General features: G+C 53.8%; 59 protein-coding genes, 1 pseudogene and 1 riboswitch (2 of these 61 only partly in view). Of the genes and pseudogenes, 24 read left to right on the plus strand and 36 right to left on the minus strand.

The features are described from left to right. Window positions 1–364 carry the 5' end (the start) of a GerMN domain-containing protein gene (locus tag JJQ72_RS08365; protein ID WP_208203359.1) on the minus strand. The gene continues 704 nt to the left of window position 1, outside the view, so the window shows 364 of its 1,068 coding nt (coding positions 1–364); its start codon is at window positions 362–364; its stop codon lies off the left edge, out of view. Window positions 365–517: 153 nt separating this feature from the next. On the opposite strand from JJQ72_RS08365, the gene JJQ72_RS08370 reads away from it, so the two are divergent. Beyond that, window positions 518–1,075 carry a phosphatidylglycerophosphatase A family protein gene (locus JJQ72_RS08370; protein ID WP_175415224.1) on the plus strand — a complete coding sequence of 186 codons (558 nt, stop codon included), beginning with the start codon at window positions 518–520 and terminating at the stop codon, window positions 1,073–1,075. A 57-nt stretch (window positions 1,076–1,132) separates the two neighbouring features. On the opposite strand, the gene JJQ72_RS08375 is transcribed toward JJQ72_RS08370, so the two are convergent. From JJQ72_RS08375 to JJQ72_RS08410, 8 genes are all read right to left on the minus strand, one after another. Further along, window positions 1,133–1,909, minus strand: a complete 777-nt coding sequence (locus JJQ72_RS08375; protein ID WP_243895960.1) for a hypothetical protein — start codon at window positions 1,907–1,909, stop codon at window positions 1,133–1,135. 155 nt (window positions 1,910–2,064) lie between these two features. Continuing rightward, complete coding sequence (locus JJQ72_RS08380; RefSeq protein WP_208203361.1) at window positions 2,065–4,497, minus strand: glycogen/starch/alpha-glucan phosphorylase; 2,433 nt, start codon at window positions 4,495–4,497, stop codon at window positions 2,065–2,067. Window positions 4,498–4,527: 30 nt separating this feature from the next. Then, the gene (gene glgD, locus JJQ72_RS08385) at window positions 4,528–5,631 is read right to left on the minus strand and encodes a glucose-1-phosphate adenylyltransferase subunit GlgD (RefSeq protein ID WP_138225033.1); all 1,104 of its coding nucleotides are present in this window, start codon (window positions 5,629–5,631) and stop codon (window positions 4,528–4,530) included. A 58-nt stretch (window positions 5,632–5,689) separates the two neighbouring features. Further along, window positions 5,690–6,853: a glucose-1-phosphate adenylyltransferase gene (locus JJQ72_RS08390; RefSeq protein WP_208203362.1), complete on the minus strand. Its 1,164-nt coding sequence runs from the start codon at window positions 6,851–6,853 to the stop codon at window positions 5,690–5,692. A 313-nt stretch (window positions 6,854–7,166) separates the two neighbouring features. Continuing rightward, window positions 7,167–8,174 carry an MBL fold metallo-hydrolase gene (locus JJQ72_RS08395; protein WP_243895961.1) on the minus strand — a complete coding sequence of 336 codons (1,008 nt, stop codon included), beginning with the start codon at window positions 8,172–8,174 and terminating at the stop codon, window positions 7,167–7,169. A gap of 2 nt (window positions 8,175–8,176) precedes the next feature. After that, complete coding sequence (locus JJQ72_RS08400) at window positions 8,177–9,931, minus strand: proline--tRNA ligase (protein ID WP_208203363.1); 1,755 nt, start codon at window positions 9,929–9,931, stop codon at window positions 8,177–8,179. A gap of 372 nt (window positions 9,932–10,303) precedes the next feature. Next, window positions 10,304–10,576: a hypothetical protein gene (locus tag JJQ72_RS08405; protein WP_138225030.1), complete on the minus strand. Its 273-nt coding sequence runs from the start codon at window positions 10,574–10,576 to the stop codon at window positions 10,304–10,306. Window positions 10,577–10,746: 170 nt separating this feature from the next. Then, on the minus strand, window positions 10,747–10,971 hold the full coding sequence (locus tag JJQ72_RS08410; RefSeq protein WP_208203364.1) for a helix-turn-helix domain-containing protein: 225 nt from the start codon (window positions 10,969–10,971) through the stop codon (window positions 10,747–10,749). 276 nt (window positions 10,972–11,247) lie between these two features. On the opposite strand from JJQ72_RS08410, the gene JJQ72_RS08415 reads away from it, so the two are divergent. The 3 genes from JJQ72_RS08415 to nagA are packed head-to-tail and all read left to right on the plus strand — an operon-like array spanning window position 11,248 to window position 14,035. Next, window positions 11,248–12,126, plus strand: coding sequence for a MurR/RpiR family transcriptional regulator (locus JJQ72_RS08415; RefSeq protein WP_208203365.1), 879 nt, complete (start codon window positions 11,248–11,250; stop codon window positions 12,124–12,126). A gap of 2 nt (window positions 12,127–12,128) precedes the next feature. Beyond that, window positions 12,129–12,857: a glucosamine-6-phosphate deaminase gene (gene nagB, locus JJQ72_RS08420; protein ID WP_208203366.1), complete on the plus strand. Its 729-nt coding sequence runs from the start codon at window positions 12,129–12,131 to the stop codon at window positions 12,855–12,857. Continuing rightward, entirely contained in the window at window positions 12,854–14,035 is a 1,182-nt protein-coding gene (nagA, locus tag JJQ72_RS08425; RefSeq protein ID WP_208203367.1) for an N-acetylglucosamine-6-phosphate deacetylase, read from the plus strand. Before nagB ends, nagA begins: the two co-directional genes overlap by 4 nt. A gap of 86 nt (window positions 14,036–14,121) precedes the next feature. Here nagA and JJQ72_RS08430 read toward each other — a convergent pair whose 3' ends face one another. From JJQ72_RS08430 to JJQ72_RS08510, 17 genes are all read right to left on the minus strand, one after another. Further along, window positions 14,122–15,138, minus strand: coding sequence for a YhcN/YlaJ family sporulation lipoprotein (locus JJQ72_RS08430; RefSeq protein WP_138225004.1), 1,017 nt, complete (start codon window positions 15,136–15,138; stop codon window positions 14,122–14,124). Window positions 15,139–15,360: 222 nt separating this feature from the next. Further along, window positions 15,361–16,308 (minus strand): NAD-dependent epimerase/dehydratase family protein, encoded by a 948-nt coding sequence (locus tag JJQ72_RS08435; protein ID WP_208203368.1) that lies wholly within the window; start codon window positions 16,306–16,308, stop codon window positions 15,361–15,363. Beyond that, window positions 16,290–17,114 (minus strand): dTDP-4-dehydrorhamnose reductase family protein, encoded by an 825-nt coding sequence (locus JJQ72_RS08440; protein WP_208203369.1) that lies wholly within the window; start codon window positions 17,112–17,114, stop codon window positions 16,290–16,292. Before JJQ72_RS08440 ends, JJQ72_RS08435 begins: the two co-directional genes overlap by 19 nt. Next, the gene (locus JJQ72_RS08445) at window positions 17,111–18,097 is read right to left on the minus strand and encodes a polysaccharide biosynthesis protein (protein WP_208203370.1); all 987 of its coding nucleotides are present in this window, start codon (window positions 18,095–18,097) and stop codon (window positions 17,111–17,113) included. Before JJQ72_RS08445 ends, JJQ72_RS08440 begins: the two co-directional genes overlap by 4 nt. Continuing rightward, window positions 18,090–19,178, minus strand: a complete 1,089-nt coding sequence (gene wecB, locus JJQ72_RS08450; RefSeq protein WP_138224995.1) for a non-hydrolyzing UDP-N-acetylglucosamine 2-epimerase — start codon at window positions 19,176–19,178, stop codon at window positions 18,090–18,092. The genes JJQ72_RS08445 and wecB overlap by 8 nt, the downstream gene beginning before the upstream one ends. 58 nt (window positions 19,179–19,236) lie before the next feature. Next, window positions 19,237–20,625, minus strand: coding sequence for a glycosyltransferase family 4 protein (locus tag JJQ72_RS08455; RefSeq protein WP_208203371.1), 1,389 nt, complete (start codon window positions 20,623–20,625; stop codon window positions 19,237–19,239). A gap of 156 nt (window positions 20,626–20,781) precedes the next feature. Next, window positions 20,782–21,900: a CgeB family protein gene (locus tag JJQ72_RS08460; RefSeq protein WP_208203372.1), complete on the minus strand. Its 1,119-nt coding sequence runs from the start codon at window positions 21,898–21,900 to the stop codon at window positions 20,782–20,784. 35 nt (window positions 21,901–21,935) lie between these two features. After that, window positions 21,936–23,036, minus strand: a complete 1,101-nt coding sequence (locus JJQ72_RS08465) for a CgeB family protein (protein WP_138224986.1) — start codon at window positions 23,034–23,036, stop codon at window positions 21,936–21,938. Between the two features lie 197 nt (window positions 23,037–23,233). Then, window positions 23,234–23,539: a hypothetical protein gene (locus JJQ72_RS08470; protein WP_138224984.1), complete on the minus strand. Its 306-nt coding sequence runs from the start codon at window positions 23,537–23,539 to the stop codon at window positions 23,234–23,236. 4 nt (window positions 23,540–23,543) lie between these two features. Continuing rightward, the gene (locus JJQ72_RS08475; protein ID WP_138224983.1) at window positions 23,544–23,837 is read right to left on the minus strand and encodes a hypothetical protein; all 294 of its coding nucleotides are present in this window, start codon (window positions 23,835–23,837) and stop codon (window positions 23,544–23,546) included. Beyond that, complete coding sequence (locus JJQ72_RS08480) at window positions 23,834–24,145, minus strand: alpha-helical endospore appendage domain-containing protein (RefSeq protein ID WP_208203373.1); 312 nt, start codon at window positions 24,143–24,145, stop codon at window positions 23,834–23,836. Before JJQ72_RS08480 ends, JJQ72_RS08475 begins: the two co-directional genes overlap by 4 nt. Before the next feature lie 46 nt (window positions 24,146–24,191). Then, window positions 24,192–24,530, minus strand: coding sequence for a nucleoside-diphosphate sugar epimerase (locus tag JJQ72_RS08485; protein WP_138224980.1), 339 nt, complete (start codon window positions 24,528–24,530; stop codon window positions 24,192–24,194). Between the two features lie 100 nt (window positions 24,531–24,630). Further along, window positions 24,631–25,362: a sugar phosphate nucleotidyltransferase gene (locus JJQ72_RS08490; RefSeq protein WP_138227653.1), complete on the minus strand. Its 732-nt coding sequence runs from the start codon at window positions 25,360–25,362 to the stop codon at window positions 24,631–24,633. Between the two features lie 17 nt (window positions 25,363–25,379). Continuing rightward, the gene (locus JJQ72_RS08495) at window positions 25,380–26,132 is read right to left on the minus strand and encodes a glycosyltransferase family 2 protein (RefSeq protein ID WP_138224978.1); all 753 of its coding nucleotides are present in this window, start codon (window positions 26,130–26,132) and stop codon (window positions 25,380–25,382) included. Next, window positions 26,129–27,058 carry a glycosyltransferase family A protein gene (locus JJQ72_RS08500; protein WP_208203374.1) on the minus strand — a complete coding sequence of 310 codons (930 nt, stop codon included), beginning with the start codon at window positions 27,056–27,058 and terminating at the stop codon, window positions 26,129–26,131. Before JJQ72_RS08500 ends, JJQ72_RS08495 begins: the two co-directional genes overlap by 4 nt. 2 nt (window positions 27,059–27,060) lie before the next feature. Further along, window positions 27,061–27,882: a glycosyltransferase family 2 protein gene (locus JJQ72_RS08505; protein WP_208203375.1), complete on the minus strand. Its 822-nt coding sequence runs from the start codon at window positions 27,880–27,882 to the stop codon at window positions 27,061–27,063. A 74-nt stretch (window positions 27,883–27,956) separates the two neighbouring features. Then, window positions 27,957–29,093 carry a glycosyltransferase family 4 protein gene (locus tag JJQ72_RS08510; protein ID WP_233281162.1) on the minus strand — a complete coding sequence of 379 codons (1,137 nt, stop codon included), beginning with the start codon at window positions 29,091–29,093 and terminating at the stop codon, window positions 27,957–27,959. Between the two features lie 158 nt (window positions 29,094–29,251). Here JJQ72_RS08510 and JJQ72_RS08515 point away from each other — a divergent pair, with 158 nt between their 5' ends. Continuing rightward, window positions 29,252–30,364 carry a YheC/YheD family endospore coat-associated protein gene (locus JJQ72_RS08515; protein WP_208203376.1) on the plus strand — a complete coding sequence of 371 codons (1,113 nt, stop codon included), beginning with the start codon at window positions 29,252–29,254 and terminating at the stop codon, window positions 30,362–30,364. 108 nt (window positions 30,365–30,472) lie between these two features. On the opposite strand, the gene JJQ72_RS08520 is transcribed toward JJQ72_RS08515, so the two are convergent. From JJQ72_RS08520 to JJQ72_RS08530, 3 genes are all read right to left on the minus strand, one after another. Continuing rightward, window positions 30,473–30,871: a helix-turn-helix transcriptional regulator gene (locus JJQ72_RS08520; protein WP_138224968.1), complete on the minus strand. Its 399-nt coding sequence runs from the start codon at window positions 30,869–30,871 to the stop codon at window positions 30,473–30,475. Between the two features lie 187 nt (window positions 30,872–31,058). After that, on the minus strand, window positions 31,059–31,748 hold the full coding sequence (locus JJQ72_RS08525) for a hypothetical protein (protein WP_208203377.1): 690 nt from the start codon (window positions 31,746–31,748) through the stop codon (window positions 31,059–31,061). A 266-nt stretch (window positions 31,749–32,014) separates the two neighbouring features. Then, window positions 32,015–32,158, minus strand: a complete 144-nt coding sequence (locus JJQ72_RS08530; protein ID WP_175415218.1) for a hypothetical protein — start codon at window positions 32,156–32,158, stop codon at window positions 32,015–32,017. 230 nt (window positions 32,159–32,388) lie between these two features. On the opposite strand from JJQ72_RS08530, the gene JJQ72_RS08535 reads away from it, so the two are divergent. The 6 genes from JJQ72_RS08535 (at window position 32,389) to queF (ending at window position 36,279) form a co-directional block, all read left to right on the plus strand. Next, window positions 32,389–32,841, plus strand: coding sequence for a hypothetical protein (locus JJQ72_RS08535; protein WP_208203378.1), 453 nt, complete (start codon window positions 32,389–32,391; stop codon window positions 32,839–32,841). A gap of 13 nt (window positions 32,842–32,854) precedes the next feature. Further along, complete coding sequence (locus tag JJQ72_RS08540; RefSeq protein ID WP_138224962.1) at window positions 32,855–33,559, plus strand: AIM24 family protein; 705 nt, start codon at window positions 32,855–32,857, stop codon at window positions 33,557–33,559. Window positions 33,560–33,643: 84 nt separating this feature from the next. Continuing rightward, a riboswitch (PreQ1 riboswitch) is annotated at window positions 33,644–33,687 on the plus strand. A 121-nt stretch (window positions 33,688–33,808) separates the two neighbouring features. Then, window positions 33,809–34,486: a 7-cyano-7-deazaguanine synthase QueC gene (gene queC / locus JJQ72_RS08545; protein WP_138224960.1), complete on the plus strand. Its 678-nt coding sequence runs from the start codon at window positions 33,809–33,811 to the stop codon at window positions 34,484–34,486. Then, entirely contained in the window at window positions 34,483–34,974 is a 492-nt protein-coding gene (queD, locus tag JJQ72_RS08550) for a 6-carboxytetrahydropterin synthase QueD (protein ID WP_138224958.1), read from the plus strand. The genes queC and queD overlap by 4 nt, the downstream gene beginning before the upstream one ends. After that, on the plus strand, window positions 34,967–35,746 hold the full coding sequence (queE, locus tag JJQ72_RS08555; RefSeq protein ID WP_243895962.1) for a 7-carboxy-7-deazaguanine synthase QueE: 780 nt from the start codon (window positions 34,967–34,969) through the stop codon (window positions 35,744–35,746). Before queD ends, queE begins: the two co-directional genes overlap by 8 nt. Window positions 35,747–35,781: 35 nt before the next feature. After that, complete coding sequence (gene queF, locus JJQ72_RS08560) at window positions 35,782–36,279, plus strand: preQ(1) synthase (protein ID WP_138224954.1); 498 nt, start codon at window positions 35,782–35,784, stop codon at window positions 36,277–36,279. 142 nt (window positions 36,280–36,421) lie between these two features. On the opposite strand, the gene JJQ72_RS08565 is transcribed toward queF, so the two are convergent. The 3 genes and pseudogenes from JJQ72_RS08565 to JJQ72_RS20730 form a co-directional block, all read right to left on the minus strand. Beyond that, window positions 36,422–36,886, minus strand: a complete 465-nt coding sequence (locus JJQ72_RS08565) for a Dps family protein (protein WP_138224952.1) — start codon at window positions 36,884–36,886, stop codon at window positions 36,422–36,424. 126 nt (window positions 36,887–37,012) lie between these two features. After that, complete coding sequence (locus tag JJQ72_RS08570) at window positions 37,013–38,479, minus strand: potassium/proton antiporter (protein WP_208203380.1); 1,467 nt, start codon at window positions 38,477–38,479, stop codon at window positions 37,013–37,015. Window positions 38,480–38,973: 494 nt separating this feature from the next. Then, a pseudogene (locus tag JJQ72_RS20730) lies at window positions 38,974–39,468 on the minus strand (general stress protein); the annotation flags it as partial. A gap of 197 nt (window positions 39,469–39,665) precedes the next feature. Here JJQ72_RS20730 and JJQ72_RS08580 point away from each other — a divergent pair. Both JJQ72_RS08580 and JJQ72_RS08585 read left to right on the plus strand, forming a co-directional pair. Then, entirely contained in the window at window positions 39,666–40,619 is a 954-nt protein-coding gene (locus JJQ72_RS08580; RefSeq protein ID WP_138224946.1) for a class 1 isoprenoid biosynthesis enzyme, read from the plus strand. Window positions 40,620–40,688: 69 nt separating this feature from the next. Beyond that, on the plus strand, window positions 40,689–40,928 hold the full coding sequence (locus tag JJQ72_RS08585; RefSeq protein WP_138224944.1) for an NHLP leader peptide family RiPP precursor: 240 nt from the start codon (window positions 40,689–40,691) through the stop codon (window positions 40,926–40,928). 101 nt (window positions 40,929–41,029) lie between these two features. Here JJQ72_RS08585 and JJQ72_RS08590 read toward each other — a convergent pair whose 3' ends face one another. Both JJQ72_RS08590 and JJQ72_RS08595 read right to left on the minus strand, forming a co-directional pair. Next, on the minus strand, window positions 41,030–42,907 hold the full coding sequence (locus tag JJQ72_RS08590) for a sensor histidine kinase (protein ID WP_243895963.1): 1,878 nt from the start codon (window positions 42,905–42,907) through the stop codon (window positions 41,030–41,032). 130 nt (window positions 42,908–43,037) lie between these two features. Continuing rightward, entirely contained in the window at window positions 43,038–44,426 is a 1,389-nt protein-coding gene (locus tag JJQ72_RS08595) for a sensor histidine kinase (protein ID WP_208203382.1), read from the minus strand. A 389-nt stretch (window positions 44,427–44,815) separates the two neighbouring features. Here JJQ72_RS08595 and JJQ72_RS08600 point away from each other — a divergent pair, with 389 nt between their 5' ends. From JJQ72_RS08600 to JJQ72_RS08635, 8 genes are all read left to right on the plus strand, one after another. Beyond that, window positions 44,816–46,312, plus strand: coding sequence for a UDP-N-acetylmuramoyl-L-alanyl-D-glutamate--2,6-diaminopimelate ligase (locus JJQ72_RS08600; RefSeq protein ID WP_208203383.1), 1,497 nt, complete (start codon window positions 44,816–44,818; stop codon window positions 46,310–46,312). Then, complete coding sequence (gene cuyB, locus JJQ72_RS08605) at window positions 46,302–47,012, plus strand: cysteate racemase (RefSeq protein ID WP_208203384.1); 711 nt, start codon at window positions 46,302–46,304, stop codon at window positions 47,010–47,012. The genes JJQ72_RS08600 and cuyB overlap by 11 nt, the downstream gene beginning before the upstream one ends. 266 nt (window positions 47,013–47,278) lie before the next feature. Beyond that, window positions 47,279–47,908, plus strand: coding sequence for a hypothetical protein (locus tag JJQ72_RS08610; protein ID WP_138224934.1), 630 nt, complete (start codon window positions 47,279–47,281; stop codon window positions 47,906–47,908). Window positions 47,909–47,950: 42 nt separating this feature from the next. Then, window positions 47,951–48,166, plus strand: coding sequence for a hypothetical protein (locus tag JJQ72_RS08615; protein ID WP_208203385.1), 216 nt, complete (start codon window positions 47,951–47,953; stop codon window positions 48,164–48,166). 111 nt (window positions 48,167–48,277) lie between these two features. Continuing rightward, the gene (locus tag JJQ72_RS08620) at window positions 48,278–48,988 is read left to right on the plus strand and encodes a peptidylprolyl isomerase (protein ID WP_243895964.1); all 711 of its coding nucleotides are present in this window, start codon (window positions 48,278–48,280) and stop codon (window positions 48,986–48,988) included. Window positions 48,989–49,081: 93 nt separating this feature from the next. Continuing rightward, window positions 49,082–49,801, plus strand: coding sequence for a 3-ketoacyl-ACP reductase (locus JJQ72_RS08625; protein WP_208203386.1), 720 nt, complete (start codon window positions 49,082–49,084; stop codon window positions 49,799–49,801). 188 nt (window positions 49,802–49,989) lie between these two features. Then, the gene (locus JJQ72_RS08630) at window positions 49,990–50,916 is read left to right on the plus strand and encodes an AEC family transporter (protein WP_138224926.1); all 927 of its coding nucleotides are present in this window, start codon (window positions 49,990–49,992) and stop codon (window positions 50,914–50,916) included. A gap of 155 nt (window positions 50,917–51,071) precedes the next feature. Beyond that, window positions 51,072–52,265 (plus strand): MalY/PatB family protein, encoded by a 1,194-nt coding sequence (locus tag JJQ72_RS08635; RefSeq protein WP_208203387.1) that lies wholly within the window; start codon window positions 51,072–51,074, stop codon window positions 52,263–52,265. Window positions 52,266–52,722: 457 nt separating this feature from the next. Here the strand turns inward: JJQ72_RS08635 and JJQ72_RS08640 are convergent, their stop codons facing one another. Further along, a complete protein-coding gene (locus JJQ72_RS08640; protein WP_208203388.1) occupies window positions 52,723–53,259 on the minus strand; it encodes a hypothetical protein in 537 nt (178 codons plus the stop codon). A 191-nt stretch (window positions 53,260–53,450) separates the two neighbouring features. Here JJQ72_RS08640 and JJQ72_RS08645 point away from each other — a divergent pair, with 191 nt between their 5' ends. Next, window positions 53,451–54,053, plus strand: a complete 603-nt coding sequence (locus JJQ72_RS08645; protein ID WP_208203389.1) for a M15 family metallopeptidase — start codon at window positions 53,451–53,453, stop codon at window positions 54,051–54,053. Between the two features lie 79 nt (window positions 54,054–54,132). Beyond that, complete coding sequence (locus tag JJQ72_RS08650; RefSeq protein WP_208203390.1) at window positions 54,133–55,023, plus strand: S-layer homology domain-containing protein; 891 nt, start codon at window positions 54,133–54,135, stop codon at window positions 55,021–55,023. 93 nt (window positions 55,024–55,116) lie between these two features. On the opposite strand, the gene JJQ72_RS08655 is transcribed toward JJQ72_RS08650, so the two are convergent. Then, window positions 55,117–55,722: a TetR/AcrR family transcriptional regulator gene (locus JJQ72_RS08655; protein WP_208203391.1), complete on the minus strand. Its 606-nt coding sequence runs from the start codon at window positions 55,720–55,722 to the stop codon at window positions 55,117–55,119. Window positions 55,723–55,967: 245 nt separating this feature from the next. On the opposite strand from JJQ72_RS08655, the gene JJQ72_RS08660 reads away from it, so the two are divergent. Continuing rightward, a protein-coding gene (locus JJQ72_RS08660; RefSeq protein ID WP_208203392.1) for a futalosine hydrolase crosses the window boundary here: on the plus strand, window positions 55,968–56,335 show its 5' portion. The gene runs 295 nt beyond the window's last position; 368 of the gene's 663 nt are visible here — the first part of the coding sequence; it begins with the start codon at window positions 55,968–55,970; the stop codon falls past the right edge of the window.

The raw sequence follows: 56,335 nt of genomic DNA on the forward strand, positions 1-56,335 counted from the left end.
CCGGAAGCACACCGCTGAAGCCTTCAGGGATGTAGCCGGCGTACGGGCTGTTCTTCACCAGCACCATGATTGCACTGGAAATCGGGTCTTTGGCACTGTCTTTGGGTAAAGCAAGAGTAACGGGGGCAAGCATACCCTTCGAGTCCGAGAGGTATACTGTATTCTGGACTGCATCATCTGCCAGAACGGGAATGACGCTGGCGCTGCTGTTCGCCGCGCCGATCATTTGGGCCTCGAGCTGCGCTGGCGGCGGATCCACGGCCTCCGACTCTTTCCCCCCGAAGGGACCGCAGCCCGCCAGCAGAATAGGTACCGCCAGCAAGCCAGCGGCTGAAAGTCCGCGAATGGAGTGCTTCTGTGTCATGTATAGTTCCTCCCTACATTTTGTACAGGTTGTACTCCTATGTATACGAGCTCTTTTCCAAAACATGACCGTCATTTACCCTTTCTGGACAAAGCACCTGCCGGACAAGTACAATCAATACCAACCCTACTTACACCAGAACGGAGGATGAGTATGACAGAAGCTAACATTCCTTACAGCCTGAACAGCAAGAAGGTTGCCGAAGCGACCACCCGCCTGCTTCATGAACGCGGGGTCACGATGGAAGAGATCGCCGAGCTGGTCATGTTTCTGCAGAAGAAATATTATCCCGACCTGACCATGCAGGAGTGCATCGAGAACGTCGAAAGCGTGCTCGCCAAGCGGGAAATTCAGAACGCCGTCCTGACCGGCATTCAGCTGGATATTTTGGCAGAGCAGGGTCAGCTGATGTCCCCGCTGCAGGAAATGCTCTCCAATGACGAAAGCTTATACGGTGTCGATGAGGTCCTCGCCTTCTCGATCGTCAATGTGTACGGAAGCATCGGCTTCACCAACTATGGTTATGTAGACAAGCTGAAGCCGGGCGTTCTGCAGCGGCTCAATGATAAATCGGATCATACGATCCACACCTTCCTCGATGATATTGTCGGAGCCGTAGCCGCGGCTGCCAGCAGCCGGATCGCGCATCGCAAGCAGGGCGAGCGGGAGATCGAGCTGACGGGAGATACCGAGGAGAATCATAACCTCTAATCTGCAGCAAAGCCGGTATGGGAAGCTCCCAGCCGGCTTTATTGTGCTCCATATGCTTTAAAGCCTCAGGCATTGCTCAGCCCGAGCCCGAATCTCGGCGCTCATGCTTGCATGTACGGGATAGATGCTTTCCAGGAAATCCAGAATGATCAGCGCAGATTGCGGTGTGTCCTCATAGCCCTGAAGCATGGAGCCCAGCTTCTTGGAGAAGACCGGAAAGCGGATTTCCAGCCTGCGCTCCTGGCCGAAGGGATCCGGAAACCCTTCCGACTCGTTTTCCAACAAATGAAGAATGGACATGAGGCCATCCAGAGGATAGCCCTGCACAAATTTAAAGGCCGACATTTTCTCTCCACGCAAATAGCGCCCCAGGCCCACATACAGATTCGTTACGGCTTCACCAACGACATGATCCAGAGACTTTGCTCGCCGTGATGGAATATAGCCGCGTCCTGCTGCAAGATCATCGGGAATCAGAGCCGAGCTTTTCCATATCATCCGTCCCCCGGTGTATAGTGCACGCTCCAGCTCATCCTGCTCAAATACGGCAAATTCTCCGTAAATCCCATCCTGGAACAAAAATTTATAGCCGATCTCACAATTCATAAACCGGTACGCCAGCGGACAAACGACCTCAAGCCAATCCAGAGAATCAATCAGCTCCTGCTTGCGTCCAGGCCTTGCAATGACAAAAAAATCAAGATCCGAATATTCGTCCAGCCGTGCAGTCTCCACTCCCACAGAGCCCAGGCCAAACAAGGCCAGCGCCTCTTCCTTCTTCGACAAAGCTCTCCCGATTGCGTCCAGCCGCTCCATTAAGGGGTTCGTATGCATAAGCATTCTCCTTCTCATATCTCTTATTTTACAGGGTGTAACAGTGAGTATACGGACGCTCATAACATCAAAAAAAGGGTTCAACCTCTTCAGATCGAGAGGTTGAACCCTTGGGGGTTACATAGCCTTTAGGTTAGAAACAATGGATGATGCCTTCAGCTCTCACGGCGCACGGGAGCAATATCCCAAATATCTGCAGCATAACGCTCAATCGTACAGTCACTTGAAAAATGCCCGCTGTTCGCGATGTTCACGATGGACTTGCCTGCCCAAGAGACGGAATCGCGGTAAGCCTGCTCTACCTGCTTCTGAGCAGCCGCATAATCATCAAAATCCCGCAGGACGAAGAACTCATCATTATGGTCGAGCAACGCCTGACGAATGATTTCAAACTCCCGTTCGTGGCAGCAGAACGGCCCTTCTGTCACGAGAGAATCCAGCACGCGCCGCAGGCGGGCATCCTGATGATAAAGTTCCCGAGCGACATACCCTCCATGCCGATAGTAGTTCAGCACTTCTTGCGAGCGGAGCCCGAACAGGAACATATTCTCCTCGCCAAGCAGATCGAACATTTCCACATTCGCGCCGTCCAGCGTGCCAATGGTCAGCGCCCCGTTCATCATAAACTTCATATTTCCGGTACCGGACGCTTCCTTCCCCGCTGTCGAGATTTGTTCACTGACGTTAGCCGCCGGAATAATCTTCTCTGCCAGAGATACCGAGTAGTTCTCCAGAAAGACCACCTTCAGCTGCTGTGACACCTGAGGATCCCGGTTAATGACATCTGCGGCCACATTAATCAGCTTGATAATGCTCTTCGCCAAGTAGTAGCCCGGCGCGGCTTTAGCGCCGAAGATGAAGGTTCTTGGGACGCGCTCGACATTCGGCTGATCCTTGATTTCGTGATACAGGTGGATCACATGCAAAATGTTCATCAGCTGCCGCTTGTAGCCATGCAATCGTTTTACCTGAACGTCAAAAATAGACTCCGGATCCACCATAACTCCCTGCTTGTCTTGGATATAAGCTGCCAGGCGCCGCTTATTGTCCAGCTTGATGCCCATCAGGACATCCTGTATGTGCCGGTCATCCTTGAATTTCGCAAGCTCCTTCAGCTGCATAGGAGAGGTGGTCCAGCCGCTGCCGATGGCTTCGCTAATCAGGCTGCTGAGCTTCGGATTGGCATGCATGAGCCAGCGGCGATGTGTTATGCCGTTCGTTTTATTATTGAACCGATCCGGATACAGCTCATAGAAGGGCTGCATGACATCGGTTTTTAGCAGCTCGGTATGCAGACCGGCTACGCCATTAATGCTGTTGCTGCCTGCTATGGCAAGATGCGCCATTTTGACCTGGCCGTTCTCCAGAATGGCCACCTGGGACACAAACTCCTGAGACCGTCCCTCCTCCAGCAGCTGGCCGCAGAAGCGCTTGTTGATCTCCTCAATAATCATATAGATGCGTGGCAGCAGCTCCCGAATCATATTCTCAGGCCACTTCTCCAGCGCTTCGCTGAGCAGTGTATGATTCGTATAGGATACGGTTCGAACGGTAATGTCCCACGCTTCGTCCCAGCCAAAGCCCTGCTCATCCATCAGAATCCGCATCAGCTCCGGAATGACCAGGGTGGGGTGCGTATCATTAATATGCACAGATACCTTCTCCGGCAGCTCCGTGTAAGGAAGCTTCAGCTTCTCAAAGGTTCGAAGCAGGCTTTGCAAGCCGGCGGAGCACAGGAAGTACTGCTGCTTGAGCCTGAGCAGCTTGCCTTCATAGCCGGAGTCATCGGGATACAGAAATTCCGAGATTGACTGCACGGAACGGCTGTAATTCAAGAAGGAATAATAGCTGTTTTGGCCATCCTGCGCCATCTTGATAGGATCTACGGCGGATTCCGCACTCCACAGACGCAGCGTGTTCACTCTGCCCTCGCCATGGCCAATGACCGGCACATCATAAGGAACGGCCCATACCTTCTCGTACCCGGTAGTCTCAAACACTGTGCGTCCGTCCCGCTCACTCATCTCGACACGGCCCCAGAAACGGACCTCTACCTTCTTGTCGGGACGGCGCTCTTCCCACACATTGCCCCGCTGAAGCCAGTCATCCGGCAGCTCCACCTGATGGCCGTCGATAATCTTTTGTTCAAACAGACCGTATTTATAGCGGATGCCGCAGCCGTGTCCGGCATATTGGAGCGAGGCAAGAGAATCCAGAAAGCAGGCGGCCAGGCGGCCTAAGCCGCCGTTGCCAAGCCCTGCATCCGGCTCCTGGGACTCGATCTCATCCAGATCCCAGCCGAGCTCCTTTAAGCCGTCCCGGACGGTCTCCAGCATGCCGATATTCAGCAGATTGTTGCCGAGCAGGCGCCCGATCAGAAACTCCATGGAGAAGTAGTATACCTGCTTCTCTTCCTGTACCTTCGCGATCCGGTTGCTTTCCGCCCAATCCCGGCCAATATTTTCACGGATTAAGGATCCTAAAATTTTGTACACATCGCCGGCTGTTGCTTCTTCCATGCTCTTGCCGAGCCGACTAACGAGCTGCTCCTGAAATGACGCCTTGAACAATTCTTTATTGTTAAACAAAAGATGAAGCCTCCTGACCATAGTAAAAATTTAAATCACCGTATCCTTGGCAACGACGTACGGCTTGCGTACATCTCCCTGCAGCTTGATTCCTGCGGTAATTCTGACGTCTTTGTCCAGTATGACATTCTCCAGCACCACGCCCTCTTCAATGACGCATTTCTGCATAATGATCGAGTTATGGATGCGCGCCCCTTCCTTGACCTTCACGCCGCGGAACAGAATGCTGTTCTCCACCTGGCCATCAATCTGACAGCCATTTGCCACCAGAGAATGGTTAACCTGCGCTCCCTCCAGATATTTGGCCGGAACCTCATACTTGATCTTGGTCAGCACCGGCTGCGGATCAAACAGAGCGTGGAAGGTATCCGGATTAAGCAGCTCCAGACTGTTGCGGTAATAGCTTTCCAGTGAGTTAATGACCGCATGATAGCCGGTATGCTGATAAGCGGCAATCTTGAGCTTATGCCGATTCTTTTGGATGGCATCCCGGAAAACATGGCTTTCCTGGTGGGCAATGCATTGGTTGACGAGCTGCAGAAACAGATTTTTTTCCATAATAAACATTTCCATATAAATGTTCCGGTTGTCCTGCTCATGATGAATATCCGTGACCCGTCCATCCTCTGCAACGTCCAGGCGAACACAAGGGCGGTGCTCCGGGAGCAGCTCCTCGGGAGTGCTGTAAATCAGAGTCACGTCAGCCCCCTGCTGGATATGATATTCATAGGCAGCGCTGAAATCCACACTGCCTAAATGCTGACTGCCGGAGTACACAATATGCGGTGCCGGACCGCGCTCGAAAAAATCCAGATTATTATAAATGTGCTGCATTTCTCCGATAGATACATCTGACGGATCGTTCCAGTCCGGAGGGAGAATAAATAATCCGCCCCGCTTCCGGTCCAGATCCCAGGGACCGCCTTCTCCCAGATGATCCAGCAGGGAACGGTATTTGCGGCGCACGAACAGCGCGATATCCTCCACCCCGGAGTGCATCATATTCGACATTACAAAATCGATCAGCCGGTAGCGTCCGGCAAAAGGCACAGCCGCACCGCAGCGGAAATAGGTCAGCTCACTCAGTACATCCAGCTCGTGGTCCAAATTAATTACGCCGATCATGGATTTCATCGTCTACACCGTCCCTCATTATAATAGCTATGCTGCAGGCTCATCAGCGCTGGGTACTTTAATGACTCCCGGTCGCTTCCGGCGACACGTCCGCCTCCTCCTCGCTGATCAGCCTGATTTCGGAATCGTCTTCTCCCTGCGGACCAATGACGCTCCCGTCCGGGATGACCATGTTCTCCGTCACAATGGCGCGATGGATGGTGACATTCCGCCCGATCTTCACCTTCGGCATAATGACCGAATCGGTAATCACGCTGCCCTCACCAACCTCTACGCCGTAGAACAACACGGATTGGCGGACCTCGCCGTATACCCGGCAGCCCTCATTAATCATACAGTTGCTGACCTTGGCCAGTGGAGCGATGTACTGAGCCGGCTGATTGGGGTTTCGGGTATAGATGCGCCAGTCGGGATCGTTCAGATCCAGCTTGGGATGCTCGGAGAGCAGATCCATATTACCTTCCCACAGGCTCTGGACGGTTCCGACGTCTTTCCAGTAGCCCTCAAACGGATACGCATACAGGGTACGGCTCTCCTCCAGCATTAACGGAATAATGTCTTTGCCAAAATCGTGAGTCGTATCGGGATTGCGGACGTTCATCAGCAGATACTCACGCAGCATTTCCCAGCGGAAAATATAGACTCCCATGGAAGCCAGCGTACTCTTGGGCTGCGCGGGCTTCTCTTCGAATTCGTAGATCCGCAGGTCATCCTCGGTGTTCAGAATTCCGAACCGGGTCGCCTCCTCCATGGATACATTCACGACGGAAATGGTGCAGTCGGCATTTTTTTCTTTATGGTATTGAAGCATCCGGTCATAGTTCATCTTGTAGATGTGATCCCCGGAAAGAATCAGCACATGCTCCGGATTGTATTGCTCAATAAATTTCAGGTTTCTAAAAATCGCATCCGCTGTTCCCCGGTACCAGGTTGTCCCGTCCTCCCGTTCGTAGGGAGGGAGCACGAAAACACCACCGTTCTTCCGGTCCAGATCCCAGTCGCTGCCTACCCCGATATAGGAGTGGAGCACGAGCGGCTCATACTGTGTCAGCACCCCGACAGTGTCGATGCCTGAATTTGCGCAGTTGGACAATGGAAAATCAATAATACGGTAAGTCCCGCCGAAATATACGGCCGGCTTTGCCAGATTGCGGGTAAGGCTTTTCAGCCGTTTGCCCTGGCCTCCGGCAAGCAGCATCGCTACCATTTCTTTTCTTTTCATGGCAGATTCTCCTTTGCGTATGGTATGAGGGGTGCGGCCTTGCCTTCATAAATGGAAAACGGCCGTACCGGTAATGCGAGTGTACTCTGGGCGGCTGGCGCCTATGCCTGAGAGATGCGGCCAAAGGAGAGATCCGGGGAAAGCCCTTATGTACAAAGCCAAGCGGCTCAGGCGGCGAAAGAAACAGCCATTACACATCATTAAACGTTTATCCGGACTCATAATCCGGCTATCTCTACCATATTCGAAAATGCGTTGTCCATAAACCTTTATGTCAGCAGGGTGTGAGGATTAGTTTAAGGAAAGCCGTGATTTACTCTGGCACGGCAAACGAAATCCATCCATCCGGGTGCTCCCGGGGCACGGCTCGGGAGCGCCGGGACAGCTCGGCGAGATGGGCCAGCGCTTCGCACATGGCGAAGCGCATCTGGTGGATGCCGAGCCGGCCGCCGAAGAGGGCGGTGCACACCTCGAAGGCGCTTTGGGGGCCGGCCGTCTGCAGGAGGTCGGCCGCGGTGTCCAGCCGCTCCTCGTGATGGGCGAGGAGCGCGTCAATCCGTTCACGGTAATGCGTGAACGGGTTTCGGTGTCCGGGATACGCAGTCCGGACCGGGAGCTCCTGGAGGCGGCGCAGCCCCTCCAGGAAGCTGTGCAGCGGCTGGGCGTCGCTGCCCGGCAGCAGGCTGACGTTCGGCGAGATTTGCGGCAGCACGGCATCGCCGCAAATCAGGTCGCCGCTCTCTGCATGCCAGAAGGACAAGTGTCCCGGCGCATGTCCATGGGTCTGTACCGCTTGCCACAAACGTCCGCCAAGCGGCACAACATCACCGTCTCGCAGAAAGCGCGCCTGCGGAGCCGGCTTGACCTGCGGCAGGAAGGAGTCCAGATGCCCCGGCAGCTGCTCCAGCCACGCTGCAGGCATGCCATGAATGCGAAAGAACGCCGGCAGGTCTGCACTCATGCTGCTGTGCTTGCCCCACATGAGCTCGGCTTCCTGATGAGCACGCTCCGACATCCACACCGCAGCCCCGCTGAGCTCCTGAAAAAAGCCTGCCAAGCCGTAATGATCCGGATGATGGTGAGTCAACACGATCGAGGTGATCTCTTGCACCTGCATTCCAAGCTTCTGCAATACCAGCTCCCATTCCTGCTCTGCCCGCGCCGTGCGAGGCCCGGGATCAATAACGGCAAGCTCCCTGCCGTGCTGCAGCACATAGCTGTTTACCCAGCGCAGCGGATTATCCAGCGGGATTTTAATCTGAATCAAGCCGCTGCTGTATTGGAGGATTTCCGGCTCATGGGATAAGATGTTCAGCTCCATCATCATTTCCTTTCCGGGGCCATGGCGGCGAGACCCTTTACGGCCAGAACAGCCCGTTCCAAGGCTTCTATTGAAGTGATACTCTCCTTCACGCCCTCTCTTCCTAACCACTCCACCTCTTGATCTCCCGCTCCTCTCCCCACAATAATGACCATCGGGGCTCCTGCGAGATCGGCATCTTTGAACTTTACGCCAGCCCGCTCCTCCCGGTCATCCAGCAGCACGTCTATTCCTGCTTGTGTCATCTGGACGTACAGCTGCTCAGACAGCTCTCGCTGAGCATCATCCTTCATGGATATTGGAATAATATGCACATGGAATGGAGCGATGGACAGCGGCCAAATCAAGCGTTCTTCTGTAATGCTCTGTTCTGCAACGGCTGCCATGACCCGGGATACCCCAATGCCGTAGCATCCCATGACGAACGGCTTCTGCTGCCCATCCTGATCAACAAACGTTGCATCCAGTGCAGCACTATATTTGGTACCCAGTTTAAATACATGCCCAAGCTCAATTCCGCGGTGAAATTCCAGCTCTGAGCCGCAAAGCAAACATTTGTCTCCCGGCTCCGCATTCCGAAAATCGCCCGTCTGCTCTAAAGAAAAGTGAATGCCTGGAACGATGCCTCGCACATGGGTATCTAAGAGGTTTGCACCTGCCACTGCTGCTGTCATCTCTGCCACCTCCTTATCCGCAAGGATTGGAAGTACAAGTCCAGCCGGACCAGCGAATCCGATTTCAGCTCCTGTTACGGCAAGCACAGTCTCGGGGGATGCCAAGGCAACATGCTCTGCTTGCAAATCATTTTTCACTTTCACTTCATTCACTTCGCGGTCTCCGCGTACGAGAACTGCAACAAGCTGTCCGTCCGCTTCATAGATCAGCGTTTTGATGATTTTTACCGGCGGCACATCCAGAAAATCGGCCAGCTCTGTTATCGTTTTGATCCCAGGGGTATAGACTTGCTCCGGCTCTAAAGCGGCTTCCTCTGCATGCTGTTCAGGATCAGCCTTAGCATCACTTGCACAGGCTTTAACCCTGAAGCCAGCCCGCTCTAGGTTCGCGGCATAGCTGCAAGCGCTGCAGGATACAACGGTATCCTCTCCAATCTCGGCCAGCGCCATGAACTCATGCGTTTCACCCTGTCCGCCAATTGCGCCGCTGTCTGCTTCCACAGCCCGGAATTCGAGACCCATGCGCTGAAAGATCCGCTCATACGCAGCAAACATTTGACGATAAACCACATCCAGTCCTTCCCAGTCCCGATCAAAGGAGTAAGCATCTTTCATGAGAAACTCACGGCCACGAAGCAAGCCGAAGCGCGGTCTGCGTTCGTCACGGAATTTGGTCTGAATCTGATACACATTAACTGGAAGCTGGCGATAAGATGAGATTTCCTGACGGGCAATGCTGACCACTACTTCTTCGTGGGTAGGTCCTAATGCAAATTCCCGTTCGTGACGGTCATGCATCCGCATTAACTCCGGACCATACAGCTCGTAACGACCGGAAGCCTTCCATAGCTCTGCCGGCTGCATGGCCGGCATATGCAGTTCCTGAGCGCCGGCTGCATCCATTTCTTCACGGATGATGCATTCAATTTTTCGTAATACCTTGTAACCTAGCGGAAGAAAGGAGTAAATACCGGATGCCGCCTGACGAATATATCCGCCTCTCAGCATCCATTGGTGGCTCCGTGCTTCTGCCTCGGCAGGCACTTCCCTTAAGGTAGACATCAATAACTTGCTTTGACGCATGGACTCCCAGCTCCTTTTGAATAATGGACATGGTTAAAATGATGAATAACGCAAAAAAAGCACGCTCGTCTGAAGGGACGAATGTGCTCGCGGTACCACCCTGTTTCGATCTGTCCTGCTCAGGCAGGCAACAGATCCTCTCATCGGCAATAACGGGCCGGGCCGGTCTATTGGCCGTTTCACCCGCTAGGCTCAAGAGACAACTCCAAGGGAAGGAAGACTACAGTCGTGCGCGAGAAGCCTCTCAGCCTAGGGCTTCCTCTCTGACGCGCCGTCATCTGTATCTTATAATCCTTGATCAACGTTATTATGCGAAATGGATTTGCCCATACCTTACCTTGTCCCTGCAGATAAAGTCAAGCGAAAACAGAGCTATACCGGATACAGCTCCTCGTAACGCTCGGCCTTTCCCTTGCAATCCCGGCAAAATCCACGGACAACGCCCGCTTCATTCGCATAAAAGATGAGTGTGCTGCGCTGTTTGCATCTGCTGCAGGCTTGTGCCTTATGCTGGCGTTTCTTTCTTGCCTCTTCAAGGGAGATTACATTTCTGCTGGTTCTGGGGGCAGGTTTACGAAGGAAGTAGAACAGTCCAATAACGGCAATGACTGTAATCGGAAGCAGGTAGATCAGGAGTTTGTCCATGCCAAGCCCTCCCACAATAAGTTCTTTTTTGTTAAATACCCATTTGGCATTTGACTCACTCAGCGAAGCTGAACTTTTTTTATTGTGCCTAAATTCATTATACACAAAAGAGCTCCCTTTTCCCGATGGAAAAGAGAGCTTTCGCGCAAAGGTGTGTATGCGGCAGGACGTCAGATTTTCAGCTCTCCCAGCTTAATCAGTTCAACGACGGCTTGCGAACGGCCTTTGACGTTCAGCTTTTGCATAACATTGGAAATATGGTTTCGCACCGTTTTCTCGCTGATAAACAACTGCCCGGCGATGTCGCGAGTCGTTTTGTCCTGCACCAGCAGCTCAAATACTTCTCGCTCACGGTGGGTTAACAAGAACTTGCTGTGTTGATCATTTCCCTTCAATGGTGTCACCCCTCCTTGCCCGGGTATGTGTGGTCTAACAAGGTTAAGGGATACAGTCAACACATCATATGAGAACCCGGTGGCATTGGTGCGCCGGGGTATTCATTTTGGGCGGGGAGCGCAGGCTATGGGATAGCTGCATATGAAATTGCCCCTTGATTCCTGACATGTAATGGTCTAACATGGACATTATTAAAATTATTTTCTTATTTATATGAGATGTACAATAATTATTTTCACGGCAAAAGCCGTTAAAGAAGAAGAAGGAGGCCTCGCATGGCACCCGTTCTGCACATTATCGCTGTAGAGAAGAACGCTCTGCCCCGGCAGGAGCGGCGGCTGGCTGATTTTATTCTGGAGAACCCGGGAAGCATTATACATCTGGGAATTAAGGATCTTGCCGAGCAGTGTGAGGTCAGCCCGGCTACGATCACCCGCTTTTGCAAGCATTTTGACTGTAAGGGGTATCCGGATTTCAAGGTCAAGCTGGCGTCCGAAATGGCTCATGCCGAGATCACCTCCCGCTCCGGACAGACAAGGTACCAGGATATTGTCGCAGGCAACCCTCTGGCGGGCATTGTGCAGGCCATGGAGAGCAATCATCTGAAGTCCATTCAGGATACGACCTCTCTGCTGGATTTGGGACAGCTGGAGCGTGCAGTGGATGCACTGTGCAAGGCTAAGCGGATTGACCTTTACGGCATTGCCACCTCGTCCATCGTGGCCCAGGATTTCTACCAGAAGCTCGTCCGGATCGGCAAAAGCTGTACGGCCTTTGCCGATTCCCATATGCAGATCACCTCAGCATCCAACCTGGGTCCGGACGATGTCGCCATCGCGATCTCCTATTCCGGAGAAACGCCGGAGACTATTGATGCACTCAGCTGCGCCAAGAAGGCCGGCGCCTTTACGATCAGCGTCACCTCTTACCGCAGCAGTGCACTGGCCTCACGGTCTGATATTGCCCTGTACTCCTCCTCACTGGAGGAGGGCATGCGCCGCGGAGATATGGCCTCCCGCATTGCCCAGCTTCATATTATTGATATTTTATTTATGGGCATGGCCAGCCGCGATTTCTCTACTTATGTACCGAGATTAGAGCAGTCTTATCTGAATGTACAAAATTACCGTAAAAGCCGAGGAGGTCTTGAATAGACATGAACATTTACACCCTAGACAGTGAAGAAGCCTTCGTCCAAACCGCTGCCGGTTTGATTACCGCGCTGGTCACCAGCCGTCCCCGCGCCAAGCTGGGGCTCGCAACAGGCAGCACCCCGGTCGGTCTGTACGCCAAGCTGGTCGATATGCACAGACAGGGGCTGGTTAGCTTCGCCGGTGTCACTACATACAACCTGGATGAGTATGTCGGTCTCCCGGAGCAGCACTCCGAAAGCTACCGCACCTTTATGAACGAGAAGCTGTTCAAGCATGTGGACATCTCCCTGCAGCAGACCCACGTCCCTAACGGCAATGCGGCTGACCTGGAGCAGGAATGCCTGCGCTATGACCGGATGCTTGAGGAGAACGGCCCTGTAGACCTGCAGCTGCTTGGCATTGGCCATAACGGGCATATCGGCTTCAACGAGCCGGGTAATCATCTGATCGGGGGGACTCATGTCGTTCCGCTGAAAGAAGAAACGCGAGTAGCGAATGCGAGATTCTTCGATTCTCTGGATGAGGTTCCTACCCACGCCATTACGATGGGTGCAGCTACTATTATGAAGTCACGCCAAATTCTGCTGCTAATCCGGGGAGCGGACAAAGCGGAGATTGCCCTCCAAGCGCTGACCGGACCCATCACCACGGATTGCCCTGCTTCCTTGCTTCAATGCCATCCCAATGTCGTCGTGCTTCTGGACGAAGGCGCCGGGAGATACTTCCGATGAGCCGCTCCCCACAGAGTACGCTGTTATACGGCAGCGTCATAACTCCTGGCGGACTGATTCCAGACGGGGCTGTCGCCATGCAAGGAGAGCAGATTGTATATGCCGGTCCCGCATCCGGTCTGCCTTCTGTTCTGGAGCAGGAGGCTGAGCAGGTGATTAGGCGAAAGGAAGGCTATATTATGCCCGGCTTTGTGGATATCCACGTTCACGGCGGCAGCGGCGAAGACTTCATGGAGGCGGATATCGAAGGCCTGAACGCGATCACCTCCTTCCACTGCTCGCAGGGCACGACCTCCATGCTCGCCACGACCATGACAGCTCCTAAACATGCCATTGATGCTGTGCTTCAAAACGTACAGCAATATCGAAGCTCAACGATGCCGTACGCCCGGCTGGAGGGTGTTCATCTGGAGGGACCCTTTATAAGTCCCCAGTGGCCGGGAGCACAGAATCCGGAGCACATTGTTCCCGCCAGCATCCTCTGGCTGGAGGAATGGCAGCAGAGCTTCCCCGGGCTGGTGAAGCTGATGACCCTCGCTCCAGAGCGGGACGGCGCCCTCGAAGCCATATCCTGGCTGAAGGAGCACGGTATTGTGGCTGCGCTGGGTCACACCGACGCCACGTATGAGCAGGTGCAGCGTGCGGTGGATGCCGGCCTTTCCCACGGGGTCCACACCTTTAATGCCATGACCGGACTGCATCACCGCAAGCCGGGTACAGCCGGGGCTCTGCTCGGCGACGATCGCCTCAGCGCTGAAATTATTGCGGACGGTATTCACGTCCATCCGGCAGCCGTCTCCATTCTGGCACGACTGAAGCCGGCAGATGGCCTTATTCTTGTGACCGATGCCGTGTCTGCAGCCGGTATGCCGGATGGCGAATATATGCTCGGCGGCCTGCAGACCATTGTTGAGAAGGGAATCGCGACCTTAAAGTCCAACAGCAACAGTCTGGCCGGAAGCACCCTGACCATGATTCGAGGCTTCCAATATCTCGTAAAAGAGGTCGGCCTCAGCATTCAGCAGGCCTCGGCTGCTGCAAGCTTCAATCCCGCGAAGGTCATCGGCATTGACGATCGAACCGGCTCCCTGGCCAAAGGGCTGCTGGCCGATGTACTGCTCCTGAACAACCAGCTGGACCTGGAAGCGGTATGGGTTCAGGGCAGCCGCAAATATTAACAGGGCTGTGCCAAAAGCTCCTGCCGATTCCTTTCGGCAGGAGCTTTTTTAAGCATAAAGAGATGAAAATAATGACAAGCTAGGACTTATCGGTTCGTGCCGCTGTTGCCTGTGTTATACATGCCGTTTGAGGTACCGTCATTATTCAGAATACCGTTATCCCGACCGTTCATGTTCATCGGGAACAGACGATTAATGAACGCGCCCAAATCCTCTGTCATGTTGCCAACGACATTGCCGTCTCCTTGATCTCCGTTACCCATCATTCCGTTACCGGCATAGCCTTCAGAGCGGTCAAAGAAATCGGCATCATCAGATACGTATACCTGCTCACATTGAGGAGCCGTTTTCTGAACGGTGCTGTTAATCAGGCTCCGGATATTTTGCGGCACTTGATTGTCGCCCATACCCATGCCCATATCGTTGTCTGTATTCATGGCTCCATAGCGGCCGCGGTTGCCCATTGTCGCTCCGTTGCTGCCCATCAAATGATTGTCGCCGGAGTTGTCGCCCATGGTGTTCCCACCGCCTGTACCATAGCTGCCATATCCTGCACTGCGCCCGAGACCGGTATTGTTATCCAGCGTGCCGCGCGGATCACTCATGCCTCGCAGCAGACCTGCAGTCCCGGTACCGGATGCCCCGTACAAGCCGTCTGTACGGCCGTTGGTTCCCGTGTTGCTGCGTCCTGTCAAGCTGTCCATGCGATCTGTCATGCCGCTAGTGCCGCCCATGCGGCCGTTCATGCCGTTCATGCCATTGCTGCCAGTGCGGCTGCCATTCATGCCGGACTCGCCATCCAGGGATAAGGAGACATAAGCGTTATTTTTGGTAACGAATACGCGTGCGTCACCCACACCATTGATTTTGGACACCTTCTCGGAGAGCACCTTGCTGTATTTCAGGTTGGAGAGGTCATGCTGCATGCCGTTGCGGCCATTGTTCAGGATGCGGCTGTCCCCGATGCGTCCATTATCGTTCGTGCTGATATTGTGCGTCTTGGTGGAGTTGCCGTCGTTCATGTTGCCACAGCCTGCCAGACCGGCCACGCTTGTGATTAAAGCCGCCGACAAGGTCAGGCTAAGGGCTTTGGATTTCATCATCAATTCATCCTCCATCTCTGTTATAGGTGTGCTGACAAGGTATAGGATGACCGATGGGACGAGGCGGTATGCTGAAAGGTTTTGGATGCACCAAAGACGCATGAGGATGAAAAGCAAGCACCTCCAGCAAAAGGCAAACAGACCGCCGAGGGATCAGCAGTCTGCCGTCTTCCTATTATGGTTAATGTCATGCGACACTGCCCCTCGCAAGGGGGAAGCTTGTTATCGCGAGGATTCCGTGACAGCTCGTGCATAGGCCAAAATATCATCCAGGCTCTTCTCCATTTCAATTCCAGGACGCCAGCCCAGCTCTGACAATGACGGAGAGCGTACAGTCTCACTTTGGGGGGGAGCGGGGGCGTTGTCAGTCTCACTGCCCCACTGCACAGGTACGCTGCCGCGAGCTTTACATAACAGCCGCTCTGCAACCTCGCCCAAAGTCCACTCCTGCTCTCCGGTTACAGGATATACTTCTCCCGGTGCACCGGATAACAGCAGCTTCTCATAAGCTGAAACCGCGTCTCTGACGTCCAGAAATCGACGAACTGCTCCTCTGGAGGAGATGGTAAACGGAGCTTTACCTTCCATAGTACCAAGCTCGCAGCGGGCAATATGCTTTGCCAGCAGCATGCAAAAGCCTGTGGATTCCCCAGGACCGATTAGATTCGAAGGCTCAGCGATCATCACAGGCAGATCATATAAGGCGGACCAGGCCTCTGCGACCCAGCTTCCTACGCTCTTGCTAAGGCTGTAAGGATGCGGCACAGAGCGGGCTCCCTGGGCAGGATCCACTCCCAGCCTGGAGCCCGCCAGCAGCAGTCTGCCGTCCGGCCTGAATTCACGCATCGCCTCCATGAGATATACCGGGGCCATCACATTGGCTTCCATATGCGCAGCCGGATCGCGCCAGGAATCCGGCACTGCATTCCTACCGGCTACATGCAGAACATAATGAGGTCTGATCCTGTCAATCAGCTGGCGGACCTGCTCCCGGTCAGTCAGCTCACACTCTGCCGCCTTCACGCCCGGAAGGAGCGAAGCCGGCGGAGTCTTGCGCACTGCCGCTGTAACGGCCCAGCCGAGGTCATGGAAATGCTGACACGCATGCCTGCCGGTAAAGCCTGAAGCCCCGGTCACCAACAGGGCAGGCTTCAACCCCTTTGCTGCCATTGCCGCAGCTCCCTCAGCATGTCAGGATACGAAGGGAGAGCATACTCCACGTCTTCCCGAGTTGAGACCAGCGTTCGATCCTGCACTATGTCATCGTCAGGCTCGATGAGGGTATCTTCTTTGTTCCATAGATCCTTGAACAGCTGCAGCAGCTCATACTTGCTAAGCGGCTCGGGATGAGCCAGGTGGATTAAGCCTCCAAGGTCCGAGCTGATGAAATGGTGAATCGCTTTGGCCAGCTCCAGCGTGGTGACTCCGTTCCACCAGACGTTCCGATATCCGGAAACCTTGCCCTCCTGCCGCATAAACCATTCGAACAGACCAATGCCACCGGAGCGGATTTCCGGTCCAATGATGGAGGTCCGGATCGTGAGGTGCTCCGGATGCGAGACCTCTCCCAGCGCCTTCGTCAGGGCATAGACGGAGGTACCGTCCGGGGTATCCTTTTCCTGGTATCCTCCCCGGCTGCCCGAGAATACACAATCCGTGCTAATATGAATCAGGCGCGCCGAAATGGCATCTGCCATATGACGCAGGCGGTGGGGCAGAAATCCGTTAATATGGTAGGCGTTAATTTTGTCCTGCTCTGCGAACTGGTTCAGTACGCCGACCGCATTGATGATAACCTCCGGCGAGACAGCGCGAACGATGTGCTCCACCGCGCCGATATCTCCCGCATCCAGCAGCAGGCCGTCCTCACTCCTGCGGTCCCGTGTCGTGTAAAACACATGATGGCCGTGCCTGCGGAAATAATCCACAAGCACATGGCCAGCCATGCCATTCCCTCCCAGCACCAGCATTTTCATGACAAAAATCCTCCGCGCTGCAAAATGTCCCGAATTTCCTGCTTGCTCATCAGATTAAATTCCGAGCTAAAGCTCTTGAACGCAACCTTCGGCTTGCTGGCATAATGAGACTGAATGCCGGGAATATCCAGTGTCGGAAGGATGACCAAATACTGATCATCATAGGCTACGGTTGTCAGGCTCTCGAAATCGCTCATCAGTATTTCGTGAATTTTCTCCCCTGGACGCACTCCTGTCTCTACCAGCTTGATGCCCTGCTTCTGGGAATGCTCAATCAGCACCTCGGCTAAATCCGAAATTTTACACGTCGGCATCATCATCACGAAAATTTCTCCGCCAACGCTTTCGATTGAAGCCTTGAACAGCAGGGAGATGGCGTCCTTCAGCGTCAGGAAGAATCTCGTCATCCCAAGATCGGTAATGCGGATCTGCCCCTTCTGGTTAATCTGGTTAATAAACAGATGTACCACACTGCCATTCGTGCCAAGCACATTCCCGCCCCGGACGCATACGAATTTCGTGTCCGGACTGAGCAGGTTGGCATACACGATCAGCTTTTCGCCGATCGCCTTGGTCATACCGTAGAAGTTGGAAGGATTCGCGGCCTTATCTGTCGAGATATAGATGACCTTTTTCACTTTATTCTCAATGGCGGCCTCGATCACGTGCTGCGTGCCGACCACATTCGTCTTCAGCGCCTCATACGGGTGTTCTTCACATACCGGCACATGCTTAAGCGCCGCCAGATGGAACACATAATCGACGCCCTGACAGGCGGTGCTTAACGCCTCCTTATCCCGAATATCTCCAATCCGAAAGGTCAGCCGCTGGTCCTCGAATTCACGGTCCATTGCGACCTGAGTCGCCTCGCTTCTGGAGAATACGATAATCTGCTTCGGATTTTGCGGCAGCAGCTGGCTGATCAATTCATGTCCCCAAGAGCCTGTGCCGCCCGTAACCAGAATACGTTGATTATTAAACATTCACTTTCCCTCCAACCACATATTTTACGACGGTGTGCGACACATGCTCCGTCAAATACCCTTCCGGACAAACCCAATCCGGCTTCAGCTCTGTCATCAGCTTCACCGCATCATGGATACGGTCTGCATCTACACCGGAGACGATGTTGCTGCCGCAGTCTACCGTCTCGGGGCGCTCTGTCGTCCGCCTTACCGTTACGGTAGGCACGTGCAGAATGCAGCATTCCTCCTGAACGGTACCGCTGTCGGTAATCGCGCATCTGGCATCCTGCTCCAGACGGACAAAATCGAAAAATCCGAACGGCTCATGAAACTCCACCAGCGGGTGCATGACTGTGCCGGCCGCCTTCAGCCTGGAGGCTGTACGGGGATGAAGGCTGCAAATCAACCGCTGTCCGTACGTCTCGGCTACCCGGTTCAAGCCGGCCAAAATTTCACGCAGCGGCTCGGGGCGGTCCACATTTTCGGACCGGTGCACGGTGACCAGGAAATATTGCTTTGGCGTCAGGGACAGCCTCTGCAGCACCTGGCTCTCCTGAATATGCTTCTCGTAATGCTTCATCACTTCATAGATTGGATTGCCGGTCAAGACGATCCGCTGGCTGGGAACACCCTCGCGCAGCAAATGCTTTCGGCTATACTCGGTGTAAGGCATATTAATAGAAGAAACGGCATCAATAACCTTCCGGTTCTTCTCTTCCGGCACGTTCAAATCGAAGCAGCGATTCCCGGCTTCCATATGCACAACGGGATACCCCATCCGTTCCGCCAGAACGGCGCACAGTGCACTGTTCGTATCTCCCAGTAGCAGCACAGTGTCCGGCTGCTCCGCCTCCAGAATTTCTTCCATTCGGCTGAACATCAGAGACAGCTGACCTCCCAGCGAGGCCTGGCGGTCCTGAAGCACGTAGTCCGGATTTCGAAGACCAAGCTCCGAGAAGAACACCTGGCTCAGACCTGCGGTGAAATTCTGACCGGTATGAACGAGCACATGACGCTCTGCAAAACGGTCCAATAGAGGAATAATCAAGCTCAGCCGGATAATTTCAGGCCGGGTTCCTAGAATCGTTAAGACTTTCATCTGCGGGTGTGCTCCTTATCATCGTAGTCCGGGGCTGACCCATGGACAGCGCCCGGCTTCAGCCGCGCCTTAGCCTGCTTCGCTTGTCTGTACGCGGCAAGCTTTTGTGCCGGCTGCGCGTCCGGCTGGGGGCTGCAGTCAACCGGCGGCGACGGGCTTTGGCACGTACACGAAGCGACCTCCGGCTCCTGCCTCGTTTGACCGGCACCGCCCGCGCGCTGCTTTTTCTTCGTTCGGCCCCCTTCTGGAAGCCTAGAGGTCTCTCCAGCACCCAGCGGCTGATAAGCTCCTGCAGCCGCATGCGGTACATTTGCGGACCGAATATACCCAGGACATTGCCCCGGCTGCTTTCTCCTAAAGCCCGGCACGATGCGGCATCCTCCAGCAGACCTTGCACCGCATCCGCCAGTGCGCCGGGATTTCCCGGCTCGGCCAGCAGCGCCGGGCTCCCTGCCGCCTCCAGCAGCTCCTTTAACCCGCCGTGGGCATAAGCAACGACCGGCTTGCCATGTACCATACCCTCCAGAGCAGTCAGTCCAAAGCCTTCCGGCACCCGGCTTGGCACCACAAGAATATCGAGGGCGCTGTACACCGGCTCTAACTGCTCCTGACTGCCTGTGATGAGAAAACGCTCCGCAGCGCCAGCCTCGGTTATCCGGGCCTGGAGCTGAGCATAGTACTCCTCCTGCAATACGCTGCCGACAATCCAGAACCTGGCTTGCGGGTTACGCTCCTTCAAAGCGATTCCCATCTCGACGAAATCCGCGATCCCTTTATTCGGAACGAGAAAGGAAGAGACGACACCGATCAGCGGCATCCCGGCATCTACGCCGAGTGCAGCGCGCTGTTGCTCCCGAAGCTCAGTCCAGGCTGCAGGCTGCAGCTCCTCTTCATTCCAGGAAGGGTACAGCACGAAGCACTTGGAGCTTCGTACAGGCTCACTAAAGCACTGGACCACGGATTGAGAGATCCCGAGAATCCAGTCGCTAAAGGTATCAATGAGCGCTGCCGATTCCTGCAGAAATCCGTTATCCATCATCACCTCGTTCAGCTTCCAGATGACCGGGATGCCCAGTGCCTTTCCGGCAGCTGCCGGAAGGTAATGAACACAGGTATTGGTCAGAATAAGATCTGGCGCTTCCTTCGCCATCCAGCGGACCAGCCTCCGGTAGACCGGCTTTGTTCTCATCCGCCGGGCCTCCTCCTTCAATTGCGGCGAAGGCGTATACACGCTGTACAGCAGTGGAAGGGGCCAGATTCTAACAGGAACGCCAGACTCCCGGGCCAAGGCGGTGAGACGCCCCTCTCCCGGAGCCACCAGCACACAGTCAAAGTACGGCAGCAATTCCCGGCAAAAAAACAGCAGCAGCTTTTCCGCACCGGTAATGCTGTCAGGATTGGATAAGTGAGAAAACAATAGCAGCTTCGGCTTTGAGCTCATAACCATCCATCACACTCTGCCGCTTGCGATACTCGCGCAGGGTGCGAACTTCACCTCCTCCGGACCCAGTTGGTACAATATATTACAAGGACAGCGGCGGTGTAACGACGCTTGTTCCCCTCCATTCAACCATTTCAGGCGGCGACAGCTTCATGTCGCCGGCTATGCAAAAATCACCGACAGCATCCGTTCCAGCCGGTGGGCGTACGTATGCTCTTTCAGCGTCCGCTCCAGTCCCCGCAGCGCGATTTCTTTGCGAAGCGGCTCGTTGGCCACATAATAGGCGATTTTCTCCAGCAGCTCAGCCGGAGACCGAAAGGTATCCATCTCCACGCCGGGCGTGTAGAAGCTGGCCAGATCCTCCCGCTCATCACAGAGCTGAAGCGTTCCGCAGGCGCCGATTTCAAAGGTTCGCGGATTGGGAGAAGCTGCCTGAATCCGGCTGGTATTCTGGTTGATGGCAGCATCATCAAAAGCCCGGTGCAGATTCACGACGATCTTGGCACTGTTGTAGACGTCTGCGGTCTCCGCCGGTCCCATCCATTTATTCATTTCAATCCTTGTGCCATATCGACTGTAGCCCGGAAGCCGTTCCCACCAGTTCCCGTTAATGTGCATATCAAATTTCATCAGCTCCTCCATAATCGGACTGAAAAATTCAATCCGCTTCGGGTAGGCCGTCCCGATAAAGCTCACCTGCCTGCGGAAGGCAGTCGGCTTTGGAATCGGGCGGTAATGACCGGGATAAGCGGCAAACGGAAGGTAGGCAACCCTCGGGCAGCCCAGATTTTGATAGTAAGCCACACAATTTTTTTCTAAGGTAAAAACGTAATCATAATGCATGACCCAGCCTGCCGACATATCTGCATAGTAGGGATCATCCGTCATCCATACGGCGGTAGGGATGCCCATGCTGCGAACCTGGTCTACCTGATCCGTCGGTAAAAACATCCCGTCCAGCACAATCATCACATCCGGCCGGCATCCGGCCGCTGCGGAAGCGACATCCGCTCTGGAATCCGAGAGGGTAACCTGCCGGACCATGCTCTGCAGGGTCGCAAATACTGCTTCATCAATTGGCGAATACGGATAGCCTTTACCGGACGCAACATACAGCACGTGGACGTCCCGCATTGCCGGCGTAAAGTGACTGCGCTGCGTGTACGCCTGCTGCTTGCCTCGAAAATATCCTTCCTCATAGCCCTCGCGCTGCCCCGCCTCCCGGCCCTGAAGATAGGCTAGAGCTCCCGGAGTCTGCGGGGAAGGCATTTTGTTACGCATGATCACCACTCTCCCTCTTTCCTGAAGGTTTCAACTCATGGCTGCACAGCCTGCGCCAGAATCTCCAGAAGCTGAGGCAGCCTGTGCTTATACGTGTGCCGGGACCAGGTCGTCCGGAGCCCGCGTACTGCAATATCCAGCCGCTCCTGCTCCCGGGATAAATAATGCTCCAGCTTGTGCTGCAGCTCTCTAGCATCGCGGAACGTCTCGATGTCCACGCCCGGCTCGTAATAGTGATACAAATCCTCGCGGATATCGGTGAGCTGCAGTGTTCCACAAGCGCTGATCTCAAAGGTCCGAGGATTAATGGACCTGCCCGGCAGACCCAGGCTGTTCCGGTTATCGTCTCCGATCCCTGCAGGCCGGTGAAGATTAATGACAATTTTCGCGCCATTATAATACTTTGCCGTTTCCGCTGGTGGAATGAATCCGCTTTTTATACAGGGGGACAGCTGTTTGTAACGCGTCAATCGCTCCCAGAACCCGCCGATAATGCGGACTTTTTTGCCGGATAAATACGGGGCCAGCTCATCAAACAGCGCAGCCCGGTTACGAAAGGCATTGCCGATAAAGCAAATATCAGACTGATAGTCCGCCCCTGCCGGGATCGGGGCAAAGATGCCGGGATGCACCGCCAGCGGCATATAGTGCACCCGCTCCGCACCTAATGAACGATACAGCTCGGCACAGCTCAGCTCGTGGGTGAACACCAGATCATAGTGCCGGCACAGCACAGACGTCTCCTCCGTAAAATAAGGATCGTCCACAAACCACACGGCGGTTGTGATGCCAAGAGAGGAGACCTCCTCCAGCTGCATCGTCCAGTCCTTCGGAAACACATGCAGCCCGTTCATGACCAGAATGACGTCCGGTCTTTCCTTGCGGGCAGCCTCCAGCATGCCCTCCGGACTCACCTGAATCCATTCTCTCACCATCGTGCTGAGAGCGGCTTCGATGCCGGCATCAATCGACTCAAAGCCTTGGGGAATGTACATGAGCTTTAGATCCAGCTGAGGCGATGCCGGGTCGGGAATCCGGTCTGTAACCGCCCGGCACAAGCCCAGCCGGTATCCTTCCAGAAAGCCCTCCCTATAATGCTGCTTCCTCCGGTCTGCTTGCTTGAGTCTCTGCTTCATCCGCTTCACCCTGCTTCATTGAATTCCTATACCAAAATGGTTCCATAAACTATATGCCGGCAGGACGGATGCATCATGGACGGATGTCCACAGCCGCCGGAAATTGGCGGATGCCCGCTTCTGCGGAGCCCGCAAGCAGCAAAAAAAGAGCCGGGGAAGACTTTCCGCACAGCTCTTTACGTTCAAAAAAGCAATTTTTATACCTTCAGCCCGTCTTCATAGCCCTTGGCAAATCCGGAGTTAAAGCCTTCATCATAGGCCTGGGCATAGCCGGTTGCATAAGTCGGGTTGAACGTCAGTCGGCTGAGTCTCTGCTTGACCGACTTGCTTCCCGGCCTCCTGCGGGCCTTACGGCGCAGCTTGGCACGGACGATCGACTTTTTAACAGCCAAGGTCCGTCTGACCTTCTTACTGCGCAAGGTCCCTGGTACACTGCGGCGGGACGGGGTTCGCCGTCCCGGCTTTCTCGCCCGGCCCGGACGCGCAGATCGGGATGTCTTCATGCCGTTACCTCCTACCCTGTGGTCTGGTTTCCCGCCCGGCAATGCTGGCCAGCCAGACAGGAGCAGGTGCGCCCTCCTTCACCCGGTTAAAGGAGATCCCTGTCAGCATCTGAGACATGACTTCCTGATATTGGGTCAGCAGGCGAATATTCTCCGCAAGCTTCTTCACCGTCACATCGGAGAAGGAAGCCGATTCGGCAATCTGCTCCAGCATGTGGGCCAGCGCATGCTGACTGCGGGCGATTGAAGCGACGAGCTCCGCCTTGGCCTCCTGCTCCCGACGCGTTGAACGGCTCATTTCTCTGCATCCCCGAAATCAAAGCCTTCAAAGCCGGAGGCCTCCGAATCCTCGTCTCCTGCCTGCAGCACTGCTCTGAGGTTCCGGCACAGACCGGAGCTGATCCGCGTCAGGCCCTCGATCTGCTCTACAATCTGCTCATGGATCGCCAGCGGCTCCTGCAGGGTATCCACATTTCCGCCGTAAGTAATGACCCACTGCTTCACTTTCTCCGCTTCCACCGCTTTGCCCGCCAAAATGAGCGCTGTCTCCCGCTGGATGGACACTGCGGCATCCAGCATCCGCATCAAAGAATCATTTCTGCTCATATACGCCTCCGCTTGACTGCCTTGTGCCTTGGTATGCCTGCCTGGATTATTCCTCGCTGTCCCCGCCCCGCAGCTCCTTCATGACCATCTCCAAATGATCCGCAGCCGCCTGCTGAAAATCAGCCATCACGTTCAAATAGGCTGCAATGCTGCCATTGACCTGCTGGATCTGTTGAATAAAGCCTTCTGCGGCATCATCGCTTTCCCGGCTCCCGGGCTTCCCTTCATTTCCGGCGACTCCAGACCGAGCACTCCAGTCATCCGGCATACCATGTACCACTTGAGCCATCCGCACGGCGGCATGGCGCTGGGCCTCCAGGATCCGCGCCATTTGCTGCTGCGAATGGGACAGATGGTTCATAAGCTCGTCAATCTTCTGCTCCATGCAGGCACCTCCCATCTATGGACAATAGCACCGGTACGGTATGGTACGGGTTTCTCGTTTAACATATGCACGACGGGCAGAACCGGTTCCGAACTCAGTCTTACAGCGTCACATTTTTCATCTTCAACGAAGCCTCCGCCAGGGATTCAAACGTGCCGGCATCACACCACCACTGTGTCAGCACATCATACTCAAGCCTGCCTTCACCCGCATACAGATTGTTCACATCGGTAATTTCCAGCTCTCCGCGCGCCGAGGGATGGATGCGTTCAATCCATTGGAACACCGCATCATCGTACATGTAAATCCCTGTCACGGCATATTGACTTTGCGGCTGCTGCGGCTTCTCTTCAATCCGGTCAATCTTCGAGCTCTGCTCTGCATTGAAGACAGGAACCCCATAACGATGCGGGTCTTTTACCGGACTGAGCAGCACGCGTGCGCTGCCTGCCGGCTGCTTGTTGAAGTTTCGAAGATAGGGCTGCAGATCATCCAGAAACAGGTTATCTCCCAGCAGCATCACAAATTTTTCCCCCGGCAAAATAAAGCCCTTTGCCAGCTCCAGCGCCTCGGCAATGCCGCCGGCCTGCTCCTGAACTCGGTAGGTCAAGCGCACTCCATGCTTAAGTCCATTCTCAAAATATTCAGCGTATAATCCCAGTGATCTAGCGCCTGTAATGAGCAGTACCTCTGTAATGCCTGCAAGGCGGAGTCGGTCGATGCCATAGGCAATCATCGGATACCGGCCTACCGGCAAGAGGTGCTTGTTCATCAGCTTCGTCAAAGGCGCAAGCCGGGTGCCGTTTCCGCCAGCCAGCAGCACTCCCTTCATCTTCACCATCGCCTCCATCAGGTTATGAATGTGCGGGGATCACAGCCCCATTTTTGTATAAACCGCTTCCGGTTCCGGGCAATTAAAGCCCGCATTCCCCGGGGGTAACGCCGCCGAAAGCTGGCGCTTCCCTCATGATGCACGAGAACATCTCCGGCCAGAATCAGGCGGTAGCCCTTCTTTCGCGCTCTGTAGCAGTAATCGTCATCTTCATAATGGCCTGGTGAGAAGCCTTCATCGAGCAGGCCAATGCTCTGTGCAACCTCCCGTTTGAACAAAAAGCATAATCCGACAATCCGCTGCACTTCGCGCCACCGCGCGGGATTACTCCGGTTGTGGCGCTCTGCCTCTACAAGAAAGCCCTCGCGGTTCTTATAGCTCACCTTCACCTGCTGGATGCCGCTCGCATAATTGGTGACCGGACCGGCGATGCCATATTCGGGCCGGCTGTATAAGGCCTGCGTCAGCAGAGACAGCCAGCGCGGGGAGACAAGAACGTCGTTATTGAGCAGCAGCAGCGAGTCGCCCCGGGCAGCGCGCAGCCCATAATTGCAAGCGGCGGGGAAGCCCAGATTCTGCGGCAGTGAGATCAGGAAGAGCCCCTCCTGTAAGCAATATTCACAGGTGCCGTCCCGGGAGCCATTGTCAACCACAATGATCTCGTAGGCTGTGTCGGTATATGTCCGAATATGCTCTACACAAGAGCGCAGCAGCTCCAGGCCATTGAAGGTAGGAATAATGATGCTCGTCAAGCGGGTTATACTGCTCATCGGCGGTTCCTCCTGGCGGCGAGCACTTTGCGGGAAGGCGGCGCCAGGGTTAGCGATGGACCGAGTCTTTCCATCATGCTGCCCAGCGCCTCCAGATAGTCACCGATGAGGATCTCCTCTGCAAGGGAGGACTCAGACATGTCCATGTCCATGTCCATGCCCTTCTCTGATTCTTTTGTGGACTCCGGTGCCAGCGGGGCAGCGCTGACAGCCCTGATCTTCAGTCCCCCGGCCAAAGCCAATCCATGCGCCTTGGCCGGGGTCGCGAGACGGAAGCTTCCCATACACTGAATGGCCCGCCGGCTGAGCGCGTGCGGCAGCTCAGTAAGCGAGCTGGCATTCAGATCCTCCCGACCCATGATCCGGTTCAGAAAGCTTCGGACACGCATTTCCCGGCTTTGATGCTTGAAAGCCGGAAGCCGCCCGGAAAGATCCTGAAGCACAACATCCGTACCTTGGCTGCAGGCCTCTATATAAAGGGCCAGCTCCTCTTCCGTCACGATCCGATCTCCGGGCATGAACATGACAATCTCTCCTGTGCTGACCTCCGCACCCAAGACATGTGCTGCCCCCGCAGACAAGATGTCCGGCTGATTAATCACAATAGCCCCTTTACAGGAACGGGCGTGTTCGAAGGCTTGGGATTGACTTTCGTCCAGCACAATAATGACCTCATGCAGTGACATGGAGAGGAGGCTCTCCACCACTTCCGGTGCGTAAATCATTCCGTTTCCTACGACCACCACGGCAGAGACCCTGCGGTCCTCCTGCAGCTTTCGCTGCTCTATAGGAAGCTTGAACGCCTTGCCAGGCGGCCGCCTGCGAGCACAGCTTCTTCTCCTCCTTGCCTCTCTTCCTTTCGAAGGATGCAGCATCTCAGCAGCTCTTTTCAACCTCGATTTACGTTTGTGGCTTCTGGATTTCATGTTCATGTGACCACCTCAGTTCGGGCTTTTTCCTCTCTAGCGGCGGCATCTAAGGAAACTGGAAAGCCTCCCCGGCAGCCCTTGCTCCGAAAGAGTTTCTGTAAGGCTTCCAGATGATCACTCAGCACGAGCGCTTCCAGCGGATCACGGCCGTGAACCCGCCGAGGGTTCATTCTTCCAACCTCAACCCGGTGCACCCGCTGCACCTGAAGCCCGGACATCATGGCAGCAGCCTGGGCACGGGGAGGCACCGAAAGGGCTGGCGCGGTAATGATTTCAAGCGCTTTTCGGCTAAGTGCATGCGGAACCGCCGTCATAGAAGCTCCGGCAAGCTCTGGCCGCCCCAGTGCAATGTTCAGCACGTGCTTTGCCAGAATGACACGGTGCACGGGCTGCCGCTCAACCGGACCCTCATAGTCATTCAGGGCGACATCCACCCCGGTAGTGACAGCCTCTACGAAACGGCGCAGATCCCGGGACGGAATTACCATATCTCCATCGATAAATAACAGGACCTCCCCCCGCGCAGCCCCCGCACCGACGCTTCGCCCTACATCATGCCCCAGCGGGGTTCGAAACGTCAGCACCCTTGCCCCTGACGCCCGGGCGATTCTCGCCGTATGATCACTGCAGCCGTTGGCAACCACAATGATTTCTGTGTCACGGTGCACCTGTGCAGCTTCCCTGATGACTCTCGCAATGGTCGCAGACTCATTCATCGCCGGAATGATGACCGATACATACGGCCTCTGAGCAGCAACCGTGTCGTCCTTCTTATGCCAAAGCTGCAGAGGCGCTTTGCGGCTTCTCCATCGCTTTACCATCTACATCCCTCTTTTTATGATGCGACATTTCATCTATCTTATGGTATGTCAGCAATGCAGCGCGGACACGGCTTCTATACCCGCTGCATCAGCTGCGCCCAGCGTGCGGCCGTCAGATCCCAGCGGAATTGGCGATGGCAACGCGCAAGCCCTGCTGCTCCCATACTTGCCCGCAGTGACTCATCGCCCAGAAGCCGGTTGATTGGAGCTACAAGCCCCCAGGGCAGGCTCTCGGGCGGAACCAGCAGCCCGCTGACGCCGTCCTCTACAACCTCAGGTATACCTCCGGCCGCCGCCGCTACAATCGGTAGGGCTGTTGCCATAGCCTCCACATTAACCAGACCAAAGGCTTCCCGTGTAGAGGAGGGGACCACCATTACGTCACCCAGGGTGTACCAATGAACCAGAGCCGGAAACGGAACATAGGGCTGAAATGTGATCCAGGGAGCCACAGGCCGTGCGATCTGCTTCAGCCTCCGTACATAAGCGGTTTCGCGGTCGGAGCTATAGCCTGCACTGCCGATAATGAGGACATGTACATCCGGATGCACCGCAATAATGCCCGGCAGGGCCTCGATAATATGATGAACGCCCTTCTCCGGAATCAGTCGCCCGACAAAGAGAAGAATCTTCTTCCCCTCCCAGCCCCGCTGCGCCAGCTGCAGACCTCGCAGCGCTTCAACCGCCGGCGTAAACCGCGGCGTGAAGTCCTCTGGCCTGACGCCAAGGTGATTGACTATAATTTCCGGCGGCATTCGCCTAAAACCGGCTTCAATAAACTGTTTGAGATATCGGCTGTTCACGATAATACAGTCCGCTTGACCCAGTGCAGCCTCGAACTGCCCCGGCTTCAGGCTGGGGGGGCGAATGAAGGTGTTGGAATGGAGATTCAGGACCATCTTGACACCCGGAAGCCTGGCCTTCAGCTTCTGTAGTATAAAGGGGCGATTGTTCACCTCCACCACCTCTGGCCTCCAGGACGTCAGGCCTCGAACCAAGGATTTATGATAGGAAGCAGCCGGCAGCCGGATGCAAGGAACTCCATGCACGTATCCTTTTAAGGAAAGCCCTCTTCCTCCGGTTCCATAGATACGGATGTCCAGGTCCTGACGGGCAAGCGGAACCACCTGTTCAATGACCCGTTCCACCGAGCTGCTTCTTGCTGAAGGAATGACGAAGGAACCCGGTGTAATGACCGCGACTTTTCTCATCCCGCAGCCTCCTTTCCTATTGCATATGGTACCGCTCTGCTGCATGTCAAAGTGAAAAGATAGGCCTGTGGAATCCGGCACCCGTCCATCCCGAAGGGGCTTATCTCCCATACAATACAAGGAGAATACACCGAATTGATCAGGAGGGAGGCTGGTCCATGAAGCCGCAATATGTCGGTATACTGCTCAACAGCTCAGCGTATCTCGGAATTCCGGAAGGGTCTGCAGGGACGGAATCTATCCCCTGCTACGAAGAAGCAGCCGCAGACCTGGGTCTTATCCCGTGCTTTTTCCGGATTACGGACATTGCGCTGGACACGCGAACCGTACTTGCCTGGACGCCTGGTCATTCAGGCTATGTACAGACAACCGTTCCGCTGCCGAAAGTGATTCACAACCGATCTATACTGCAGCGGCCAACCCATAAAAAAATCATTGAGCACTTGATCACGTCAGGCATCTATGTCTTTAACGCCTATAATCGCTATGGAAAGGATCTTGTGCATCACATGCTGGCAGAGCAGCCGGAAACCCTGTCCTTGCTGCCCCATACAGCCCCTGCCCGCCCTAGCTCCATTGCGCTAATGTTGAAGAAGCACCGCGATGTGATTGTAAAGCCCTGCAGCGGCAGCGTCGGACTTGGCATTATGCGGCTGCAGCGCGGCCGGCAGCATGACCGGTTTACCTATTCTACGTCCTCGCCGTCTGCAGCCGCTTGGCGTAGCGCACCTGCCCGGCATGGACGCCTTCCAGCCTTGCTGCGCCGCCGAATTTCCCGGCAGCCCTTTCTCGTCCAGGAACGCATTCCGCTGGCAAGGTACGGCGGCAATCCCTATGACATCCGGATTACGGTTCAGCGGGGGGCGCAGGGGACCTGGGAGGTCACCGGCATGTTCGCCAGAACTACACCGCAAGGAACCTTTGTCTCAAACATTGCCCAAGGGGGCATTCCGCTTCCTATAGAAGGAGTGCTTAGAGATTCGTTCCCTGCCATTCCCGCCTGCCAGCTGGTGGAGCGGCTGGAGCACTTCGGTCTCCGGATTGCCGCAGCGCTGTCGCGCCATATGCTATACGCCGCCGATTTTGGCATTGACGCAGGCCTTACGTCTGACGGACGCCTATTCTTTATAGAATGCAACGGCAGGGATCAGCGTTACGGATTTCAAAAAGCCGGGATGACTGAGGTATGGAAGGAGACCTACCGCAAGCCGATGGCCTTTGCCCGCTATCTGCTGAAGCACAGGGCATGGCCGGAAGATGATTTCCGCTAAGTACAAATATGGCCGTATCAGGATCTCTTTCCTGATACGGCCATATTTATAGTCATCTTCGCTCTGCAGACGATTCTGTCTAGATGACGAAAGTGAAACGTCAGCAGTTTATTGATCGGCATCCGGTTCTTCATCCCGTTCTCCGTAGATCTCCATTTTCTCTGTGCTTTGCTTATAAACCGCAGCCAGTACCTTCTCATAAGCGGTTTCAAAAGCCTCCGGCAGCCGAGGCTTCAGCTCATCGAGCAGAGGCAGGCTCTTGAAAAGCGCCTGAGCCTCTTCCTCTGTCAAGCCTATTGGATACATCGCAAAATGCCCGATAAAGGTATATCCCTTTCCCCGTCCCATGTGCATGATCGGTATATGCATACTACTCAGAGCATCCATGTCCCTGTAGATCGTTCTTTCGCTGGTTCCACAGCGTTCAGCAAGCTCCCGGGCCAGTATGCCCGGCCTTGCCTGGACAAGCGTAATGATTTTCATGAGTCGGATCAGTCGGTCTGTCATATCTATTCTCCCTATCTTTCTAGTTAATTAGACTTAGTGAGTAAGTCTTTTGCTCTAGTCAATTCTACCTTTAGTAACCATTTTCCTTCTTCACCGACTATTTTATATAGAACTTTTTACCTGTATAATATAATCTATTTTTAATACAAAAGTCCCTTAATTGCAAACTTTTCCCGTTCAATAGTCCCTAGGCCTGAAGTGTAACCGCATACGTTTCGCTCCATTGCCGGGCAAGCGCATACATCCATTCCGCTTCTTTAAGCAGCTCTGCATCGTTCCAGCGAAGCGCACAGAGCAGCATTTCATCAGCCCGCCTGCAGATCAAATCCTCGCCTTGTCGGGCTTTCCCCCGCTCGAACAGCTTGAACGCGCGCTCTAGCAGAAGCGGGTTCTGCAGCATTCGAAGATATTTATCGACCTTTGTATCCATCGCGGGAACCAAGACGGACGTATGGTTGCTGAACTGCAGGTGCAGACGCACCGCAGGCGTCATCACCTGCACCCAATAATCATCACGATAGCTCCAATACAGCTGCAGCACGGAATGCTGGCCGGAAGCCCTACCCTCCAGCTGCAGCTGCAGGATGGCCTGCCTTTTCAAGTCATTTCGAAGAGAGCCGACCGCCATCACAGCGTAATCACGGTCCACCCATTGCAGCGGAGATCCCAAAGCTGTGATGAGCTGGACACCGCGATCAAGCTTGATATGAAGCTGAAGATTGGTCAGCCCTTTGCCCGCGCCTCTGCTTCTGCTCATGCCTGGCTGCTCCTGAAGCCCCCATTCTGCCAGTAAATAAAGCGGATAAAATCCGCCGGCTGCTATATGCTCTCTACTCCATTTATAATCTGTATACAAGCCAGACTGCACTTTCTCCACCTCTTTCCTCTTCTTTTAATACTGTACCAAGACGCATCGACAGCTTTCTGTCACGGAACATTTGTTCCTACGCCACTTTTTACACTAGTGTTCCATTTCTCCCGAATTCTTCCCGTCGTTGACTCCCAATAAAAAAAGAATGCTGTAGATATATACGCACCCTCTACTCGATCGGATTAGCTTTTGCTTGGTGAAAATCAGGCATTAAAAAGCCCGGGAGAACCTCCCGGGCCGTAATTGCGCTTATTCCGTTGTAAACGGCTTGGTTACATTGCAGCTTTCGGCTGCAGTGCAGCGGTGTAGCTGCTTTTGTCTACCGGAGCATATGTCGTCTTGTCGATCCACAAGCCGCTGCCTACCGGCTTTCCGTTCACGGTAATCATAATTTTCTTTACATTATTGTCATTCATGCCTGTTCATTCTCCTTTATAGGTACGGTTCTATATATTTGGATAGGTTATCTGCTTTCTTCAGAAGGCCTTGCTGGCTTGCACCTAATATACATACCCCTGGGAGCAAACACCGAAACAGGTTGCTGTGATGGTGCTCTGCTATAGAATAGGTTAATATATTGTAGAAACTTGTCGCGCATTTTAAAGGTATAATGTGGCTATCTACTTGAATTTAAGGCGGTGATCCCATGGATAAGCCCCTGTTACAGAAGCTGACCCTGGCGCTCCCACTCCTGCTGGCCGCAGGCACATGGCTCCCGGGAGCTGTCGAGCGTGCAAGCGCCAATTTTTTCACAGATGCCTATCATAATATACAGCAGTTCACCGATCTGCCCGGCGAAATTGACGAGCTGAAGAGCAGCTATCAGCAGTCGCTTGAAGAGCTCGATCAGGTGCGCGCCGACGCGGAGCTGTATCGCCAGCAAAACGAAGCGCTCGCCGAGCAGAACCGGCAGCTCAGCCTGATGGTCCAGCAGCTTCAACAGGCTGAGGACTCCAGACAGCGGGCCGAAGAAGCCCGGCAGCAGTCTGCTGCTCGAATCCGCACGACAGCCTACACCGCGGCAGGCCTGCTGGCCGGCTACTTCATTCTGACCCGGGCGCTCAGATACGGCATGCGCCGGACGAACCGCAGAGCATAAAGGAGGAACAGGCGTGAAGATCCGTTTGGAGGAAACCCCCGGAGGCGGAGCCGGACAAGCCGTTACCTTTTCACTACAGGAGGGCGATCTGGTTCATATTTTGCACCCGGAGCAGATCATCGCTTACCGCGGACCCTCCCACGGACGCCATGACCGCCTCATGAATGTAAAGGGCATCTACCGCAAGAAAAAGCTGCTGCGGGCCGACATGAGCGGCCCCTGTCAGTTTACCGCGGCACTCCCGGCAGGCATCGGCATGAGGGAAATTCCTCTGCAGGATCAGGAGGATATGCTGTATGATTTTCGTCATGTGTTTTTCTACACGCAAGGCGTCAGCATGCAGTCCCGCTTCCTGAAGATCAAGAATATGTTCGTCACCCGGGATGCGATCAAGATGAAGTTCAGCGGGGAAGGAAGCATCGGGATTCTGACGCAGGGCCCTGTTTGCCAGGTCAAGCTGCATCCGACAGAGCCGATTTATGTCGATGCCGGCAGCATGATTGCCTATCCCGAGAATGCGCAGCTCGACCTGACCGTTTATGGCAACCATCTCGCCAGCCAGCATATGAATTATCACTGGAAGCTGACCGGGGAGGGATATGTCCTGTTTCAGGCCGGGAGGCAGAACAGCCGCCTGGCTGAAGAGATGAATGACGAGAGCGTCATCCGGAGATTTTTAAGGGAAGTCATTCCATTCGGCGGGGTATTTATCAAATAGGCGAGATCTGCTATAATACCACGAGCAAGGCTGCAATTGTAAAGACTGACCTTGCACCTAATTGAAGACAGTCCATGCCCTGGCATGGGAGAGGTTCGCGAACTCCCTCTATAAAAAACTATACAGCCTTTTTTTCCACTGCATGGAAAGGCTTGTTTTTTAATGGCTACAGTTCAAGAACTTCTCTTTCTTCCGTCCCGCCCTGGTGTTCAAGCCGGAGCTAACCTAGAAGAATGAGAGGTTTTTTTTATGTTAAAGCAAGAGAAAGCGTTCGTCGTATTCAGCGGCGGACAGGATAGTACGACCTGCCTGTTCTGGGCCAAGCAGCAATTTGCAGAGGTAGAAGCGGTCACGTTTGATTACGGGCAGCGACACCGTGATGAGATAGAATGCGCCCAGAGCATTGCCCGGGAACAGAATATCAAGCATACGGTGCTTGATATGAGCCTCTTGAACCAGCTGGCTCCCAATGCGCTGACCCGGAGCGAGATCCCGATTGAGGAAGGCGACAATGGACTGCCGACTACGTTCGTGGACGGCCGGAACCACCTGTTTCTGAGCTTTGCCGCTGTGCTGGCCAAACAGAACGGTGCCCGGCACCTGGTCACCGGCGTATGCGAAACGGACTTTAGCGGTTATCCCGACTGCAGAGACAGCTTCATTAAATCGCTGAATGTAACACTCAATTTGGCCATGGATTATCCCTTTGTCATTCATACTCCGCTCATGTGGCTGGATAAGGCCGACACCTGGGGACTGGCAGATGAGATGAACGTGCTGGAATATATCCGCAATAACACCCTGACCTGCTACAACGGCATCATCGGTGATGGCTGCGGAGAGTGTCCGGCCTGCAAGCTCCGCCGCGCCGGCCTGGAGCAGTATTTGAGCCGCAGAGACCCTGGAAATCAGGGGGTGACGTCATGAAGCATCAGCCCGGAACCTTTCGGATTGTAGAGCAGCTGCAGAAATATGGCGAGGACATTGGTGCCGGACAGCTTCGCTATCACCAGAAGCGCGTTCTGGTATCCAAGGAATTCACCTTTGATGCCGCCCATCATCTCCACGCCTATGAAGGCAAGTGCAAAAATTTGCACGGCCACACGTACAAAGTCGTATTCGGCATCTCCGGTACACCGGATCAAGTCGGAATCACCGTTGATTTCGGTCAGATCAAGGATATATGGAAGACGAAGATCGAGCCATACTTGGACCATCAATATTTGAATGAAACATTGCCGCCAATGAATACTACGGCAGAGAATATGGTCGTCTGGCTGTATGAGCAGATGGCTCTTGCACTCTCGTCCCAGGCTGCCTTCCAGCAGCAGGCCATGCGCACGGAATTCGTGCGGCTGTATGAGACGCCTACCAGCTACGCCGAGGTCAGACGGGAGTGGATGGAGGATGAGTAGCATGCTGGAAGCCTATAAGAACCAGACTTCTTCGGAAGCTGTCGTCCGTCCGGTGCCCGTTCTGGAGGTGTTCGGACCTACCGTGCAGGGCGAAGGCATGGTGATCGGCCGCAAAACGATGTTTGTCCGCACCGCAGGCTGCGATTATCGCTGCTCCTGGTGTGACTCCGCCTTCACGTGGGACGGCTCTGCCAAGGACAGCATTGCCTTGTTGTCACCCGAGGATATTTGGGAAGAGCTCTACCGTCTTGGCGGAGAACGGTTCGATCATGTGACCATCTCCGGCGGCAATCCCGCACTGCTGCCGCAGCTCGGTTCCCTGGTGGATCTCCTGCACAGCCGCGGCATTACCGTTGCTTTGGAGACGCAAGGCTCGCGCTGGCAGCCATGGCTATCTGACATCGACGAGATCACCCTGTCTCCTAAGCCTCCCAGCTCTCGAATGGATACCGACTGGGATATTCTGGATGACATTGTATCCCGATTGTCTGCGCGAGAGCCCGGCCGAAGCTTCAGCCTGAAGGTCGTCGTCTTTGATGACCGGGATTTGTCTTATGCCAAAACCGTGCATGAGCGCTATCCCAACGTCCCCTTCTATATCCAGGCCGGAAATCCGGACGTCAGCACGACGAATCAGACAGCGCATGTCGCAGATTTACTGCTCCGCTATGAACAGCTGATTGAAGCCGTAATGGCTTCTGACCGGCTGAATGATGTACGCGTGCTTCCCCAGCTACACACGCTGGTATGGAGCAACAAACGCGGCGTATAAATCACATCTATGGGATAGAAAGAGGTAGAATGAATATGGCTGGAAGACAGCATAATGAAATGGAAGACTTGACGCTTCTGGGTAATCAGGGAACCCGGTATACCTTTGAGTACGATCCCGGGATCCTGGAAACCTTCGAGAACAAGCACCCTTACCGAGACTACATGGTTAAATTCAACTGTCCCGAATTTACAAGCCTGTGCCCAATTACAGGACAGCCGGATTTCGCAACCATATATATCAGCTATATTCCGGACATCAAAATGGTCGAGAGCAAAGCATTGAAGCTGTACCTGTTCAGCTTCCGCAACCATGGCGATTTCCATGAGGATTGCGTCAACATTATCATGAATGATCTGATCAAGCTGATGGATCCCCGCTACATTGAGGTATGGGGGAAATTCACGCCACGAGGCGGCATTTCGATCGATCCGTATTGCAACTACGGAAAGCCGGGTACCTCCTTCGAGCAGATGGCTGCCCACCGATTGATGAATCATGACATGTATCCCGAAAAAATAGACAATCGCTAAACCTTGGAAAGCTTTCTCTGGTCCGGAATACTTTCGTCCGGCAATAGACCAACATAAAGACATGGCGGTGCGGGGCTAACCTCCCTGACTCCACCATGTCTTTATGAGTTGCTTCAGATTTCACTCAGGCTGCCTCATTGGATTAACGCCCGGAGAAGGACTCCAGCATCCAGGCCTGCTTCTCTACTTCCGCCTTCATCCCAGTCAGCAGATCACCAGAGGGCTCGTCCCCCTCCTGCCCGGCTTCAACGATCCCCGCGCTCAGCTGGGCTGCAATAGTGCGAAAATCTGATGCCAGGTCTGCTGTCATCTCTTCTGCCGTCATCGGTCCGCTGTACTCCTTGACAGAAGCCAGCTGCAGGTACTGACTCATGGATGCTGCAGGAGTTCCGCCAATCGCCAGCAGCCGTTCTGCCAATTCATCCGTGTATCCAGCTGCCGCACCGTACAGCTCCTCAAACTTCTTATGCAGTGTAAAGAACTGCGGCCCTTTCACAAACCAGTGGTAAGCATGCAGCTTAACACCAAGCACACTCCAGTTCGCGAGCTGGGTGTTCAGCTGATTCTGCAATGCAGCGTTCGTACGATTCTCTTGAGTAGGGTTCATCTTCATCCCGTCCTTTATTTAAATTTAGACTTATTCTAAATCTGTATATTCATCTTAACAGATTTATTTCTATATCGCAAGCCTTTACGGCGCACTTGATATGAGGATGTGATGAAGGAGACTTTTTTATGAATGTTTGTTATACGCAGACGTCCCTACTCCGAGCAGATTTCTCATCTGCTGACGCTTCGCTTTGGAGCACATGACATATAGCGTGTCACCCTCCTGAATCACGGTGCTGCCCCTGGGAGTCAGAATCTGATCCCCTCGAATGATCGCGGTAAACAGGATATCGTCCGGCAATGCCAGCTCCTGAATCTCTTTGCCAATCACACTCATATGCTTCTGCACCTGAATATGATTGATTTCAGCCTTCCCCTTGCCCAGAGCGTACAGCTCCAGCTGCGTGGACTGCAGCAGAGGATCCGGATTGACGAGCCGCAGCAGCTTCGCTAATGGAGCAATAGTTGTGCCCTGAATGATAGCTGAGGTGAGCACAACGAAAAAGACAACATTAAAGAACATTTGCCCATTCGTAAATCCCGCCAGAATCGGATAGGTAGCAAGCACAATCGGAACTGCACCCCGCAGTCCCGCCCAGGCTACCAGCAGCTTCTCGCTGAAAGGAAAAGAGGTAAACAGCAGACTGGCCATAACTCCGACCGGCCGGGCGACACCAATAAGAAGCAGGGACAACAGCAGCCCTTCCCAGGCAATGTCCGATAGCTGATAGGGAAATACGAGGAGGCCCAGCAGCACGAACATAACAATCTGCATCATCCAGGCGAAGCCTTGATTAAAGGCAAGAATCGTGCGGCGGTAGGTCAGCTCGGTATTACCGACAACGAGGGCCATCACATATACTGCCAGAAGTCCGCTGCTCATCACCGTCTCGGCCAGCCCGTAGGTCAGGACAGCAAAGCCCATCGCCATGACAGGATATAAGCCAGAGGAGTCAAAATTAATCCGGTTAATCACGTAGACGGCCAGCATGCCAAGCAGCACTCCAACGATCATCCCGAGACCCATTTCCCGGATAAAGGACAGGACCATACCGAGAATGCCGGCCTCTGAGCCTTGAATCCATTCAATCAGAGATACCGTCAAAAATACCGCCATCGGGTCATTGCTGCCCGACTCGGCTTCCAGCGTCGCCTTGATTCTCTGCTTCAAGTTCAGTCCGCCCAGTACGGAGAATACAGCTGCCGCATCTGTAGACCCTACAATCGCGCCGATCAGCAGTCCCTCAGCAAGGGGCAGCCCCAGAATGAAGGACGCGCTGATTCCGATGACGACCGTAGTCAGAAGCACCCCTAGTGTAGCCAAAGACAATGCCGGTCCAATGACCGGCTTAATCTCTCTGAAATCCGTCTGCATCCCGCCCTGAAACAGAATAACGATCAACGCAAACACCCCGACCAGTTGGGTAATCTCCGCATCATCATAGTAGATGTAGCGGCTTAAGACCATGCCGATGACAATAAAAATGACCAGCGCCGGCATGCCGAAGCGTGAAGAAAATTTAGTCGTCAGCACACCGGTCAGCAGCAGCAGTGCCGCTGAAATAATGACGGAATCCACAAAGTTTAGCACCTGACACCCCCTCCGATCGGGTGAGCTCCGTATCTTGTCTTCGACACCCTAAAAAGGCCACCCGGAAGTATAGCTCCGGGTGGCCTTCAGCATAGAACTGGAGATATTTAGCGGCGGTCTCTGTCATTATTCAGATCATCTGCTGCCGCCGCAGCTCCTCTTTGTTCTTCTTCTGCCAGCTTGATATTCTCTGCAGAATTCGGATCCGGATTCGAAGCACCGCCATATCCGGCACCTTGTCCCTGATACAGGTTCGGATCCTGAACCGTATCCTCGGCTGCAGCAGCAACCTCAGGGTCATGGTCAAGGGTCGAGCCGGCACCGCCATATGAGGCATCTCCCAGCGAGCTGTCTCCTCCATCCCCAGCTGTGGAAGAGGCGGAGGCTTCAGCGTCTGCGCGGCCTGGTACAATACCGCTGCCGGTATGTCCAAGACTTGCATCGCGGGAAGGCTCGGGATCATCCATGCCCGTGTTCAGCCCGCCTACACCCGCATAATGATGGGCATTCAGTGTATTATTGCGGCGGAAGGTGTCATACACCCCATCCGAGCGATGATCGTCAGTATCCACAAGGACGAGAATTCGCCCTTCTTCTACGAACTCATCGTACTCCTTCGCTTCTTCTTCCGGAATACCCAGGCCGATCAAGCCGCCTACAAGTCCGCCGGCGCCCGCGCCTACGGCAGCGCCTGTCAGTGTCGCTGCAATCGGCCCTGCCGCTACGATAGGCCCGATACCGGGAATCGCTAACGCACCCAGCCCTGCCAGCAATCCCGTTACACCTCCGACGACACCGCCCGTTGCTGCGCCGGATGCAAGTCCTTCCGGTGCCTTCGTCTCCGTCTCATCGGAGATATGCTGAGCTTCATCGCGATCCTTCGCAATGACTGAAATTTCGTCTGCGCTGTATCCCTGCTGCTTTAAATCCTCAATCGCTTTTGTCGCTTCTTGTTCTGTATGAAATGCTCCAACAATTTTTTTAGACATATCGGATTACCTCCTGATTTGTGGTGCATTATTTTAGTGCTGCATATCTCTTTTATAAACGCGGGGCAAGAAGATCAAACAAAGACCTCCAATGTAAATATTTAACTTTAAAGGGATATATGATATGATCAGAAGTATGTAAAAACACTTCGCAGATAATCGCAGATCTTCTTATTTCAGGTAAAGTTGGTGACGCTATGAAATGGCTGGAAACCTATGAAAAGGACCTGACGGAAGTGTTTGCAGCATGTGAGAAGACCATATCCCAGTTTCCTTTTCCACTCCATGAGACAGGCCTCCATTATTTGAGCAAATTCAACGTGTTTGAACAGGAAAGCGCCAAGAATTACATTTGTTATCTGCTCCCCTTCTGGCTTCAAGACTCTACCAGGCTTACCCCATCCCTGTACCGCACTTTATCCTCAGCCAACATTTTCGGCATGCTTTATTTCTTCATTCAGGATGATATTATGGACAGCTCTGCCGAGTCCGCTCCTCCTGTAAGCTTTCGTACCCAGCTGCTGCTCGCCAATCTGTTCTACAATGAATTCATGAGACTGTACCGCGGCCTGTTTCCGGCAGAGAGCCCCTTCTGGAGCTACTTTGATCTCTACCTTCGAGAATGGTGTGATGGGGTTGGGTTTGAACAGGAGGGCCGGGAATTTCACATCAATCCGCTGTATATTGCCAAGAAAGCGTCTCCTGTCAAGCTGGGCAGCACAGCTGTGCTGCTGCTGGCCGGTCAGGAGGAACAGATTCCGGAAACCTCTGACATTCTGGATGTCGTTCTGGTCACACTGCAGATGATGGATGACTGGGCTGACTGGGAACAGGATCTGGCCGATGGCAGCTATAATTGCCTGCTCTCCCTGATCCGCTCCGAGCGGCAGCTGCCCCCAGATTCCGCTCTAGGACACACCGAAGTGCAGCAGGCTGTCTATCATCAGCAGGCTCTAACCCGCTATACAGACATTGCGATCGCCAATCATCAGCGCCTGCAGGATATCCCTTCCACCCTTCCACATCTGATTGATTTCCACAGCACGCTGGTCCAGCAGCTTCATGAGGAGTCGGAAAACATCGAATCCGGTCGGCAGCTGCTGCAGCATGGAGGTCTGAATTTTATTTTGTCTACTTTATCCAAAAAGTAATAGATTTTATATCAATACCATGTTATTCTATTGAAGTAATAAATAACCATTTTGAAAGGGTGATTCGTAATGACGACAGAAGCCATCTTTCAAACACAATTGATCCAGAAAGCATGGGAGGATCCAAGCTTTAAGGCGAAGCTGCTGGCAGATCCGAGATCCGCGATCAAGGAAGCGCTTGGTGTCTGGATTCCCGACCACATTCAGGTAAGAACCGTGGAAGAGAACTCTAACGAGTTCTACCTGGTTATTCCGCCGAATCCTTCCGGAGTGATCAAGTCGGAAGCCAAAGAAAAGGCAATGTGGTAACATCTCTTTCCCGCACATGAGTCTGAAGCAACACCATGACATCCAGTGTGAATTACATACAACATAAGAAGGAGTGGGACAAGCCCTCTTCCTGCCGCGAACTAGCTAACCGCGGCAGGAAGAGTAATCAAGGCTTCGGTTCCCACTCCTTTTTTGCTGCTATATTGAATTTGTCCTTCCATCGCTTCAATAATCCGGAAGGTGACCATGAGCCCCAGCCCGGTGCCCTTGCTCTTATTAGAAAAATACGGCTCGCCCAGCCGGACCAGCTCCTCGTCCTTCATCCCCTCGCCATTATCCCGAATGAGAATATATATGACCTGATTCCGGCGATAGGCCTGAATATGAATCATTCCTTCCTCCTGGATGGCCTCAATGCTATTCTTCACAATGTTGATCAGCGCCTGCTTGAATTTGGAGGAATTCCCCCGAATCCACAGATCGGTCGGAATGTCCACAGTAATTTTGCTGCCATGCAGATGGGCCAGCGGGGTGAGAATGCCCTCAATATGAGTGAACTCATCCAGTACACGGAGAACCGAGGTCCGGCCGCTTTCCGGCTTGGCAAAGGTCAGAAAGTCCGTAATAATTCCGGAAGCCCGGTCCAGCTCCACCAGAGCCAGATTCAAATACTCCCGCTCCTCCGGCCGTGACTTACCGCTGATCAGCTGCAGAAAGCCTCTTGTTACTTGAAGCGGGTTGCGGACCTCATGGGCTACCGATGCGGCCAGCTCACTAATAATCTCCATTTTCTCCGAACGCTGCAGCTCCTGATTGAACATCTTGAGCTCTCTGGAATACTGAATAACCTGCTCATGGTTCTGCGTAAAAATCCTGCCCAGGATCATGATCAGCACGACCACAAATCCCGCGGCTCCCCACTTCCAATACATCAGCGTATATTCGCCGCCACTCATATAAAAGCGAAACAGCTCTCCCAGGCTGATGCCGGCAAACAGACACAGCCCCACACTGAAAATGACCGCTTCCCGGCTTCCCCGCACCGCAAACATAATAGAGCTGAACACCAGCACGGCGAGCTGAACCATCATCATCATGCCGAGCGCTTTGGCAGTCAGGACATAATACCACTCATCGTACCGGCCTTGAGAGAGCATATTGAGGGACATAAACAGCAGACAGAACAAGGAATAGCCTGTTTGCAGCCGGCGCATGGTCCGCAGCCATCCACGGTAGCCCGAGCCGAACACCGTCTCGAAAAACAAGCTGAAGGAAGGCAGCAGAACTAACAAAGCCAGATCATAAAGGCGGGTAAAGAGCTCTTCTTTATGCTCAAACACGGTGTAAAGGAAGGGAGAGTACGTAAAAACCAGCACCCCGGCGGAAAGAATGACTAGAGCGAGGGACAGCACATGAAGCCGGTAACGCCGATTCGTAAAAAAGCTCCAGACGAGCATAATAGCGGACATAAAGAGCAGCGTGCTGCCAAGAATAATGTCGTCCAGACTGCTCCTCAGAAACTCGTTAAACAAATGCTGAAAATCTCCGAACTGCACACGCTCCTCCAGGCGGAGGTTGGGGTTGTCGGTCTCCAGCCACATATACATATATTGGCCGGACAGCGCAGATTGCAGCGGAAAGAGGATTTGATTGAGCTGATAGTTATAGTTCGCTTTGTAAATGATATGATTAGCTGCAAAAATGGTCATTCGCTTGCCCTGAAGATTCTCCAGCAGAATGCCCTGGGGGCTCCCTTGCAGCTCTGGAACCTGAAGCCGGATCCAGACAGCATTCAGCTGTGAGGATTCAGGCGAAGTCAAGCCGTAAGGTCTCCATGCCTCCTCAGGGAGGTCTGCCGGCGGTCTGGAGGGGGGAGTGCCGTCAGAGGTGGTCCACGAGATGCTCCAGGAGGACACGTTTACTTGTGTCGAAGCATGACTCAATGCAATCTCTGCACCAGCCACCATTCCCATTATGAGAAGAAACAGGAGAACAATTACAGCTCTGAGACATTTCAATATACCCACCTCAACCAAAGGAATAATCTGGGGTGTATGTCTATCCATTCCGATGGTTATACATTCGATGGACTTGCTCTCTATCCCTGCTTCTTAAGCCAAATCTGATAATAAATGTTTATTATTCCAATCATTTATTTGAAGCCAGCGGAATCTGAATGACCGCTTCCGTCCCGATGCCTTTATGGCTGGTAAAATGGATTTTTCCCTTCATGGCTTCAATAATGCGGAAGGTCACCATAAGTCCCAGCCCGGTCCCTTTGGTCTTGTTGGAGAAATACGGCTCGCCCAGGCGGGACAGCTCCTGCATATCCATGCCGACCCCATTGTCCCGGATGGAGATGACCGCATGCTCCTTATCCTTAAACACTCGGATCTTGATCACGCCCTCGCCCTCCAGAGCCTCAATACTGTTCTTCACGAGATTGATGACCGCCTGCTTCAGCTTGGAGGCATTACCGGCAATGTATACTCCCTTGGAGACCTCCAGTTGAATGACGCCCCCGCTCAAATTAGCGAGCGGATTCAGGATTCCCGTAACATGGCGCAGCTCCTCTGCCAGATTCAGCACGGTCACCTGCTCCAGCTCAGGCTTGGCAAAGGTAAGGAAATCGGTAATAATTCCTGAAGCCCGGTCCAGCTCCTTCAGAGCCAGGTTCAGATACTCTTTTTGCCCTTCTTCCGATTTCTCGGCGAGGAGCTGCATAAAGCCTCGTGTCACCTGCAACGGATTTCTGACCTCATGCGCGACGGAAGCCGCGAGCTCGCTTATAATCTCCATCTTCTCGGATCGCTGCAGCTCATTGTTGAACATCTCCAGCTCCTTGGAATACTGCACCACCTGATCATGTCCACGAATAAATTTACGGCCAAGCATAATCATCAGCGACAGGATGAACGCAAGAACGCCCCACTTCCAGTACACAAATTGATGACCGCGGCCAAAAGCATAAAACAGCAGCAGATCCGTAAGCGCTCCTCCGGCGAGCAGCATAAAGCCCGCGGAGAAAATGTAGGCGTCCTTATTCTTGCGGATGGCAGATAAAATGCTTAGTCCCACCAGGTACAGCACCTGGAGGATCATCATCATGCCTAGCAGGTAGACGGTAAAAAAGTAGTAGATTCCATCATAATCAGTACCGGAAAGCGTCATGATCATCAAAAAAACCGCGCACAGCAAGGAATATAGTGTCTGGAACATGAGCAGGCGGCTGGTAAGCCGGTATGGACCGGGACCGTATATTTTTACGAAATAAAAGGTCATGGAAGGCAGCAGCGTAAACAGTGCCGCATCGAAAGCCGTCACCCACAACCGGGAATACGATTCATAATAGGTGTATAAGAATGGTGAATACGTCATGAGCAGTACACCGCAGGAGCCGACCACCAGGGTTAATGCAAGCCAGCTCGTCCGGGTATGCCTTGGCAGAAACAGCAGGCAAAACAGCATCACGAGTGCAATAAAAGCAAACGAGCTCCCCATTACGAAGTCGCTCAGGTCTTTCAGGGGCACGGCCATCTTTTTGCGACACCTCAGTCCTTCTCTATATATATGAAGCAGCGATAAAATACAGCAATCGACATGATTTGCAACGTCTCTATCAATATATCATGAAATGAAATGGACGCTCGCATTTTTTCTGTTAGAAGCACAAAAATGCACAGGCTCCTCCCACGTCCTGACGCTGCCGCAAATAGATTTGTATTCCGCAGGGACAAGAAGTATTATTATTATTTGATGACCTGATTGCCGCTATTATATGAACCTTTGATGAATAGATGAATGAGATTTGAGAGTACTACTTGATTCCTCCAGCCGGAAAGGGTCTATATACCCAAATGAGGTATGAAATCCATATGCACAGACTGGCTGTGTGGAACTACATATATAGAAAGGGGCTGTATGCCTTGATACTATCCTCCGTCCTTCAGGACTTGGCTTTTGAGCGGATCCAGGGCGACTTGAACCAGGAAGTCAGCAGCGTCGCCTTTGACTCACGTGAAGTGATGCCGGGCGCCATCTTTGTGGCTATTTCCGGATTTACTGTCGATGGACACCGATATATTCCAGCAGCGATCGCTCAGGGCGCTGCCGTCATTGTGGCCGAGCAGCCGGTAGAGCTCCCGCTCTCCGCTCCGTCCACCCTCACGCTGCTGCAGGTACAGGATACGCGGGATGCGCTGGCGCGGATCTCCGCCAACTTCTACGGCCGGCCGACCGAGAAGCTCAATATGGTAGGAATCACCGGCACAAATGGCAAAACCTCGATCAGCTATTTTATCAAATCCATCCTGGATCAAGCCGGTCAATCCTCCGGCATCATCGGGACGATCGGAACGCTGATCGGTGAGGAGCTCCGAAAGAACAAGAATACGACCCCTGAGGCATTGTATTTGCAGCAATCCTTTGCGGAGATGGCCCAGCGCGGCATTGATACCTGTGTCATGGAGGTATCCTCCCACGCCCTGAGCCTGAAACGGGTAGCTTACAGCTCGTTTCACACCGGCATATTTACCAATTTGACGCCGGATCATCTGGAGCTTCACCGCAGTATGGAGGAATATTTCGAAGCGAAGGCCATGCTGTTCGACATGACCTCCCGCTGCAATATTATTAATGCGGATGATCCATACGGCGCCCTTTTAATCCAGAGACTGCGCTCTCGGCCTGCAGCCCTGTTGACCTATGGCCTGGAGCAGGACGCTGATATTTACGCCGACAATATTTCCTATGCGATTGACGCCACGCGCTTTACTGCGCACACCCCTGCCGGCTCCATTGAGCTGGAGGTCCGCCTGCCAGGCAGCATTTATGTGCTGAACAGCCTTGCGGCCCTGGCGTGGGCGTATGCCAGCGGGATCCCACTGGAAACGGCCAAGGCGGGAATTCAGGCCGTAGAAGGCATTAAGGGCCGCATGGAGGTCGTCTACCGGGATGACCATAACACCGTGATTGTGGATTTCGCTCATACTGAAGATAGCCTGGAAAAGGTGCTCTCCACGCTTCGCCCCTATGCCAAGAGCCGCATTATCCTCGTCTTCGGTGTTTATGCCGCACCCGGAAAGCTGGGGCTGGACAAGCGCCGCGCAATGGGACGAGTCGCTGCACAGCATGCGGATTTCTCGGTCATTACCTCCGATAATCCAAAGGATCAGGATCCGGATGCCATTATTGCAGACATAGCTGCTGCGATGCAGGAGCATCAGGGCTCCTTTAAAGGGATGGTGGACCGCAAAGAAGCGATTGAATATGCGCTTGCCTTAGCTGAAAAAGACGATATTGTGCTGATTACCGGAAAAGGCCACGAAACCTCCCAGATTATCGGTACGACTGAAATTCCTTTTCACGAGGCACAGATTGTGAATGATTTTAAAAAGAGGCAGCTGTTGAACCATGGACAATAAAAAACTGGGCGTGATCGGCGGCATGGGTCCTCAAGCCACCTCGGTTTTTTTCGAAAAGGTGATTGAGCATACCGCAGCGAGCAACGATCAAGAGCATATCGATATGGTCATTCTGAATCATACCGGACTTCCGGACCGAACCCAGGTCATTCAGAAAGGCAACAAGGAGGATTTCCTGGAGGCGATTTCCGGTGATCTCAGGCTGCTGGAAATGGCAGGAGTGCATCATATTGCGATTCCATGCAACACCTCCCATTATTTCTTCGAGGATATGCAGAGGATGACCTCGATCCCGCTCATTCATATGGTTGACGAGACGATGAAGCAGGTGCAGCAGCGGTTCGGGGCAGGCAGCAAAGTCGGCATTCTGGCGACCAATGGCACGATATCCAGTGGAATATACCGCCTTAGCGCGGAGAAATACGGTCTGGAGCTTCATGAGCCGAAGAAAGAGCTGCAGCAGCTGGCCATGGAAATTATTTATGATGACGTTAAGGGAAACAAAGATGTAAGCCCGGCCAAGCTGGAAGCACTCATCCATACACTTGTTTACGAGCAGCAGTGCCGCGCCGTAATTCTTGCCTGTACAGAGCTGTCCTGTATTACGCTCACGGATTTTTACCGGGAATGTGCCATAGATGCCATGGATGTGCTGGTGGAACGTTCTATTATTTTGTCTGGCAAGACGCTGACGCGTTAAACTCATCATTTAAGCGGTAGATTCAGGGGATTATGTCCTGTTGAATCACCGCTTTTGTTTTGCGCTGATGCACCAAAAGGCCGATGGTGACTGCAGCCGCTTTGTGAGAAAAAAGGTGGCGGAGTAATTGCTGCACCCTCATAAGGGCACACTACGAGCGAAAGCGGGGAAAGCCTGCCCTGCAGGATTCAATCTTCCATCAGCGGGTAATTTCCGTATACAGAAACGAAGCACTGACTATGAATCCTGATAAGGAGATGAATATTATGCGTAATGAATTGAACCGCAACTCATTTTCAGATGTAGTCCGTTTACAATACGAGAGCATGGATCCGCTGGACCCGATGACCGATATCCCGGAGGATGAAACGCGCAATATGCAGACTACCACGAGCCAGAGCCTGAGCAGTGAGGAGGCTGATCACAGCGGCTTCAGCCAGGATGAGGCCGGCCCGGCAGACGGGAATCATGGACGCCAGCTGAACCCGGATGCAAGCGCGATGGAAGCCTGGAGAGTGTCCGGGGCAGAGCCGGAGAACGATTCCCCTTCGGAGGAATCGCGATATGCGGGAGAGACCCCGCGGCAATATGACGAGCCTCTAGGTGAGGACGCCAACAGCACGTATCTGCATGGTGTTCCACAGTACAATCCGGCTTATAGCCAGGAAGCGCCAGAGGAAAATGCTTTTATGGAGGCTGACATGACCGAAGACGCTGCAGGCAGCGACGCTGAAGACGGGCCGCTCGAGGACGTGCCGGATGCCGACACCCTGCAGGCGGACAGCCCGGTTGACCCTGCCTTTCCTACGGATCAGGATCAGCACGGAATCGATCTGCTGAACGGTGCAGGCGGCGTGGACGGCGATGAGGTGCGCAAGCTGCCGGAGGATTTTTAGCCGTATAACCGTATATGACTTGGATGATAAGGAGGGCCTGATATGAATTCCAGCAATTCCAGCGATAAGGATAAGGACAGATTAGAGCATTCATTAGTCAATGAGCGGGACATTAATAAAGAATCCGGCCTGTTTGCGAAAGACTCCTACCCGGATGGCAGCACACTGCCCGAGGGCCTGGAGCACGAATTTCCGGACGGCACCCGAAACCATAAAGAAACCCCGCAGCATGACGACGGTGAGGATGGAGCGGAATAAATCCGTTCGCATGACGATCAAGGATGCCCCGAATCTGGCCAACAGATGCGGGGCATCTTCCGCTTGTGATAAAATCAGGCTAGACTATTGTCAAGGAGGATATTGATTGTCATGAAAAACCGAACTAAAACGATGACGCTCTGGGCTCTGCTGCTCACCGTCATGCTGCTGCTGGGAGCTTGCGGAAATGATCAGTCCCGGGAGAATACAGACAGTGGAACGACCAGTAATAACACCAGCAATGAAAGCTCGACTCAGGAAGCTCCAGCGGAGCCGGAAACCGAGCTTAATGTTCCGAATCCCGACGCCAGCCACCCCGTCGTCACGATCGAGATGGAGAACGGAGGCATCATCAAGGCCGAGCTGTACCCTGAAGTCGCCCCGAACACAGTGAATAACTTTATTTCACTCGTTGAAAGCGGCTTTTACAATGGTCTTGGCTTTCACCGCGCCGTTCCCGGCTTCATGATCCAGGGCGGTGACCCAAGCGGAAACGGAACCGGCGGACCGGGCTATGGCATCAAAGGAGAGTTTACGGCCAACGGCTTCCAGAACGATTTGCTGCATACGGAGGGCGTATTATCTATGGCCCGGGCACAGGATCCGAACTCTGCGGGATCGCAGTTTTTCATCATGCACGCGGATTCTGATTTTCTGGACGGCAAGTATGCCGCTTTTGGGAAGGTTATTGAAGGGCTGGACATCGTCGATGAGATTGCCAATCTGCCAACCCAGGGAGAAACCGTCGTTGATCCGCCGGTGATGAAAAATGTTACTGTAGATACGTTGGGTGAGGAGTATCCGGAGCCGGACAAGCAGTAATTGCGCTTCAGATACTAATCTCCAATCAGCTCCCCTTGCACGGGGTATACTTATATAGAGGGCTAATACTATAAACAATCGGGAGTGGATCAGATGAGCTTGAAGAATAAGACCGCTATTATTACTGGCGCCGGCAAGGGCATCGGGCGCGCTATGGCGATCGCGCTGGCCAGTGAAGGGGTACATGTGGGGCTCATTGCCCGAACCGCCGAAGATTTGCAGTCGCTCAGCAAGCTGATTACAGAGCAATACGGGGTTAAAGCGATCGGCGCTGCCGCAGACATCTCGCTGCAGAGTGAAGTGGAGGCGGCATTTGCCGTCATTAGTCAGGAGCTGGGTGCCATTGACATCCTGATTAATAACGCCGGGATTGCCCAATTTGGCAATCTGCTGGAGATGGAAACCGAGGAATGGAAAAAAATCATTGATGTCAATCTGATGGGAACCTACCATATGCTCCGCACGGTGCTGCCTAGCATGATGGAACGCGCCTCTGGCGATGTCATTAATATTTCTTCCACTGCGGGTGAACGCGGATTCGCCACCGGGTCGGCTTATAATGCCTCTAAATTTGCCGTAATGGGTCTGACCGAGGCTGTGCTGCAGGAGGTTCGCAAGCATAACATCCGGGTGACGGCGCTGACGCCAAGCACGGTAAATACCGAGCTTGCTGTTCATGCCGGGCTGAAAATTGGTGATGAGGACCGGATGATGCAGCCGGAGGATGTTGCGGCCCTGGCTTTGGCAGCCCTGAAGCTGCCTGCCCGCGTGTTTGTCAAAACAGCCGGAATCTGGACGACGAACCCTCAATAACCCCAGCGTGAACGATTTAGCTATGAAGGCCGAGGAGCTCTTTTGGGCAGCAGGATGTACCGTGATCTGAACGTTCCGGTCCTTCCTGTGATGCGCCAGGGACCTCGGCTTTTTTGCGTGACAGAAGCCCATGCCGTGGTATAATGACTGTCAAATGCATTTTTCGGAAAGAAGATGAATATACCGTCATGATTATCGGCATCCTGCTAGAAGTAGTGCTGCCTATCTTTATCCTCATCGGCGCGGGGGTATTGATGCAGCGGGCTTTCCAGCTTGACCTGTACACCTTGGCCAAGATCAATTTCTATTATATTACTCCGGCCGTGGTGTTCATGAGCATGTATGAATCAGAAATGTCCGCCGAGCTGTTTGGCACCATCGTGCTATACTATTCCATATATGTTACCGCGCTTTATCTCATCGGAAGACTCTGCTCTGCCCGGCTGAAATTTACGCGCGGCATGCGGGCTGCATTTACGAATGCACTGATCTTGGACAATTCAGGCAATTACGGACTTCCGGTGAACGAGCTTGCCTTTAAAGGAGATGCGCTGGCGGGGTCACTGCAGGCTCTTATTATGACGATGCAAGCGCTGCTGACCTTTACATACGGTGTATTCTCAATTCAGGGAGCGAAGACTCAAGGGCTATACCGGCAGGCTCTGATCGGATTCTTGAAGCTGCCTGTACCCTATGCGCTCGTTGCCGGTCTGGTGTTCCAGATCGGTTCTATTCCGCTGCCGGAGTTTCTGGCCCGGCCCCTGATCTATGCCGATCAGTCTCTGGTCGCAATTGCGCTCTTGACGCTGGGAGCGCAGATGATTAAATATCCGCTGCGGCTGCACCGCAAGGAAATTTATTTCAGCGTAGCCATCCGGCTGCTCGCCGCTCCTGTCATTGGCATCCTGATCGTACTGTCTCTTGGGCTGAAAGGCATTCCGGCCCAAGCGCTTATTCTCGCCTCCGGTATGCCGGTCGGCGTAAATGCGTCCATTTTGGCCGAAGAATACCAGAACGAGCCGGATTTTACGGCTCAGACGGTTCTGTTCTCGACGCTGCTGAGCGTCTTGACCCTGACCGCCCTGATTCCTTTATCCCGGATCTTAGCAGCATAGGGCATGAGCATGGGCGTGCTGCTGTAGATTAGTTTGTTTTTTGTGGGTTGTTGGGTTGCGACTTGGGTTGCTGCTTAGGTTTCTGATTTCGAACTATGAGAAGTCTCTCTCAAACTGACAGACATTAGATAAAGACGATCTTGGAGGAGATAGTTATGAATTTTGATCTGAATATTGACCGCACAGAAACTTCGTCCCTGAAGTGGGATCACGTCCATACGATTTTTGGTGTTACCGATGCCTTGCCGCTATGGGTTGCCGACATGGACTTTGCAGCACCTCCGGCCGTCATCCAGGCGATGCACGACCGTGTGGACCATGGTGTGTTCGGTTACACACTACCAAGCCAGAACTATCTGGAGGCCGTCTGCGGCTGGATGAAATCCCGTCACCAATGGTCCATTAAGCCGGAATGGATCCAATTCTGCCCCGGCGTCGTCCCAGCACTGAGCATGCTTGTCAGCAGCCTGACGGAGCCAGGCGATGGCGTCGTCATCCAGACCCCGGTATATCCTCCTTTTTATCGCGTGGTGAAGGACCAGGGCCGGGAGCTTATCGAGAACGTGCTGGTACAGGATGAGGATGGACGCTACGATATTGATTTCGAGGATTTGGAGCGCTGTCTTGCCGCCGAACGAACAAAGATGATTATTCTGTGCAGTCCTCATAACCCGGTGGGTCGGGTATGGAAACGTGAAGAGCTGAGCCGAATCGCTGAGCTGTGTCAGCAGCATGATGTGCTCGTTGTTTCCGATGAAATCCATGCAGACCTTGTGTTTGAGCCCGGAGCGCATACGCCGTTTGCTGCGTTGTCTGAGGATGCAGCCCAGCGCTCAATCATCTGCACAGCACCGAGCAAAACCTTTAATATCGCAGGACTTAATACAGCTAATCTGATTATTCCTAACGATTCTCTGAAGCGCAAATTTGCCAAGACGCTCGAAACCTTCGCTATGGGCGCAATCACTCCTCTGGGTGCCGCCGCTACAGAAGCTGCCTATCGTGAAGGCGGGGAGTGGCTTGACGCGCTACTAACTTACGTTCGGGGTAACATGGAATATGTACGCGACTATATCGCTGAGCATACACCAGAGGTCAAAGTATGGCTGCCGGAAGCTACCTACCTGCTGTGGCTCGACTTCAGAGCATTGGGACTTCCCGATAAGGAGCTGTCCAAGTTCCTCGTAGAGGACGCGAAGCTGGGCCTGAATAACGGCGCTTCCTTCGGAACAGTAGGCGACGGTTTCATGCGAATGAACGTCGCTTGCACTTCTGCTACATTACAGGAAGCCATGCGCCGGCTGGAAGAGGCTTTGTCGCGCCGCCGCACGGAAGCAGCCGGAAGCTAGGGCCACGGTAGGGAGCGCGAGGCTAACGAACGTGAAATTTCACGTTCGTGGCGTGGTTTCGCGCCAGGTGCGCATATCCAACGTGAAATTTCACGTTCGTGGCGCTCGTTTGCGCCTGGCGCGCACATCCAACGCGAAATTTCACGTTCGTGGCGCTCGTTGGCGCCTGGCGCGCACATCCAACGTGAAATTTCGTGTTCGTGGCGTGGTTTCGCGCCAGGCGCGCACATCCAACGCGAAATTTCGCGTTCGTGGCGTGGTTTCGCGCCAGGCGCGCCTATCCAACGCGAAATTTCGCGTTCGTGGCGCATGTTTGCGCCAGGGGCGGCCAACCAACGTGAAATTTCACGTTCGTGGCGCACCATCGCGCCAGGCGCCCCCGCACCGGGCGCAAGCAAAGAGCAGGTGATCCTCCGGATCACCTGCTCTTTGCTCTACCCCTACGCCGCACCAGCTGTCAGCTAAACGGCGGTATCTCAACATCACCGCCAGCATCCACCACCTCTGCTGCTCCGCTGCTGCTTGTCGCCTCATACGCTCGATCCAGCCTGTAACCGGCATCCATCAAGCCTTCGTTCAGCCGCTGAACCTGCCTGCCCACCTGTTTTAATTCCTGATACTGCTGACGCAGCGCGGCCGCTTCCGGCGCCTCCCGCATCTGCTCTTCCTGACTTAGCTGCTCAAAGGCCGGTTTGCCGTCTCCCAGCACCCGGCGATACTGCTCGGCTGCCTGGTCCTGCTGCTGTGTCAACAGCTCCATGCACCGGGAAAGCTCCACCCGGCACTGGACCAGCTCCTGCCGCATCACCAAGCTTTCACTGGAGCCTGCTGCCCTCTCCTCCAGCTGCAGCTCCTGCAGTCGTCCATGAAGCTGCTCTATCTGCTGCATGAGCCCTTTCAGCTCTCCGGAATCTCCTGAACCTGAATGCTGCAGGCCGCTTAAGGCCCCTGTCAGCATACCAATCTGATGACATAATGCAGGCTCTCTGTCCATCCTCTGCCTCCTGTTTTTCATATAGCTTGCGAAGCTCGGTCCTTTATTATACCTGCTCTCCCCCTTGCCTTCCTTCGTTAAAACCAGCCTTAAGCCGAGTAGATGCCAATCCCCGTGACCCGCTATAATAGAAGGACGAGCTTCATAAACTGTTGATTTTGTTTCAGGAAGGCAGGTTAACCACCCAAGCTATGGCTACCGCACAAGTAAAACCCAAACGTAAAAGTCCCACCCGATGGATCATCGCCGCCATCCTGCTGGTTATTATATATATACAGGTACAGGATCAGCCCTTTCATCTCCTCCCCGAGGAGAATACAACGCCCGCCGCCCCGATCACAGAGCTGCACCCCGTCGTATTGGCTCAAAAAAACCGGCTTGTCGCCAAGACCCGCGAGCTTGGCATCAAGATTATTGTGACCGACGGCTACCGCTCTCATGAGGAGCAGGATCGGCTCTACGAGCAGGGAAGATCAGCTCCCGGAGATATCGTTACCCAAGCCCGGGGAGGCCAATCCATGCACAATTACGGTCTGGCTATTGACTTTGCCCTTTGGAATAACGAGGGACAGGTCATTTGGGATCTGGAGTATGACGGGAACCGAAACGGGAAGTCCGACTGGATGGAGGTCGTTGCGATCGCCAAGGACCTTGGCTTTCAGTGGGGAGGCGACTGGGCCAGCTTTCCCGATTATCCGCATCTGCAGATGGATTTCGGCCTGTCGCTCCGCGAGCTGCAGCGCGGGAAACGGCCGCCCATTGAATCCGCCCCATCGCTGGAGGCTCTCAAATAAGAAATTTTTATCATTTTTGTCTCGTATCCTGCAACACTCACGATGAAGCGTTCGTCAATGTATACAGGAGGTGTTACAAATGATGAAATTCAAAAAATCCATGATCAGCATAGCTGCCGCATCACTGCTTGTGACCGGAACGTCCGCTTTTGCTTTTTCCGATCTGCCTAAGGGTGAGGAGGCCGACCGGGTTGAACGCCTGCAGCAGCAGGGTGTGATTTCAGGAATGACATCGGACACATTTGCACCAAACGCGCAGCTGACATCCGGGCAGGCGGTACAGCTCGTCGTGAAGGCACTGAACTTGAAGGCGTCTGCCGCCGAAGTGCCAGCATGGGCGAAAGCGCTCCCGGAGCAAGCTTGGTACAGCTCTTCGGTCCGGATTGCAGCAGAGAACGGTCTAGCCGTGGATGCCAGCTTTAAAGCGGGAAAGGCGATGAGCCGTATTCAATTCGCAGAGCTGCTTCACAGCGGTATTGAAGCCTTAGGAGATTTCCCAACCGTCAAAATGTATATTAACGTTAAAGACGAAGGAAATATCGACCCCGAGCACCGCCTGGCGCTCCAGTTTCTGCTCCTGACCCAAATTGCCGAGCTTGATGAGAAAGGGTATTTCCATCCTGATGCCCCTGTTACCCGCCTGGAGGCAGCGGTTATGGTATCCAAGGCTGCAGAGTTTGTAGCCAATCAGACCGCAATGAAAGAGGATCAGGGTGAAGCTGTCCTTGATTTATCCGTTGAACCAGTAAATGACGACGTCAACAAGGTCACCATTACACGCAGCGAGCTGCCAGCCCCCGGCTATGGTGTTCGCATTGACCGGATTGAATTCACCGAGGATGGCGAAGCAAAGATCCACTATTCCCTGACCTTGCCGGATCCGGCCGCCATTTACCCTGCCGATATGAAGGAAGCTGCAGCCTTCACCTATATATCCAGTGATTACACCCCGGAGATGGTCAAGCCGTAACTGTAGACGATCTTTATGCGTAAAAAGTATCAAAAGCCGCCTCTTCAGCGCTTGAAGAGGCGGCTTTATCCATATGTATAAAATGTTAGAACATTATGCCATCAAGCCAAGTAAATAAAGCCGCACCACCTCCTGTGCCAGCTCCTCCGGCGGACGTTTGCCCGTGAGCAGCTGTTCCCGGGTGAGACATTCGATCGTCCCCAGCAGACATTCCGCAGCAATTTCCATATCAGCATCATGCCGGAAATGGCCGTTCTGCTGCTTTGCAGCAAAATCGCTGTGGATGGCCGACATCAGCCTGCGCTTTAGTGCCGCCGACTGCGTTCCCGTAAAAAAACCAATCTGCGTCAAATCCTGATTTTTCCCCAGAAAACCGAACAATCCTGCCAGCTCCCGGTACATCTGCCCCTCGGCAGCCTCGCGGCGATTTCCTTCCTGGCCCACGTTATCCGGGTCATCGGGCTCTTCCCTGCTATGCCTGCCCATTTCCTTGAATTGAATCTCAAACAGCTCCATCAGTTCCTCAAAAATTGCTTCCTTACTCTGAAAATAAAGATAAAAGGACGGCTGGGTTAACCCGGCCCGGGACACGATCGTGCTGATCTTCGTTTCATGATAGCCTGAACGTGCGAATTCTTGAGCTGCTGCTTCCAGCAGTCTGGCTCTGCTTTCCTGTCCGTTAGATCCCTTTTTGCGCAATGATATCGGTCCTTTCGTCTCTACTGAGTTGTCACCTCATTATACCTGATGCCTATTTCAACATCTATCAAATTGGTGTTTTTTTACATTTATAAAAGGAATCTGCTCCGATTCTTATTGCACCAAAGGGACTGCCCTTTACAATTGTACCGGAACGTTATAACGTTATAGACATATTGCAGTAAGGTTTTTTATTAATAACACAGCTTGTCCCATAGAGCAGCAGTCAGAAGGAGTGAACGTCATTGTCCCATTATGAAGAGGCATCCATTTTAATTGTTACCGCCGTAGCTCCCGAGCAGGAAGCCATCCTGCGGGGCCTGAACGGCGATGACCGGTTTGAGGTCATCGCTGCCGGTGTCGGGCCGGCCGCGGCGGCCGCGGCTACCGCAAGAGTTCTAGCCTCAGGCGGTGGACGCCATCGCCTCGTGATTAGTGCCGGCATCGGCGGCGGATTCGACGGACAAGCGGGCCAAGCGGGACTCGTCGTCGCTGACCGCATGATCGCAGCCGATCTCGGCGCGGAGTCCCCAGGCGGCTTTCTCAGCGTCGATGAGCTGGGCTTTGGCTCGTCTGCGATTGCCGCCCCCGAGCCCATCACACGCGCACTGAC

Source organism: Paenibacillus sp. F411 (genome assembly GCF_017582705.1).
GTDB classification, from domain to species: domain Bacteria; phylum Bacillota; class Bacilli; order Paenibacillales; family Paenibacillaceae; genus Paenibacillus_AQ; species Paenibacillus_AQ algicola.

What these genes read in the sequence shown, in the direction of transcription:
- JJQ72_RS08370 (WP_175415224.1), top strand. Translation starts at nt 518, where the DNA reads ATGACAGAAGCTAACATTCCTTACAGCCTGAACAGCAAGAAGGTTGCC.
- JJQ72_RS08375 (WP_243895960.1), bottom strand. Translation starts at nt 1,909, where the DNA reads ATGCATACGAACCCCTTAATGGAGCGGCTGGACGCAATCGGGAGAGCT.
- glgD (WP_138225033.1), bottom strand. Translation starts at nt 5,631, where the DNA reads ATGAAATCCATGATCGGCGTAATTAATTTGGACCACGAGCTGGATGTA.
- JJQ72_RS08390 (WP_208203362.1), bottom strand. Translation starts at nt 6,853, where the DNA reads ATGAAAAGAAAAGAAATGGTAGCGATGCTGCTTGCCGGAGGCCAGGGC.
- JJQ72_RS08395 (WP_243895961.1), bottom strand. Translation starts at nt 8,174, where the DNA reads ATGGAGCTGAACATCTTATCCCATGAGCCGGAAATCCTCCAATACAGC.
- JJQ72_RS08400 (WP_208203363.1), bottom strand. Translation starts at nt 9,931, where the DNA reads ATGCGTCAAAGCAAGTTATTGATGTCTACCTTAAGGGAAGTGCCTGCC.
- JJQ72_RS08405 (WP_138225030.1), bottom strand. Translation starts at nt 10,576, where the DNA reads ATGGACAAACTCCTGATCTACCTGCTTCCGATTACAGTCATTGCCGTT.
- JJQ72_RS08415 (WP_208203365.1), top strand. Translation starts at nt 11,248, where the DNA reads ATGGCACCCGTTCTGCACATTATCGCTGTAGAGAAGAACGCTCTGCCC.
- nagB (WP_208203366.1), top strand. Translation starts at nt 12,129, where the DNA reads ATGAACATTTACACCCTAGACAGTGAAGAAGCCTTCGTCCAAACCGCT.
- nagA (WP_208203367.1), top strand. Translation starts at nt 12,854, where the DNA reads ATGAGCCGCTCCCCACAGAGTACGCTGTTATACGGCAGCGTCATAACT.
- JJQ72_RS08430 (WP_138225004.1), bottom strand. Translation starts at nt 15,138, where the DNA reads ATGATGAAATCCAAAGCCCTTAGCCTGACCTTGTCGGCGGCTTTAATC.
- JJQ72_RS08435 (WP_208203368.1), bottom strand. Translation starts at nt 16,308, where the DNA reads ATGGCAGCAAAGGGGTTGAAGCCTGCCCTGTTGGTGACCGGGGCTTCA.
- JJQ72_RS08440 (WP_208203369.1), bottom strand. Translation starts at nt 17,114, where the DNA reads ATGAAAATGCTGGTGCTGGGAGGGAATGGCATGGCTGGCCATGTGCTT.
- JJQ72_RS08445 (WP_208203370.1), bottom strand. Translation starts at nt 18,097, where the DNA reads ATGTTTAATAATCAACGTATTCTGGTTACGGGCGGCACAGGCTCTTGG.
- wecB (WP_138224995.1), bottom strand. Translation starts at nt 19,178, where the DNA reads ATGAAAGTCTTAACGATTCTAGGAACCCGGCCTGAAATTATCCGGCTG.
- JJQ72_RS08455 (WP_208203371.1), bottom strand. Translation starts at nt 20,625, where the DNA reads ATGGTTATGAGCTCAAAGCCGAAGCTGCTATTGTTTTCTCACTTATCC.
- JJQ72_RS08460 (WP_208203372.1), bottom strand. Translation starts at nt 21,900, where the DNA reads ATGCGTAACAAAATGCCTTCCCCGCAGACTCCGGGAGCTCTAGCCTAT.
- JJQ72_RS08465 (WP_138224986.1), bottom strand. Translation starts at nt 23,036, where the DNA reads ATGAAGCAGAGACTCAAGCAAGCAGACCGGAGGAAGCAGCATTATAGG.
- JJQ72_RS08470 (WP_138224984.1), bottom strand. Translation starts at nt 23,539, where the DNA reads ATGAAGACATCCCGATCTGCGCGTCCGGGCCGGGCGAGAAAGCCGGGA.
- JJQ72_RS08475 (WP_138224983.1), bottom strand. Translation starts at nt 23,837, where the DNA reads ATGAGCCGTTCAACGCGTCGGGAGCAGGAGGCCAAGGCGGAGCTCGTC.
- JJQ72_RS08480 (WP_208203373.1), bottom strand. Translation starts at nt 24,145, where the DNA reads ATGAGCAGAAATGATTCTTTGATGCGGATGCTGGATGCCGCAGTGTCC.
- JJQ72_RS08485 (WP_138224980.1), bottom strand. Translation starts at nt 24,530, where the DNA reads ATGGAGCAGAAGATTGACGAGCTTATGAACCATCTGTCCCATTCGCAG.
- JJQ72_RS08490 (WP_138227653.1), bottom strand. Translation starts at nt 25,362, where the DNA reads ATGAAGGGAGTGCTGCTGGCTGGCGGAAACGGCACCCGGCTTGCGCCT.
- JJQ72_RS08495 (WP_138224978.1), bottom strand. Translation starts at nt 26,132, where the DNA reads ATGAGCAGTATAACCCGCTTGACGAGCATCATTATTCCTACCTTCAAT.
- JJQ72_RS08500 (WP_208203374.1), bottom strand. Translation starts at nt 27,058, where the DNA reads ATGAAATCCAGAAGCCACAAACGTAAATCGAGGTTGAAAAGAGCTGCT.
- JJQ72_RS08505 (WP_208203375.1), bottom strand. Translation starts at nt 27,882, where the DNA reads ATGGTAAAGCGATGGAGAAGCCGCAAAGCGCCTCTGCAGCTTTGGCAT.
- JJQ72_RS08510 (WP_233281162.1), bottom strand. Translation starts at nt 29,093, where the DNA reads ATGAGAAAAGTCGCGGTCATTACACCGGGTTCCTTCGTCATTCCTTCA.
- JJQ72_RS08515 (WP_208203376.1), top strand. Translation starts at nt 29,252, where the DNA reads ATGAAGCCGCAATATGTCGGTATACTGCTCAACAGCTCAGCGTATCTC.
- JJQ72_RS08520 (WP_138224968.1), bottom strand. Translation starts at nt 30,871, where the DNA reads ATGACAGACCGACTGATCCGACTCATGAAAATCATTACGCTTGTCCAG.
- JJQ72_RS08530 (WP_175415218.1), bottom strand. Translation starts at nt 32,158, where the DNA reads ATGAATGACAATAATGTAAAGAAAATTATGATTACCGTGAACGGAAAG.
- JJQ72_RS08535 (WP_208203378.1), top strand. Translation starts at nt 32,389, where the DNA reads ATGGATAAGCCCCTGTTACAGAAGCTGACCCTGGCGCTCCCACTCCTG.
- queC (WP_138224960.1), top strand. Translation starts at nt 33,809, where the DNA reads ATGTTAAAGCAAGAGAAAGCGTTCGTCGTATTCAGCGGCGGACAGGAT.
- queD (WP_138224958.1), top strand. Translation starts at nt 34,483, where the DNA reads ATGAAGCATCAGCCCGGAACCTTTCGGATTGTAGAGCAGCTGCAGAAA.
- queE (WP_243895962.1), top strand. Translation starts at nt 34,967, where the DNA reads ATGAGTAGCATGCTGGAAGCCTATAAGAACCAGACTTCTTCGGAAGCT.
- queF (WP_138224954.1), top strand. Translation starts at nt 35,782, where the DNA reads ATGGCTGGAAGACAGCATAATGAAATGGAAGACTTGACGCTTCTGGGT.
- JJQ72_RS08565 (WP_138224952.1), bottom strand. Translation starts at nt 36,886, where the DNA reads ATGAACCCTACTCAAGAGAATCGTACGAACGCTGCATTGCAGAATCAG.
- JJQ72_RS08580 (WP_138224946.1), top strand. Translation starts at nt 39,666, where the DNA reads ATGAAATGGCTGGAAACCTATGAAAAGGACCTGACGGAAGTGTTTGCA.
- JJQ72_RS08585 (WP_138224944.1), top strand. Translation starts at nt 40,689, where the DNA reads ATGACGACAGAAGCCATCTTTCAAACACAATTGATCCAGAAAGCATGG.
- JJQ72_RS08595 (WP_208203382.1), bottom strand. Translation starts at nt 44,426, where the DNA reads ATGGCCGTGCCCCTGAAAGACCTGAGCGACTTCGTAATGGGGAGCTCG.
- cuyB (WP_208203384.1), top strand. Translation starts at nt 46,302, where the DNA reads ATGGACAATAAAAAACTGGGCGTGATCGGCGGCATGGGTCCTCAAGCC.
- JJQ72_RS08610 (WP_138224934.1), top strand. Translation starts at nt 47,279, where the DNA reads ATGCGTAATGAATTGAACCGCAACTCATTTTCAGATGTAGTCCGTTTA.
- JJQ72_RS08615 (WP_208203385.1), top strand. Translation starts at nt 47,951, where the DNA reads ATGAATTCCAGCAATTCCAGCGATAAGGATAAGGACAGATTAGAGCAT.
- JJQ72_RS08620 (WP_243895964.1), top strand. Translation starts at nt 48,278, where the DNA reads ATGAAAAACCGAACTAAAACGATGACGCTCTGGGCTCTGCTGCTCACC.
- JJQ72_RS08625 (WP_208203386.1), top strand. Translation starts at nt 49,082, where the DNA reads ATGAGCTTGAAGAATAAGACCGCTATTATTACTGGCGCCGGCAAGGGC.
- JJQ72_RS08630 (WP_138224926.1), top strand. Translation starts at nt 49,990, where the DNA reads ATGATTATCGGCATCCTGCTAGAAGTAGTGCTGCCTATCTTTATCCTC.
- JJQ72_RS08635 (WP_208203387.1), top strand. Translation starts at nt 51,072, where the DNA reads ATGAATTTTGATCTGAATATTGACCGCACAGAAACTTCGTCCCTGAAG.
- JJQ72_RS08640 (WP_208203388.1), bottom strand. Translation starts at nt 53,259, where the DNA reads ATGGACAGAGAGCCTGCATTATGTCATCAGATTGGTATGCTGACAGGG.
- JJQ72_RS08645 (WP_208203389.1), top strand. Translation starts at nt 53,451, where the DNA reads ATGGCTACCGCACAAGTAAAACCCAAACGTAAAAGTCCCACCCGATGG.
- JJQ72_RS08650 (WP_208203390.1), top strand. Translation starts at nt 54,133, where the DNA reads ATGATGAAATTCAAAAAATCCATGATCAGCATAGCTGCCGCATCACTG.